The organism is Zhenhengia sp., from assembly GCF_046966505.1.
Taxonomy (GTDB): Bacteria; Bacillota; Clostridia; order Lachnospirales; family Cellulosilyticaceae; genus Zhenhengia; species Zhenhengia yiwuensis.
The window spans coordinates 173,014-228,557 of the sequence record NZ_JBKVCH010000005.1; the positions used below are offsets into that span (position 1 = coordinate 173,014).

General features: G+C 34.9%; 56 protein-coding genes (1 of these 56 running past the window's edge). 14 read left to right on the forward strand and 42 right to left on the reverse strand.

The genetic code is table 11. The features are described from left to right. Positions 1–218, forward strand: partial view of a potassium/proton antiporter gene (locus tag ACLTBU_RS07975; protein WP_412218477.1) — the 3' end only. The gene continues 1,429 nt to the left of window position 1, outside the view; only the last 218 of its 1,647 coding nucleotides appear in the window; its start codon lies off the left edge, out of view; the stop codon is at positions 216–218. 82 nt (positions 219–300) lie between these two features. Here ACLTBU_RS07975 and ACLTBU_RS07980 read toward each other — a convergent pair whose 3' ends face one another. The 4 genes from ACLTBU_RS07980 to ACLTBU_RS07995 form a co-directional block, all read right to left on the reverse strand. Then, a complete protein-coding gene (locus tag ACLTBU_RS07980) occupies positions 301–903 on the reverse strand; it encodes a carbohydrate-binding family 9-like protein (RefSeq protein WP_412218479.1) in 603 nt (200 codons plus the stop codon). A gap of 180 nt (positions 904–1,083) precedes the next feature. Next, positions 1,084–1,293, reverse strand: a complete 210-nt coding sequence (locus ACLTBU_RS07985; protein WP_177672289.1) for a heavy-metal-associated domain-containing protein — start codon at positions 1,291–1,293, stop codon at positions 1,084–1,086. A gap of 26 nt (positions 1,294–1,319) precedes the next feature. After that, complete coding sequence (locus tag ACLTBU_RS07990) at positions 1,320–1,529, reverse strand: cold-shock protein (protein ID WP_177672290.1); 210 nt, start codon at positions 1,527–1,529, stop codon at positions 1,320–1,322. Positions 1,530–1,833: 304 nt separating this feature from the next. Beyond that, positions 1,834–2,004 (reverse strand): hypothetical protein, encoded by a 171-nt coding sequence (locus ACLTBU_RS07995; protein ID WP_177672291.1) that lies wholly within the window; start codon positions 2,002–2,004, stop codon positions 1,834–1,836. A 553-nt stretch (positions 2,005–2,557) separates the two neighbouring features. Here ACLTBU_RS07995 and ACLTBU_RS08000 point away from each other — a divergent pair. Then, positions 2,558–4,006 (forward strand): sulfatase-like hydrolase/transferase, encoded by a 1,449-nt coding sequence (locus ACLTBU_RS08000; protein ID WP_177672292.1) that lies wholly within the window; start codon positions 2,558–2,560, stop codon positions 4,004–4,006. A gap of 35 nt (positions 4,007–4,041) precedes the next feature. On the opposite strand, the gene ACLTBU_RS08005 is transcribed toward ACLTBU_RS08000, so the two are convergent. From ACLTBU_RS08005 to ACLTBU_RS08025, 5 genes are all read right to left on the reverse strand, one after another. Continuing rightward, complete coding sequence (locus tag ACLTBU_RS08005; RefSeq protein ID WP_177672293.1) at positions 4,042–5,229, reverse strand: ROK family protein; 1,188 nt, start codon at positions 5,227–5,229, stop codon at positions 4,042–4,044. Positions 5,230–5,333: 104 nt separating this feature from the next. Next, positions 5,334–6,107: a GNAT family N-acetyltransferase gene (locus ACLTBU_RS08010; RefSeq protein WP_412218482.1), complete on the reverse strand. Its 774-nt coding sequence runs from the start codon at positions 6,105–6,107 to the stop codon at positions 5,334–5,336. 77 nt (positions 6,108–6,184) lie between these two features. Beyond that, positions 6,185–6,340 carry a hypothetical protein gene (locus ACLTBU_RS08015; RefSeq protein ID WP_249332709.1) on the reverse strand — a complete coding sequence of 52 codons (156 nt, stop codon included), beginning with the start codon at positions 6,338–6,340 and terminating at the stop codon, positions 6,185–6,187. Positions 6,341–6,490: 150 nt separating this feature from the next. Next, a complete protein-coding gene (locus tag ACLTBU_RS08020) occupies positions 6,491–6,772 on the reverse strand; it encodes a hypothetical protein (RefSeq protein ID WP_249332708.1) in 282 nt (93 codons plus the stop codon). 123 nt (positions 6,773–6,895) lie between these two features. Next, positions 6,896–7,468: a shikimate kinase gene (locus tag ACLTBU_RS08025; RefSeq protein WP_412218485.1), complete on the reverse strand. Its 573-nt coding sequence runs from the start codon at positions 7,466–7,468 to the stop codon at positions 6,896–6,898. A gap of 121 nt (positions 7,469–7,589) precedes the next feature. On the opposite strand from ACLTBU_RS08025, the gene eutJ reads away from it, so the two are divergent. Both eutJ and ACLTBU_RS08035 read left to right on the forward strand, forming a co-directional pair. Beyond that, on the forward strand, positions 7,590–8,432 hold the full coding sequence (gene eutJ, locus ACLTBU_RS08030; protein WP_412218486.1) for an ethanolamine utilization protein EutJ: 843 nt from the start codon (positions 7,590–7,592) through the stop codon (positions 8,430–8,432). A gap of 237 nt (positions 8,433–8,669) precedes the next feature. Next, positions 8,670–9,989 (forward strand): MATE family efflux transporter, encoded by a 1,320-nt coding sequence (locus tag ACLTBU_RS08035; RefSeq protein ID WP_412218488.1) that lies wholly within the window; start codon positions 8,670–8,672, stop codon positions 9,987–9,989. Between the two features lie 33 nt (positions 9,990–10,022). On the opposite strand, the gene ACLTBU_RS08040 is transcribed toward ACLTBU_RS08035, so the two are convergent. Then, positions 10,023–10,838, reverse strand: coding sequence for an AraC family transcriptional regulator (locus ACLTBU_RS08040; RefSeq protein WP_249332704.1), 816 nt, complete (start codon positions 10,836–10,838; stop codon positions 10,023–10,025). A 124-nt stretch (positions 10,839–10,962) separates the two neighbouring features. On the opposite strand from ACLTBU_RS08040, the gene ACLTBU_RS08045 reads away from it, so the two are divergent. Then, positions 10,963–12,822 (forward strand): glycoside hydrolase family 20 zincin-like fold domain-containing protein, encoded by a 1,860-nt coding sequence (locus ACLTBU_RS08045; protein WP_249332703.1) that lies wholly within the window; start codon positions 10,963–10,965, stop codon positions 12,820–12,822. Positions 12,823–13,114: 292 nt separating this feature from the next. Here ACLTBU_RS08045 and ACLTBU_RS08050 read toward each other — a convergent pair whose 3' ends face one another. Beyond that, positions 13,115–13,936, reverse strand: a complete 822-nt coding sequence (locus ACLTBU_RS08050) for a nitroreductase family protein (protein WP_249332702.1) — start codon at positions 13,934–13,936, stop codon at positions 13,115–13,117. A 20-nt stretch (positions 13,937–13,956) separates the two neighbouring features. Further along, positions 13,957–14,778, reverse strand: a complete 822-nt coding sequence (locus tag ACLTBU_RS08055; RefSeq protein WP_249332701.1) for a nitroreductase family protein — start codon at positions 14,776–14,778, stop codon at positions 13,957–13,959. A 192-nt stretch (positions 14,779–14,970) separates the two neighbouring features. On the opposite strand from ACLTBU_RS08055, the gene ACLTBU_RS08060 reads away from it, so the two are divergent. Further along, positions 14,971–15,849, forward strand: a complete 879-nt coding sequence (locus tag ACLTBU_RS08060; RefSeq protein WP_412218489.1) for a LysR family transcriptional regulator — start codon at positions 14,971–14,973, stop codon at positions 15,847–15,849. Positions 15,850–15,974: 125 nt separating this feature from the next. Here the strand turns inward: ACLTBU_RS08060 and ACLTBU_RS08065 are convergent, their stop codons facing one another. Then, positions 15,975–16,277, reverse strand: a complete 303-nt coding sequence (locus ACLTBU_RS08065) for a hypothetical protein (protein WP_249332698.1) — start codon at positions 16,275–16,277, stop codon at positions 15,975–15,977. Positions 16,278–16,457: 180 nt separating this feature from the next. Here ACLTBU_RS08065 and ACLTBU_RS08070 point away from each other — a divergent pair, with 180 nt between their 5' ends. Continuing rightward, a complete protein-coding gene (locus ACLTBU_RS08070) occupies positions 16,458–17,240 on the forward strand; it encodes an alkaline phosphatase family protein (RefSeq protein WP_177668414.1) in 783 nt (260 codons plus the stop codon). 54 nt (positions 17,241–17,294) lie between these two features. On the opposite strand, the gene ACLTBU_RS08075 is transcribed toward ACLTBU_RS08070, so the two are convergent. Continuing rightward, a complete protein-coding gene (locus ACLTBU_RS08075; RefSeq protein ID WP_177668413.1) occupies positions 17,295–17,819 on the reverse strand; it encodes an FUSC family protein in 525 nt (174 codons plus the stop codon). Between the two features lie 247 nt (positions 17,820–18,066). Between ACLTBU_RS08075 and ACLTBU_RS08080 the strand changes: the two genes are divergently transcribed. Further along, positions 18,067–18,504, forward strand: coding sequence for a GatB/YqeY domain-containing protein (locus ACLTBU_RS08080; protein WP_177668412.1), 438 nt, complete (start codon positions 18,067–18,069; stop codon positions 18,502–18,504). A gap of 56 nt (positions 18,505–18,560) precedes the next feature. On the opposite strand, the gene ACLTBU_RS08085 is transcribed toward ACLTBU_RS08080, so the two are convergent. From ACLTBU_RS08085 to ACLTBU_RS08095, 3 genes are all read right to left on the reverse strand, one after another. Next, on the reverse strand, positions 18,561–18,758 hold the full coding sequence (locus tag ACLTBU_RS08085; protein ID WP_337530126.1) for a hypothetical protein: 198 nt from the start codon (positions 18,756–18,758) through the stop codon (positions 18,561–18,563). Between the two features lie 82 nt (positions 18,759–18,840). Further along, positions 18,841–21,099: an InlB B-repeat-containing protein gene (locus ACLTBU_RS08090; RefSeq protein ID WP_412218492.1), complete on the reverse strand. Its 2,259-nt coding sequence runs from the start codon at positions 21,097–21,099 to the stop codon at positions 18,841–18,843. A 213-nt stretch (positions 21,100–21,312) separates the two neighbouring features. Continuing rightward, complete coding sequence (locus ACLTBU_RS08095) at positions 21,313–22,788, reverse strand: protein adenylyltransferase SelO (RefSeq protein WP_412218494.1); 1,476 nt, start codon at positions 22,786–22,788, stop codon at positions 21,313–21,315. Between the two features lie 224 nt (positions 22,789–23,012). On the opposite strand from ACLTBU_RS08095, the gene ACLTBU_RS08100 reads away from it, so the two are divergent. After that, positions 23,013–23,936 (forward strand): DUF362 domain-containing protein, encoded by a 924-nt coding sequence (locus tag ACLTBU_RS08100; RefSeq protein ID WP_412218495.1) that lies wholly within the window; start codon positions 23,013–23,015, stop codon positions 23,934–23,936. Between the two features lie 106 nt (positions 23,937–24,042). Here ACLTBU_RS08100 and ACLTBU_RS08105 read toward each other — a convergent pair whose 3' ends face one another. Continuing rightward, complete coding sequence (locus ACLTBU_RS08105) at positions 24,043–24,561, reverse strand: dihydrofolate reductase family protein (protein ID WP_249332691.1); 519 nt, start codon at positions 24,559–24,561, stop codon at positions 24,043–24,045. Between the two features lie 94 nt (positions 24,562–24,655). Continuing rightward, positions 24,656–25,798 (reverse strand): metallophosphoesterase, encoded by a 1,143-nt coding sequence (locus tag ACLTBU_RS08110; protein ID WP_249332690.1) that lies wholly within the window; start codon positions 25,796–25,798, stop codon positions 24,656–24,658. Between the two features lie 124 nt (positions 25,799–25,922). Between ACLTBU_RS08110 and ACLTBU_RS08115 the strand changes: the two genes are divergently transcribed. Beyond that, the gene (locus tag ACLTBU_RS08115; RefSeq protein ID WP_249332689.1) at positions 25,923–26,669 is read left to right on the forward strand and encodes a 3'-5' exonuclease; all 747 of its coding nucleotides are present in this window, start codon (positions 25,923–25,925) and stop codon (positions 26,667–26,669) included. Positions 26,670–26,736: 67 nt separating this feature from the next. Here the strand turns inward: ACLTBU_RS08115 and ACLTBU_RS08120 are convergent, their stop codons facing one another. Both ACLTBU_RS08120 and ACLTBU_RS08125 read right to left on the reverse strand, forming a co-directional pair. Beyond that, the gene (locus ACLTBU_RS08120; protein WP_412218497.1) at positions 26,737–27,450 is read right to left on the reverse strand and encodes an HAD family hydrolase; all 714 of its coding nucleotides are present in this window, start codon (positions 27,448–27,450) and stop codon (positions 26,737–26,739) included. Positions 27,451–27,806: 356 nt separating this feature from the next. Then, positions 27,807–28,778, reverse strand: coding sequence for a tRNA dihydrouridine synthase (locus ACLTBU_RS08125; protein WP_412218498.1), 972 nt, complete (start codon positions 28,776–28,778; stop codon positions 27,807–27,809). 331 nt (positions 28,779–29,109) lie between these two features. On the opposite strand from ACLTBU_RS08125, the gene ACLTBU_RS08130 reads away from it, so the two are divergent. Next, a complete protein-coding gene (locus ACLTBU_RS08130) occupies positions 29,110–29,538 on the forward strand; it encodes a cupin domain-containing protein (RefSeq protein ID WP_412218499.1) in 429 nt (142 codons plus the stop codon). A 45-nt stretch (positions 29,539–29,583) separates the two neighbouring features. Here ACLTBU_RS08130 and ACLTBU_RS08135 read toward each other — a convergent pair whose 3' ends face one another. The 9 genes from ACLTBU_RS08135 to ACLTBU_RS08175 all read right to left on the reverse strand — a co-directional run bounded on the left by ACLTBU_RS08135 (position 29,584) and on the right by ACLTBU_RS08175 (position 38,147). Further along, a complete protein-coding gene (locus tag ACLTBU_RS08135) occupies positions 29,584–30,702 on the reverse strand; it encodes an aldo/keto reductase (RefSeq protein ID WP_249332685.1) in 1,119 nt (372 codons plus the stop codon). 75 nt (positions 30,703–30,777) lie between these two features. Beyond that, the gene (locus ACLTBU_RS08140) at positions 30,778–31,335 is read right to left on the reverse strand and encodes a uridine kinase (RefSeq protein ID WP_412218500.1); all 558 of its coding nucleotides are present in this window, start codon (positions 31,333–31,335) and stop codon (positions 30,778–30,780) included. Between the two features lie 31 nt (positions 31,336–31,366). After that, positions 31,367–31,915, reverse strand: a complete 549-nt coding sequence (locus ACLTBU_RS08145) for an ECF transporter S component (RefSeq protein ID WP_412218501.1) — start codon at positions 31,913–31,915, stop codon at positions 31,367–31,369. A gap of 263 nt (positions 31,916–32,178) precedes the next feature. Beyond that, on the reverse strand, positions 32,179–32,997 hold the full coding sequence (locus ACLTBU_RS08150; protein ID WP_412218502.1) for an acyltransferase domain-containing protein: 819 nt from the start codon (positions 32,995–32,997) through the stop codon (positions 32,179–32,181). Between the two features lie 131 nt (positions 32,998–33,128). Further along, on the reverse strand, positions 33,129–34,379 hold the full coding sequence (locus ACLTBU_RS08155) for an MFS transporter (protein ID WP_412218504.1): 1,251 nt from the start codon (positions 34,377–34,379) through the stop codon (positions 33,129–33,131). Then, positions 34,369–35,187, reverse strand: a complete 819-nt coding sequence (locus ACLTBU_RS08160; protein ID WP_249332680.1) for an ABC transporter ATP-binding protein — start codon at positions 35,185–35,187, stop codon at positions 34,369–34,371. Before ACLTBU_RS08160 ends, ACLTBU_RS08155 begins: the two co-directional genes overlap by 11 nt. 17 nt (positions 35,188–35,204) lie before the next feature. After that, on the reverse strand, positions 35,205–36,206 hold the full coding sequence (locus tag ACLTBU_RS08165) for a FecCD family ABC transporter permease (RefSeq protein WP_249332679.1): 1,002 nt from the start codon (positions 36,204–36,206) through the stop codon (positions 35,205–35,207). A gap of 2 nt (positions 36,207–36,208) precedes the next feature. Continuing rightward, positions 36,209–37,189, reverse strand: coding sequence for a FecCD family ABC transporter permease (locus tag ACLTBU_RS08170; RefSeq protein ID WP_177668386.1), 981 nt, complete (start codon positions 37,187–37,189; stop codon positions 36,209–36,211). After that, entirely contained in the window at positions 37,182–38,147 is a 966-nt protein-coding gene (locus tag ACLTBU_RS08175) for an ABC transporter substrate-binding protein (RefSeq protein WP_412218505.1), read from the reverse strand. The genes ACLTBU_RS08170 and ACLTBU_RS08175 overlap by 8 nt, the downstream gene beginning before the upstream one ends. A 220-nt stretch (positions 38,148–38,367) precedes the next feature. Between ACLTBU_RS08175 and ACLTBU_RS08180 the strand changes: the two genes are divergently transcribed. Beyond that, positions 38,368–39,387 carry a helix-turn-helix transcriptional regulator gene (locus ACLTBU_RS08180; RefSeq protein ID WP_177668382.1) on the forward strand — a complete coding sequence of 340 codons (1,020 nt, stop codon included), beginning with the start codon at positions 38,368–38,370 and terminating at the stop codon, positions 39,385–39,387. Positions 39,388–39,457: 70 nt separating this feature from the next. Beyond that, positions 39,458–39,829, forward strand: coding sequence for a metal-dependent transcriptional regulator (locus ACLTBU_RS08185; RefSeq protein WP_177668380.1), 372 nt, complete (start codon positions 39,458–39,460; stop codon positions 39,827–39,829). 5 nt (positions 39,830–39,834) lie between these two features. Here the strand turns inward: ACLTBU_RS08185 and ACLTBU_RS08190 are convergent, their stop codons facing one another. The 11 genes from ACLTBU_RS08190 to ACLTBU_RS08240 form a co-directional block, all read right to left on the reverse strand. Further along, positions 39,835–40,818 carry a M15 family metallopeptidase gene (locus ACLTBU_RS08190; RefSeq protein WP_249332674.1) on the reverse strand — a complete coding sequence of 328 codons (984 nt, stop codon included), beginning with the start codon at positions 40,816–40,818 and terminating at the stop codon, positions 39,835–39,837. A 255-nt stretch (positions 40,819–41,073) separates the two neighbouring features. After that, a complete protein-coding gene (locus tag ACLTBU_RS08195) occupies positions 41,074–43,716 on the reverse strand; it encodes an NYN domain-containing protein (protein WP_412218507.1) in 2,643 nt (880 codons plus the stop codon). Between the two features lie 281 nt (positions 43,717–43,997). Beyond that, positions 43,998–44,471 (reverse strand): LURP-one-related/scramblase family protein, encoded by a 474-nt coding sequence (locus ACLTBU_RS08200; protein WP_412218508.1) that lies wholly within the window; start codon positions 44,469–44,471, stop codon positions 43,998–44,000. Positions 44,472–44,528: 57 nt separating this feature from the next. Further along, entirely contained in the window at positions 44,529–44,786 is a 258-nt protein-coding gene (locus tag ACLTBU_RS08205; protein WP_249332672.1) for a hypothetical protein, read from the reverse strand. Positions 44,787–44,951: 165 nt separating this feature from the next. After that, positions 44,952–46,265, reverse strand: coding sequence for a DUF3298 domain-containing protein (locus ACLTBU_RS08210; protein WP_412218509.1), 1,314 nt, complete (start codon positions 46,263–46,265; stop codon positions 44,952–44,954). A 350-nt stretch (positions 46,266–46,615) separates the two neighbouring features. After that, the gene (locus ACLTBU_RS08215) at positions 46,616–47,455 is read right to left on the reverse strand and encodes a sugar phosphate isomerase/epimerase family protein (protein ID WP_412218511.1); all 840 of its coding nucleotides are present in this window, start codon (positions 47,453–47,455) and stop codon (positions 46,616–46,618) included. Positions 47,456–47,509: 54 nt separating this feature from the next. Beyond that, positions 47,510–48,910 carry a glucuronate isomerase gene (gene uxaC / locus ACLTBU_RS08220; protein ID WP_412218512.1) on the reverse strand — a complete coding sequence of 467 codons (1,401 nt, stop codon included), beginning with the start codon at positions 48,908–48,910 and terminating at the stop codon, positions 47,510–47,512. Further along, a complete protein-coding gene (locus ACLTBU_RS08225) occupies positions 48,911–50,089 on the reverse strand; it encodes a Gfo/Idh/MocA family protein (protein ID WP_412218513.1) in 1,179 nt (392 codons plus the stop codon). Beyond that, positions 50,089–50,850, reverse strand: coding sequence for a sugar phosphate isomerase/epimerase family protein (locus ACLTBU_RS08230; protein WP_412218514.1), 762 nt, complete (start codon positions 50,848–50,850; stop codon positions 50,089–50,091). Before ACLTBU_RS08230 ends, ACLTBU_RS08225 begins: the two co-directional genes overlap by 1 nt. Continuing rightward, on the reverse strand, positions 50,850–51,920 hold the full coding sequence (uxuA, locus tag ACLTBU_RS08235) for a mannonate dehydratase (protein ID WP_249332666.1): 1,071 nt from the start codon (positions 51,918–51,920) through the stop codon (positions 50,850–50,852). The genes ACLTBU_RS08230 and uxuA overlap by 1 nt, the downstream gene beginning before the upstream one ends. Before the next feature lie 11 nt (positions 51,921–51,931). Then, positions 51,932–52,783 (reverse strand): SDR family oxidoreductase, encoded by an 852-nt coding sequence (locus ACLTBU_RS08240; protein ID WP_177668358.1) that lies wholly within the window; start codon positions 52,781–52,783, stop codon positions 51,932–51,934. Between the two features lie 174 nt (positions 52,784–52,957). Here ACLTBU_RS08240 and ACLTBU_RS08245 point away from each other — a divergent pair, with 174 nt between their 5' ends. Beyond that, on the forward strand, positions 52,958–53,821 hold the full coding sequence (locus ACLTBU_RS08245; protein ID WP_249332665.1) for a helix-turn-helix domain-containing protein: 864 nt from the start codon (positions 52,958–52,960) through the stop codon (positions 53,819–53,821). 84 nt (positions 53,822–53,905) lie between these two features. On the opposite strand, the gene ACLTBU_RS08250 is transcribed toward ACLTBU_RS08245, so the two are convergent. After that, complete coding sequence (locus ACLTBU_RS08250) at positions 53,906–55,294, reverse strand: hypothetical protein (RefSeq protein ID WP_249332664.1); 1,389 nt, start codon at positions 55,292–55,294, stop codon at positions 53,906–53,908. Between the last annotated feature and the right edge of the window lie 250 nt (positions 55,295–55,544).

Genomic DNA, 55,544 nt, shown 5'->3' on the forward strand with positions numbered 1-55,544 from the left:
AATTCCATATTCAGCCTAATAGCAAGTGGACCTCTAAAACCATTGCAGAATTTTCACCTACTCCTGACCATCTTGTTATTATGATCAAACGTGGTGAAAAGATTGTTATTCCTAATGGTACTACGATTATTGAGGCTCATGATACACTTGTTATGAGTTCCAATCGTATTCATAAAAAAATAACTCATCCTCCTATTACTCCCACTCTAGAAATTTAGGTCTCTCTTAAATGCTATAAAAGTAGACCTTCTCTCATATATAAAAAGCTGGCTTCATTAATGAAGTCAGCTTTTTATATTCTTATCCTAAAATAAGTTCACCAAAGAACTCTGGTTTATGGAATGCAGGATATTCATTTTCTATAGGATTCCAGCAACCATAGTGCGCTGTATGTGTTTCATCTCCACATTTATAGAAGTTCCCTTTAATCCTACCACTTGTAGTCATATGGTCATGTCCATAAACAGCTTGAATAAGTGTATCGGGTATCATCAGTTCTACTTCCCAGTATCCTTCACCTTTTGTAACAATTGGTTTAGGATAGTCAAAACCTTTATCTCTTAAATAAAAACGATCTCCTGGATGACCATATTCACATAAAATAGCTCCATTACTATTCATTTCAAAGTTCATATAGCCTGCTTTTTCATCTTGTGGATAGAAGTTTGCAAAGAATTCCATACAGCTATCTTTATAAACAGGGTCATTGGCTTCTTTATAAACAGCTTTTGGCTCATTTTCTTCACATCTCATCTTTAAATAAAAGCCTTCTCCTTCAACCCTATAAAGCCAGGCAGAAGTATGAGGCATGTAATCACTTCCCCATGGATAGTTCATAATATCTATTCTTTCAATTTGTGCCCAATCTACTTTTTCAGTTACTGTTTTAACTTGGTACTGCATAATTTCCCTCCATTAATATTCCTATTCTCTTTTTATACCTTTTCATTATACCAGTAAATTCCTATAAAGTTAAAGTCTAATCTTTTTCTTGTAGGATAAGAAAGTGGTATGTACCCTATTTCTATTCTATAAAAATAGCCCTCTCTAATCGTGCTTGGATTACAGAGGGCTTCCTTCTATTTAATTTGACTTAATCGTAAAACCTGTATGCTCTATACAATCTTTAATTTCACATTCACTTGCAGACTCACTATACCCTACTTCAATAGAGCCTCTTCCTAAGTCTACATTCACCATCTGAACACCTTCTATTTGATCTAAAGCATTCTTAATCTGTGTTTTATTCTGTGAATTTTGTAATCCAGTTACATAATAATGTACACGATTCATGAGTAAGCTCCTTCCATCCTATAAACCTAAAATTTTTGTACGTTAATAGCTGATAGACCTTTTTCATTTTCAATTGTATCAAAAGTTACAGCTTCACCTTCATGTAAATCTTTGTTATGACTTTTTTCCTTTACTTGTGTATGATGTACAAAGACATCTTCTCCTTCATTACAAGAAATAAAACCATAACCACGTTCATTGTCAAACCATTTTACAACACCTGTATAAGTTGCCATATGAAAATCTCCTTTTAAACTCGATTTCCTTATTAGTATGGGTGCAAATAAATTTTTTCATAATAGTAATTATATGAAAAACTCCTTTTTGAAGAAAACTGCTTAGGAATCTTCATTATACTTTGAATCTATTGACTTCGTATTTGCTGAGCATCCTCTAATTCTCTAGCTACCTGATCTGCTGTTTTGCCTTGTTCAATAACTTGTTTTACTGCATAAAGTTTAATTCATAGTTCTTACAACTTTTTTCCTTAAGTTTATGATAAGGATATATTTTATAAAAAAATAACTTAATGTTTATTTTTTACTCTTTCCCGAAACCCAATACAATTAGCACTTGCCCTGCAAGTAAAAGGATATTGCCTATTTGCTCTAAATCCGAATTTTCTTCAGTATATGTAGCAATCCATATACTGACAATGACTACTAAAATAATCCACTTTAAATTTTGTTTATTTATACAAGAAAAAAACATACTATTCCTTCCTTTATATTATCAACTTAGTATACTATATAAAATTCATCTTTTAGTAGTGCTTATTTCTTTTAATCTAAAAGTTTTTCTCTTAAATTATATGAACTCAACATCTCACACTTTATCTAAATCTCCTTCTTCTCTCCCTGCAAGTTCTCTTTGACGCTTAGTATTCATCTTGAACCTACAACAACTGCTAAAATACCTAAGATATTTATGTAATAGAACATACTCTATGACTAACAAATGTAAAAAGAGCTTCATGAGCACTATTTCTAATACCATTTTATTATTTTTAAAAAATAATTTTTATCAAACCCTTTCTAAATTTTTTTCTTATTATTTATTTAATAAGCCTTATTATAGAAACCCATACAAAAATGTATAACATGTATTTTTTAAACATTTAGTTTTATTATTTTTATTTATTTTTCATAACAAATTATTAATTATCGTAATATTATTGTATTTGATTTCTTCTAATGTTATAGTAAATATATAATTTATTTTTATAATTAATTACCCATTTCATAGAGAGAAAGGATTTGAATAGATGTCTAAAAGAAAAAATATAATCCTTATTTTATCAGACCAACAGCGCTATGATACAGTTAGTGCTTATGGATTGAATGATGTATGTAAAACTCCTCATATCGATGCGCTTGCTGCAGAAGGTATGAAGTTTACTAACGCTTTTACTTCTTCAGCTATTTGTGCACCAGCTCGGGCAAGTGTCATGACTGGCCTTTATCCTCATAATCATGGAGTCATTGATAACTTTACAGATATTAAAGAAGGTACACCTCTTCTTGGTCAGTGCATGAAAGACCAGGGTTACTTCTGCGGTTTTGCAGGCAAATGGCATGTGTCTCCTTCTAAAACACCAGAAGACTGTGGCTTTGATGGAAAACCTTTTATGGGTTATGGTTTCCCAGGTAGTCAAGTTTTCCCTAGCCTTAAATTTAATCAGCCACCAGATAATGCACCAAACTACTATGAAGAGTATTTAAAAGAAAATGGTTTTGACATTCCTGATGTTTCTCATGGTTTCTTAGGTAATAATCCTGCTCTTCAAATTCAAGAAATGTATGCTAAACATGAAGGTCCTGTTGAAAGTACTATCGAGTATTTCGTTGCTCATGAAACGAACCGCTTAATTGATAAGGCAAATACGGAGGATAAACCATTCTTCATCTGGGCTAACTTCTGGGGACCACACTCTCCAAGTATTGTTCCTGAACCTTATTACTCTATGTATAATCCTAAAGATATTAAAGAGCATCCAAGTTACAAAGAAACTTTTGAAAATAAACCTTATGGTCACTACCTTTCTGAAAAAATGTGGGGACTTGGTGATTATGGCTGGGATGGCTTTGCAGATATTGCTGCTAAATACTATGGCCACTGCACTATGATTGATGATATGGTAGGCATGATTGTAGAGAAACTTAAAGCTTTAGGTCTTTATGAAGATACCATTATTATTTACAGTGCAGACCACGGGGACTGTCTAGGTGCTCATAAACTTATTGAAAAAGGGGCTTTTACTTATGATGAAATTTATAGAATTCCTATGGTAGTAAAAGGCCTTGGTACTCAAGATAATGATAGCTTTGTTTACCTTCAAGAACTTATGCCAACATTCCTTGAGCTTGCAGGCACCCATCCTCCTAAACCTGTAGATGGAGAAAGTATCCTTCCTCTTATGACAGGTGAATCTTCCACTAATGGTAGAACAGAAATTTATGGCGAATACCATAACCATTTCTATGTATCCCGCCAAAGAATGGTTCGCGATAACAAATATCAGTTTACCTTTAATGAAAATGAACGTGGGGAACTTTACGATTTTACGAAAGATCCTTATCAGCTTAATAACGTATGCTATGATGAAGACTATGCTGATATCAAAAAAGAATACATAGAAAAAATGTCTCATTATATGAAAGCAACTCATGACCCTGCTGGCGTTTGGTTCCATCGTATAAAAGAATTTTACTAAAAAATAAGGTGTCCTCATAATGAGGACACCTTATTTTATTCATTGATAAAGTAAGTATAGATTATTCTTGCACTTGCCCCTACAGCACCATTATTAGGTTCATAAGGGAGCACTTCTATATTTTCGAAGTAATTATTGCCCATAAAGTTCAAATCCTTTTCAATATAGGTTTGAAATTCTTTTAAAATCTCTTGATTACCTAAAAGCTGTCCGTGCAAAAAGATTTTAGTAGGATTCATTACAATCGATAAATTCGAAACCGTCATACTTAAATATTTTAAAGCTTTTGAGATATAACCTCTTATAATTTCATCGCCTAGATTATATGCACTTATAAGCTTCTCAATGGTTACATCCTCTTCTTCTTTTACTAAACTGTTTAGGATTAATGAGCTTTTATTTTTTACAAGTAACTTCCCGGCTTTAATAAGCCATCGTTCACTTGCATAAGTCTGTAAACAACCACACTTTCCACATTCACAAAGCTTCCCATCAACTTCTACAATAGTATGGCCTATCTCTCCAGATATATAATTCTCTTGTTCAAATAACTCCCCATTAATAACATTTGCACAATACATCCCCATTCCTATATGGAAAAATGAAAAATGTTCTGGTGTCTGCAATGGACGAAATAAATACTCCCCAAACGCCTTGCATCTTACATTATTCTCCATAATAATAGGTACATCAAACTTTTCCTTTATACGCTCAGGATTAAAAGATTCCCATACTTTCGAATCGGTAATAAGTTCTTTTTTATTACGACTAATTTTGCCCGGTACACCTATACCAATCCCTATAAGTTTACCTAAAATTCCTTCATTGTGCTGAATGAGCTTTTCCACCTCTTCAAGAATAAAAGCAGTAATATTGTTAACCTCTTTATAAGTAGTTAAAACAATTTTTTGATCTATAATGTGCCCTCTTAAATTGGTTATACAAAACGCAATATTTTTTTCATTAAACTCAATGCCAATTGCATAGGCATAATCCGCATTTAAATCAATAAGCTGCCTTTTTCGCCCTGGTGTATTATCACTTACTTGTTCCGCTTCACCTAAGTTTACAATAATCCCCTCATTCACTAGGGCCATAGTAGTTGTCGTTACTGTAGCAGGCGTAATATCTGTCTGTTCTGCTATAGTTGCTCTCGATACAGGAGCATTTCTAAAGATATACTCTAATATCCTGGTACGATTTGATTTTTTTATAGGATTCATCTATTCACCTTTTCTATTCTAGGTCATAATTATTTATAATAATTAATTATATCATATAATGATTTTATATGTTATAAAAACTGCCCATAACCTCTTTGGGCTATCTACAGCTTCTCATTAATAATATATGTATCATAAGGTCTTTCTAATTGATAACCTAATTTTTGAGCTACGCCTACAGACGCTAAGTTAGCCGCATCGTAACTAGGATAAATCCCCCCTTCTAGGCACTCTAATACAAGAGCAGCAGTAGCTACTGTTGCTAATCCTTTTCTCCTGTGGCTAGGATGTGTATCTACCTCTATTTCTAGTCCCCCATTATAAATACTATAGCTAGAGGCCCCGCATACTACTTGCCCCTTATATAAAATGCAGTAACCTCTTCCTCGTTTTTCAAAGTCTTCCAATGAGTCAAACTGAGCAGTAAAATCCTCCGATAGCGCATGAAGTGAAGCATTCTTTAAAATATCTCCCTCCATCCTTTTTAGCTCATATTCTTCTACAAGACCACCTATCAATATCTTTAAACGTTCACACTTTAAATATTTAGGATCTTGTTTAAAGGCATAACGTGTTACTTTAACCACGCGTTCTTTATAAAGCGCCTCTATTTGAACCTTCCACTGTTCATTTTGGGCAATGACCAACTTGCCTAAAGGTATACATTCTAACAATTTCCTAGCAGCTTCGCTTTTTACATCACCTGCTAAAAATACAAAATCACCGACTACAATTTGTGCTACTGTAGGATCATCTAAATCATCTGCTCTAGCAATACCCATATGTCCTTCTAAACAGGAACGAATCATTGTATCATGCATCTGTGCAAATAAAGGTGTTAATCTTTCCCTATTATTTCTATCTACTTCATAAAGCATATATTGCCCTCTCCTAAACTTTAATTTATTTTACAATTTCACTATAAAAGGTCTAGGCTACTACACCTAGACCTTTCTTAATCTCTCTCTGAAACCATCATACCTACTCCCGAAATGGCTAAACACACTAAACCACATACTGTTACATAAGGTAACGCTAAAAAGTAACCTATTAAACTTCCAATCAAAGTTCCACCTGTGACAAAACGCATTATTTTCTTTTCAGAACTCATGCTCTTCCCCCCTATTTGATTTGACTTCGTTACTTTTCTAAAAAATCTTATACTTTATTCTATCAAACAGGAGGGTTGTTTGATACTTTTCTACAAGGAATTACAATGAGGTTTTTCTATAGGCTATCAAAGTTTTTATAATGGTTCTACTTACCATCTATTAGGATTAGTCAGACGTACTACTTCTTCTCCTAGCTCTCCTAGTTCATCTTTATACTGTGCATAACGTATTCTTGTTTCAGATTCCTTTGGCAAATGTTCTATGCAAAGTTGTAAACAGTCTATCGTCTGCTGTAAGTACTGAAAAATACGATCTGATTCAATGATTTCACTCTCTTTGGCATGTCTAAGCTTATCAATATGTAGCAAGGTACGCTTTTTTGCATCCTGATACACTGTATCTAATTTTGATGTATAATTTTTAGGTTCCATATAACACCTACTTTCTAAGAGATTTAAGTCTCTAGGCTTATTGTATCATATTTTTACGGGATAATCCCCTCTCAATGAATAAAGTATGACCGTTTCTTTTTTCTCCCTGCTTATAAAATCCATTTAATAAAGCTGTCTTTTTATTTGATCTACCACCTGCTGTACAGTTTTACCTTTAGTATCTACTATATATTTAGCTAATCGAATATTACAGTTACTTTCAATATAAAGGCGATTAATAATGTTATAAAACTCACTACTAATGCCATATGGCAACCTATGACGTCTACTTAATGCCTGTATGCTTTCCTCCTTATCACCACAGTAACGTAACATATATACATACTGATAAGGTCTAAGAAGGATCATCATTTTATCTTTATGCGCTTTTATATCGTACACAGAATGTCCTGCACCAAAATCAAATATCCCCATAGGATACTGATTAAGAATTTGTTCAATATACATAAGTTCAAAAGGATTCATATACTGATAATAAGCTAAAGCTTCGTTATTTTTTTGCAGTTGCCTAACGTACTTCTTATTATATCCGGACATTTGGGCATAATATTTATGCCTCATACCATCACAATCAATGTAGGGTAATCCAAGTTGCTTTGCTAATTTTTTTGAAATCGTTGTCTTACCTACTCCCATAGGCCCTATAAGAATAATACATTGTTTTTTGTTATCCATTAGGCTCCCTCCTCTTCTTTATCTATATGAATAACTGCTCTGCCCCTATACATATACTCGCCTATTTTCTAAACTAAAATAAAGACACAAGCTAGAAATCTAAAGATGAGGAATTAAAACTATGTATGATGAACAAGCTGTTAAATCACAAATTGAACAAGTAGAAAAAAGTTTAAAACAAACCCACTATACGCCTGGTGAAAAATTAAAAGTAGGTATAGACCTAGGTACTGCCTATATTGGCATAGTCGTCTTAAATGAACAAGATGCCCCTGTAGCTTCTGAGCTTCAAGAAGCTCATGTTCTTAAAGACGGAATTATCGTAGATTATGTAGGTGCTCTGCAGATTGTTAAACAACTTAAGGAGAAACTTGAGAAAAGATTAGGCGTTACACTACTTAAAGCTTCTATTGCTATGCCTCCTGGTACAGAATCTAGCATTAAGACCCACTCTCATGTTATAGAAGGCGCCGAAATGGAGGTGAGCCATATCCTAGATGAACCTACTGCTGCAAATAATGTACTCCATATTTCAGAAGGTGTGGTTGTAGACATTGGTGGTGGCACTACGGGACTTTCTATTTTTAAAGAAGGTAAAGTAGTCTATGTGGCAGATGAACCAACAGGCGGAACCCACCTCACCTTAGTCTTAGCAGGTAGCCATCACCTCTCCGTTGAAGAGGCTGAATCCTTCAAAAAAAATCCCATCCATCAAAGTGAAGTACTTGGCAGTGTAAAAGCTGTTATTGAAAAAATGGCTACTATTGTTAAAAATCACATTAAAGGTTATACAGTCGATACCATTTATTTATGTGGCGGTACTTGCTGCCTCCAAGGTATGGAAAAAGTATTTGAAAAAACAGTAGGTATTAAAACGATTAAACCGAGCAACCCTCTCCTGATTACACCTACCGGCATTGCTATGAGCTGTGAACCCTTTCTACCAAGTAAAGCTCATTATTAAAAATAAGGTTCAGGCCCAAAAGCCTAAACCTTATTTTTAATTTCCTAAGATTTTCTCAATATTCTTCCAAAGAAAGACTGTTTTTTGGAGTTTTCCTTGCCCTCTGGGTAATCAAACTTTTTGACGTATAGAATTCCATGTTAATGTATTCAAATTTATTAATTTTTTATAGAAGTAAAATTTAAATTGCACTATAATAGGTCTGTATAACTTTTATAAATTTTAGAGGAGTCTATTATGCAAAGTTCTTGTTCACTCAAAAAAAATATTTGGAAAAACTATGTGAGCTATCTTATCCCTACAGTAATCGGGATGGTTACCTATAGCCTCTACTGCCTAGCTGATGTATTATTTGTTTCTCTTGGTGTAGGGAGTAATGGCCTGGCAGCTTTAAATATCTCACTTCCCATCTTTACAATTTACTCTGCTCTTGCACTTCTTATTGGTGTAGGAACTTCTATTACGATAGGTGTGTGCAAAGGTCAAGGCCTTCATGAGGCCTCTAACAAACTACTTACTATGGCACTTTTAACCATTGCTCTTTTAGGCAGCTTCTTTACACTCATTAGCGTTCTCTTTACTGAGCAACTTGCACTTATTTTAGGTGCTGATCCTATTATCTTAAAAGAAGTAATCGCTTATTTAAAACCGGTTTCATGGGGCGTCCTATTTTATATGCTATCAGGTGCTCTCACTGTTATTGTACGTGGAGATGGAAACCCTAATCTGGTTATGGTTGCTGGGGTAGTGGGGAATATTGTCAATATTGTTTTAGACTATGTATTCGTTATGCCTATGGGCCTTGGTACTTTTGGTGCAGGTTTAGCTACAGCTATTGGGTTTACAATCAGTATGGTCATTTTGCTCTTTCATTTTGTATTAAAGAAAAATACAGTCCATTTTACTAAATACTTTTGGGATTTAAGTCTGTATAATCGTATGCTTAAAAATGGTGTAGGGGCAAGTATTTTAGAAATTTCTACAGGCGTCACAATCTTTCTTATTAATCTTGCTTTAATGGAGGTAAGTGGTGCTACTGCTGTTGCGATCTTTAGTGTTATTTCTAACATTAGCTTTATTGCCAAAGGTCTATTTGGTGGTATGGCTCAGGCTAGCCAGCCTATTATCAGTCTAAACTATGGCCTAAAAGACTTTAAAATCGTACATATTGCCTATCAATTTGCTATGTGGGTAGCGGGAGGTAGTGGCCTCTTAGCCTTTCTCCTCCTTGCTCTATTTTCAAAACCTATTATAGAAGGTCTTGTTTCGTCAGAGCCAGCTGTCGTATCACAAGGTATGAAAGCTATTCATCTATATTTTATCGCTTTTGCTTTTACAGGTTTTAATACAGTACTTATGTATTATTTTCAATCTATAGAGCGATCCTTTTACTCAAGTGTCATGTCTTTTCTAAGAGGAATTGGTCTCATCTTTATTCTCCTTCTTATTCTGCCTAGATACTTAGGCGAAGCTGGCATATGGCTTGTATTACCTGTTACAGAAATCATTACTTTTATAATCTTTATAACCCTAAAAAAATACTTTGTAAAACTTTAACAAGAAAGTCCTCTATACTTAAGATAGAGGACTTTAACTATTTTCTTTAGATGGAAGTTTACCCATATATTTTTTATAGGTTTTACTGAAATAAGATAAGTTAGGAATCCCACACTTTTCTGCACTTTCCTTTACATTGTACTTACCAGAAGTTAATAAGTTTCGCGCATAATCACAGCGCAAAAAGTTAATATACTCTATAACGGTCTGTCCTGTAATTTCTTTAAAAATACGACACATATAGTACTTACTAAAACCTACTTGCTTACACATTTCATCAATAGTAAGCTCCTCTGTAAAATGATTTTTAATATAACCTATGGCCTTCTTAACTATTTCCATCTTATGATTCCATGTGTCTGCTATTACTGGGCTCTTAATGACACTATAATTTCGATAAAGCTGAGTAAATAATAAAAGAACCATGCCTTGAACAGCCGATTTGTAATAAGGCCTTCTAGCATCCATCTCTTCTATAATATGTTCCATATAACTCACAGATAAACTATCTTCAATAAGATTCTGCACAACTACATCTTCTATCGGCATTTGAAAACCTTCACATAATGCCTTATCTACAATTAAGCAATAATATTCTAATACAGGTGAAGTCGTATAAATAAAATGCAATTCATTAGAGTTGACTACAAGTAAGTCTCCCTCCTTTACTTCTACATGGTTACTGCCACATGTAGCAACGCCACTTCCTTTTACAAAGTAAAGTATTTCAATATTTTCATGATAATGTACAATAAATTTCTCCTGCGTACTCTCTAAAGTATCGTAGTGAAAAATAATAGGAAATTTAGGATCGTCATGACGGTGATGTTCATAAATAATAGGATTCATAGGCTACTCCTTGAGCAATATTGTGTTAATTTAAAGCAAAATGCATACTTTATTATTTATCTTATCGCTATATAATGAATCTATCAAGAACATTATTTAACTATAAAATTTTTAGGAGGACATCATGTACTTATTACCACAACCAAAACACTTTTCTTTAACAGATGGTCAGTTTATCATTAAGCCTTCTACATGTCTATTATTAGATGGCACTTGTGACTTTGATGATTTAAATGCCGCTGTTACTCTTCAAGATGAAATTAAAGCTGATTTAGGTTTTACACTTGCAATCAGTAAAAGCTTTAATGCAGCAGAGACACTACATACGATTCAGTTAGTGAAAAAAGCTGGCTATGCCAAAGAAGGTTATGAACTTATCATTACGAGTGAAGCCATTACTGTATACGCTTCTACAGGTGCTGGTATTTTCTATGGTGTACAAACACTTCGTCAAATCATTCGTCAAGCTGGCGCTTTAGTACCTGCTTTAACCATTCAAGATGAACCACATTTTGAAAATCGTGGCTTCTATCATGATGTTACACGCGGAAAAGTAGCGACGCTTGAAACACTTAAAACATTAGTGGATCGTGCAGCTTTCTATAAATTAAATCAAATTCAGCTTTATGTAGAACACAGCTTTGCTTTTGCTGGACTTAGTGAAGTTTGGGTAGATAAAGACCCTCTCACTGCTGAAGAAATTTTACTTTTAGACCAATACTGTCAAAAACGTCATGTAGAACTTGTACCATCTCTTTCTACATTTGGTCATTTCTATGAAATTTTAAAAAGCAAATCTTTCAATCATCTTTGTGAGATTGATATTACAGGTAAAAAAGACTACTCTTTTATAGACCGTATGGCACACCATACGCTTAATACACTTGAAGAAGGTAGCTTCAAGCTTGTAGAAAAAATGCTTAATGACTTTATTCCACTTTTCAGCTCTAATCAATTCAATATCTGCTGTGATGAAACATTTGACCTTGGTAAAGGCCGTAGTAAAGCTAAAGCTGACGAAGTTGGTACAGGAAGACTTTACGTGGATTTCCTTAATAAAATTATTAATTGTGTTAAAAAACACAATAAGCAAGTTATGTTCTGGGGAGATGTTATCCTTCACCATCCAGAATTATTAAATGAAATTCCTAAAGATGTAATCTGTTTAACTTGGGACTATAGTTCTGGCTGTAGTGACCATGCTGTAAGCAAAATTGCTGAAACAGGTCGTCCTCAATATGTATGTCCTGGCGTAGGTGGCTGGAACATGCTTATGAATCTTATATGGAACGCTTTCGAGAATATCCGTAGAATGACTGAGTATGGTAGAAACCATGGCGCAATCGGTGTTCTTAATACAGACTGGGGCGATTATGGACATATCAACTTATTTGGAAGTTCTATGCCAGGTATGATTTATGGCGCTCACCTTTCATGGAACCCTGTGACAGAGGAAACAGATTTTACTGATCTGTATAAAGCTATTTCTCGTATTGAATATGGCGATACTTCTGAAAAACTTGTAAGCTTACTTCATCAGCTATCAGGACGACAAGGCTGTAGCTGGTATGATGTTGTAAGGTGGAAAGAACTTCAACATAACCAACATGATGAAGTAGAAGTCCTTTCAAATCTTAATGTAGAGCGTATCCTAAAGGGTTACCAAACTGCTTTAGATGTGGAAAAAGAACTTCTTACACTCTCTTTAGGTATACGTCATAACCACTTTGATCTTCAAGAATTTATGATTTCTTCTAAATCTATTCAGCTCATAGATACTTTTGTTCTTACTTTAATTCAAGATAAAGTAGGTACACAAGAAGCTGTCCCTGCACTTTCTAAACTCGAACTTGCCGCTGCACTTGAAATTTGGTTTACTGAATATACTGCAATCTGGAGAGCACGTAACAAAGAGAGTGAGCTCTATAGAATTAGAGAAGTCATCACTTATATGTGTGGTTACCTTCGTGATACTGCTCTTTAAAAATAAGCCACTTCTCTAAATAAAAGAGACAAACAAAAAAAGAGCAATAAAACTTATTGAGATCAGATAATGCTACCTTTTTATTAGACACGGAAAAAACCGTGTCTATTTTTTATGGTGTAAAATTGCCTTCTTCAACCTACGCTAGCCATACATACATCCCGTCTCATCAAAGATTTGTTTGATAATAAGATACTCATTGAAATCTTAACTGTTATGACAGCGATATTTATAAAAAGTGAAACGGCGAATATCTAGTACTTCACACAGTAGCTTGAGTGAGTCTTTTTTCTTATATCCAGCTGACAGTTGCGTCTTGTCTAGGAACTGTTCTGTGATAGCGTACATCAGGATAGCCGATTACTAAACATGAAATGATATGCCTGCTCTCTTTAAGCCCTAGTAAATCAAGGATTTCTTTGTCGCCCTGAGCAGCATGTGTTAAAAAGCCGCTAAAGAAGGTACCAAGACCTAATGCATCTGTCATAAGTTCCATATTAGAGGAAGCTAATCCACCATTTAGAGGCGTAGGAGAAGTCACCATTATAACAAGCGGGGCATTAAAGAATAATTTATCATTTGCTACAGGGTCCTGTTTGTAAGCATTGTAGCTGTAAATCCACATATTAGCATATCTTTTAAGGTGTTCTGTCTCAGGCGTTAAGTTAGCAAGTATTGCCTCACCTTTTTTCTTTAAGCTTTCATAAGCTAATTCTCTTAGTTCGTTTAGCTTTTCAGTAATGACAATATAAGAAACATCCTGACTGTTCGTCGAAGTCTGAGTAAAGCGTCCTGCTTCAATGATTTTCTGGATTTTCTCCACTTCAACTTTTTGGCCTTTGAATCGTCTTACACTTCTTCTGAATTTGATAAAGTTTAAGAGATTATCTGCCTCTACGGCAAAGGTTTCTTTATTGTAACGAATAACCTCATTCATGTTATAGTCATTTGTTGAAACCGCATCTACAGGGCAGATAGCAATGCAGTGGCTACATTTTATACAGCCTTCATTATTAATATCTGCTTTTCCGTCTTTTAGGGAGATAACACGAGTGGGACAATCTTTAATACAGCTTTCACAAGCAACGCATGTTTCTTTATTTACTATAAACATTTTTCATATACTCCTTTGTACTATAATAATTGTGTCCAAGACATAATATAAGTAAAGTCTTTATTTTGTGGGTATTTAGAAGCATCAAGTGTTATGAATTTACCTTGAATATGATTTTGGATAGCAGTTAGGTGAAAATGACAAAGTGCAATACCTATATCAATCTTAGTGAGACCTTTGTTAGAGGCTAGGTAAAAATGTAATAAATACTCTTCTCTTACAACACGCCAAGGCTGTTTGTTTAGAGCAGAAGGCGCTATCCTTAGCATTTCGAGTGGTTCGAAGTACACATCAGATACATCTGATGCAAGGGGCGTACTGAAATTTTGATTGAAGAAGAGTTCATGATAAGGTTTGCGTTTGTTAGTATTTTCACCTATTAAAGTTGCAATGAAAGATTTTTTACCTCCTTGATAACCAATAGGAGAAACTATTGGTAAAATTTCATCTTCTTTTAAGTGCATTGCTTTTGCAAATTCCCCTTTGTTAAAAGTACCACCTAGCCATACAGTCCCTAAGCCTAAAGAAGTGCAGTATAAGATAACTTTTTCTAAGGTATATCCTAATGCAATTAATGCTTGGTCAGTATTTTCACAGGCTGCTGCTAAAAAGTAGCGCGCACCTTTAATAACACCGTAGGTTCCCAATTTGAATTCTTGGGTAGAGTTGTCCTTTGTTATGAGTTGAATTCGAATCTTTTGTCCGAAAGGATTATCTACTGTAGTTAGATAATCTTCTAGTTTTTTAAGAATATCTTGAGCAATAGGGTTGTCCGCATAGTTTCTAACAGAGTGCCTTTGCTTGATGACTTGGGTCACTGATGTACTAAATATAGAATCCATAATGATTACCTCCGATCATTTAAATTGACATATCTATAAAATAAATTTATAATTTTAAAACCTATAATTAAAAAGATAATCAGATTATATATTGTATAGAGGGATATGTCTAATTAAAATAAATCATAATTTTATAACCATAAGTTATATATAGAACTAAATTGAAAGTATCCATTAGAATAAGGAGATAAAATGAACCTACAACAACTCGAGTATTTTAAAGTAATAGCTGAAACTAGAAATTTTACACTCGCTTCTAATCAATTGTTGGTCACTCAGCCAGCACTTAGCAAAGCGATTGCAAAACTAGAAGAGGAACTGGAAGTTTCCCTTTTTGAAAGAGAAGGAAGAAATATAAAACTAAGTGTATTTGGAGAAGCATTTTTAAAATATGCTGATTCTGCTTTAATGGAAATTCAAAGAGGTAAAGAAAAGCTTCGGGATATGAAAAGAAGTAGTGATATGGAGATTGCCATTGCATCGACTTATTGTATTGGGGCAACCTTTATTCCATTTTTAATCAGTAACTTCTTTCATAACCATTTACAAGTTAAGTTTAATATTAATAATCAGTCTACAGAAGAGATTTTAAAGGACTTAAAGTATGGTAAAATGGATTTCGGATTTTTTGATTACGTAGAAGAGTTGAAGGCTTATCCTGAAATAGAGACGGTTCTTGTAAAGAAGGAGGAGTATGTGTTAATTGTTCCGAAACATCATCCTTTGGCCAGTCAAGAAGAAATTGCTTTAAAGGATTTAAAAGACGAAAACTTTATTGTATACAAAGGTAAATCATATGACCAGCAGATTTCTTATGCGGAATTTATAGGTTATACTCCCAAAATATTTGCTGAACCTAATGAAGCCAGTGTACTTGCAGGACTAGTAGCAGCTGGAGCAGGCATAGCCATTATTTTAAATACACCCCTTATTAATACAAATAAAATCTCTGTAATTAAAATCAAGGATAATATTGGATATAAGCATATTTATATGGGATGGAATAAAGAGCTATCTTCTTCGGAGATTAAAAAGGACTTTAAGGCGTATGTCATGTCCTTAGAAAAATAGTAATACAAGGAGAAGATAGCGAAAAATCTTTTTAAATAAAGGAGTGAGCCTATTTTAGAACGAAGGATAAGGCTACTTTTTTATTATGTGCTCACTAAAAGGGTATTTCGTCTTATCTCTCTTTTTTAACGTAATGTATTGCGCATTTGATCAAATACTGTACTTTCAAAAATAGTATTAATAATCGCTAAAGTAAGCCCTAATAAGAAAGTCAGGATCAGGCTATTCATATTGATTCGTACACCTAATAAAAATACACTGACTAAGGCAAGCATTAAAGCCCCACACTGCCATACTCTCTTCTTAGATAAATATCTTGTTTTAGCTTGAATTTTCTCAAAAGGCTCAAGCTTGCTTTGATTAAGCTTTTCAAATAAAAACTCAAAAGCTAAATCTGAAACTATAATAAGGATTAGACTAATTAACATGGTTTCTCTCCTTTATTTTTTAAATTAAAATCTTAAAAATTACTTTTATTCTACTGCTTGAATATGTAGATAAGTTGAACTTTTAAATAATCCATGTATTTGATAAAATTGTCCATTGTTCGTTTTTTAAACCTGTGTTAAGCTAAGAAAAACTTTGTATAAAAGGAGGATATTTATAACATGAGTTCAAAAGTTATCTTAATTCTCGTAGACGGTATGCGCCCTGATGGCATTCTTGAATGTGGCCATCCTTATCTTTCTGCATTACGTCAAAAGAGCAGTTATTCATTTTCAGCTTCTACCATTATGCCTTCTGTAACATTACCTTGTCACACTTCTCTTTTCTTCAGTGTGAATGCGGACAGACATGGTATTACCACGAATACATGGATGCCCCCTGTACGCCCTATAGAAGGGATTTGTGAAATAGTGAGTAAATTTGGCAAAAAAGCTGCAATGGTTTACAACTGGGAGGAACTTCGCGACTTAAGCCGTCCTGGTAGTTTAGCTTTCTCACATTATGAACGTATTCCTCATGACCACCAAACAGCTTTAGAAAACGAGCAAATTATGACAGATCTTACGCTTTCCTATATTAAGAAAGAAAATCCAGATTTTCTATTCCTCTATTTAGGTTATGTGGATGCAGCTGGCCATAACTTTGGTTGGATGACACCAAACTACTTTGAGGCCGTTGCTAATGCTTCTTCTTGTATTGAAAAACTTGTAACGAGTCTTCCAGAAGGCTATGAAGTCATTATTACAGCTGATCATGGAGGACATGACCGTGGACATGGCGCAGACATTCCAGAAGATATGACGATTCCAATCATTGGACATGGCCCTTCTTTTACGGAGGCTCATGAGTTTTCATCAGCAAATATTAAAGACATTGCACCAACGATAACACACCTTTTAGGTCTTCCAAATGCACCTGAATGGGAAGGTAAATGTCTTATTTAATAAAAAAACAATCCCTCCTCTTTCTACGAGTGGATTGTTTTTTTATGCCTATACTTATAAACATTCTTCAATATCTATTTCTGCTTCTTTCTCTACTCCCTTTTCATAAGGACATACATAAAGATTAACGCCTAAACCTACTAAGGCACCATATAAAGTATAAAGTGTACGCTTCAGCCCATAGAAAAGTGGCATTTGAATGTTTGTTGTTGTACATAAAATGGCACATAATACAATACATCCTGGAAAAATAGCCATAGGCTTTTTAAAATAGATAGCTACTTGAATCAGCAAGAAAATACTTAAGCACGTTGCAATAGTCTGTACATAAGCATTATAAGGTAAAAAACTTAAAGCTAATAAAACAATATTGGAGATAATACTTCCATAAGCTGTCCCCCATACACGGTTTTTAGCATTCTGCACAGAACCATCTTTATCTCCTTGAATGACGAAAATCGCTGCAATACAAGCAAAGAATGGATCCGGTACCCCCATATAGGCAAGCGAAATAATGCAGATGCCTACTGCAAGTAATGTTTTAACCGTTCTCATCCCTATTTTAAGTTGTGTTCCCATTATTCGACCTCTATTGATTTTATATTCTTGTTCACTCGAATATTATTATAATATAGTTTTTAAGAAAGTAAATTAGGCTATATAGAGAAAACTTATACCAAAACCTTGCTCTTCTTATGCAATATTCTTATGTGCCTTCCTTTCATTCATCAGTTTTTAAAGAAGTCTTTCTGTATATTTTCCTATAAATTATGTTATAATTTAACCATCTATTAAAAATTATATTTTTTGAGGAGGATAAGGAACTATGCTATTAGAAAAATTAAATGATGCTGTCAAAGATGCTATGCGAAATAAAGATGCCGTTACAAGAGATACACTTCGTGGTGTTGTTGCTGATATTAAATTAGCTGCTAAAGAATCTAAACATGATTTAGACGAAGCTGAAGAACTTGCTATCCTTAACAAACATGTTAAACAAGTTAAAGAATCTATTGAAGCTTATACTGCTGGTAATCGCTCTGACCTTGCTGATGAAGAACAAGCTAAGTTAAATGCACTTGCTGGATTCCTTCCAAAACAAATGACAGAAGAAGAAGTAAGAAGTCTTGTAGAAAAAACGATTGCTGAGCAAGGATTAGATACTTCAAACAAAGGTCTTCTTATGAAGAACTTAATGCCACTCTTTAAAGGCAAAGCAGATGGCAAAATGGTGAATGAAATCATTGCAAGCTTTGTAAAATAATCTATTCATTAAAAAAGAGGATACTGCATAAACAAATTGTTATGCAGCATCCTCTTTTATTCATGTTTATGATTCCTATTTTGCTTATCGTCTTCTGTAGCCATCTTCCATCCCATATACGCTACAAGCCCAGTACCCATGTTATCTGTTACTGCATTTTCTATACCCCCAATATTCTGGATAGGAGACATAGCTGCTAGTGGTATAGGAATAAGTGGTTCTTCTTCAGACTGTTTATAAGGTTTATTATCCATAATACGTTCCTTTACCTATGGTGAAAGACTTAAACTTAATGTTCTCCTCTTATTATGAACTCCTTTACCTCTTCTTATTCCTTTATTTATTTAAAGCCTTATCTAACCTTTGTAAGATTGTCATCATTTCAGCCCTTGTTACAGGTTTAGTTGGTTCCATAGTATAAGATGTTGTACCTTCTAAAAGTCCTGTTCGAATACAATAATTAATCCCATCTTGATAATCTGAATAATACGTATCCGTAAAGGCTACTAAAGGTTTTGTTTTTTTCAGCTGGCCATCTGTTACTTCATAAAGTACCTGTGCAAGGAGCTCTCGAGATACATATTCATCGTCCATGCTCCCTATTGTTCTAAGTGTCTTCTCACTAAGCTTAGAACCTATGGAGGCTACGTGTTCAAATGCCCAGCTCTCTTCATCCTCTATCCATCTTTCTACAGTACTTCTTGGCTGTCTAATAGCTAATTCATTATGGGTTAAAAGTATACGATCAAGGAATGTGAAAGTATCAGCTACAGTAAGCGCTTTATTAGGTTTAAACGTATAATCTGGATAACCTGTTACAATACCACGTTTAGCCAGTTCTATAATATTCGTATAAGCCCAGTGTCTTACTGGTAAGTCTGTAAAGTAAACATCTCTTACTTTTTCAAGGTTAACAACTTTCCAGTCTAAATCTATATCTGTAATATCTTCAAATAAATCTAGATCTCTATAAACTTCTTTTAGTTGTTTTCTTGTAAAATATCCTTTAGTCAGTTCATCTAACTGTTCAAGTGTCAACTCTTCTTCTAAGGTTGTATAAGGAAGATACTCTTTAAACTGTTCTTTAATAGCTTTTTGCTGTCTAGAACTTAATCCTTCCCACTCCTCTTTAAAGTTCTTTTCTTCAGGCTCAAAGTTCGCTTTAAGCCATCTATCTTGCTTCACTGTAAAGCTATACTCTTCATTTCGGCTTACAACTTCACCATCTTCCATCCAGCTGTCAAAAACGTAACCATCCCTGGCACGTGCCTTAAGCGTTACATGTTCTCCTTTATTGTAAGTATAATCGCCTCTTACTGTGCCTGCATCAGAAGGATTTATTTTAACATGAATCGTATACTGGGGAATGTATTCTGGTTCATCCCATCTAAAGTTAGCTACTAGATTTCTATGATCTGTTACTTTAAAAGTATAAGCTCTATCTCTACTTACTTCTTTTCCATTTTCAGTCCAGTTCACAAAATCATAACGGCCTTTTCCATTTGCTGTAACAGTTGCCATATCATTTAAATAATAAATACCATCTTGTCTAACACTATTATCTCTAATCGTTCCTGCATCATAAGGATAAGTGGCTGTAGTTACTTGATATTGCTGCTTCATTTTAAGTTCACACTCTGTCTTTTTCATATCTGAAGCATGACTTACTTCTACGCTATATTTACCTATATCTTGTTGCGTAATAGAGGGAATCGTGTAAGAAGAACTTACCTCACCCTTTACACTGTTTTGATACTCTTCTTTAATGACTTTATCCTCTTTAAACCATTTAAAATGAAGTGTTTCTGCACTCTTTGCTGTGACAGTAAGTTTTTTCTGTTCTCCTAATGTTACCCATTCATCTTGCAAAGGCTTTATAATACGAATAGGATCAAATCCTTGATCTATTGTTGTATTTTGAACAGCTGTTCTATAAAGATTTGTGAGTATAAGATTTGTTCCTTTTTTAGCAATAGCACTGGTCGCATCTTCTCCTAAGTTATAGGAAAAAGTAACTATATCCTTTTGCTTAACAGGCTGTTTAAGATCATAAGTTAACTTATTACCTGTCTCATCATAAGTCATTGTATGAATCTCTTGAAGAACACCATTTACTTCAATACTCGGTCTGGGCTCTTCTATATTTTTATCCCCTACTTGTTCTATATCAGGTAGGGTTACTTGTGTACCATTTACAAAAATGTAAGGATCTTTCCACTCTTCATAAAGGATATAAGGATTTTTCTTTGTTCCTTCTCCTGTTTGAAAGATAATACGATCTGGATCAAGATAAAAGGCCGCTACCATCCCCATATATAAATCCTCTTGTTCGAGTAGTTCTTCTACATCTAGCCAAGATTTTTCTCCTTTTCTATGTTTTAATAATTCCTCCTGACAAAGTAGTAAACCTTTTTCGCTTTCATCTAGCACATACCATAAAATAGGCTTGTTCTCGTATGTTCCGTACTGAACATAATCCTTTACACTTATTTTCTGTTCAGGCGTATAAGCCTTAACAGGTAAGACATGCATGACAATGACCATCATGGATACGACGAGCATCCATATAATAGATTTTTTAGAACCTTTTTTCATACACTTTTCCCCCTTTTATTAGGCCTCTTATATAAGTAGTGTATGCCTAGCCACTTCCTTAATGGCCTCTAAAAAGGGAAATGTCACGAACTCTTAATACATTTGTTACTGGGTCTTAATAACAGATAAAGCCTTTTCATGTTTTAAGAATGTAAGATTCTTCTATAAAATGATTTCTAAAGCGTCTATTCTATATGGCTAAATACCTCTTAATTAAGTCCCACAAAATGTACGGTAAGGACAGACTGATGGGCCTGGTAAACTATTATATTTTTTCTGCTCTTCTAAGTAAGCATAGGGCTTAGAAAGCACTTTAAGTAAACGTTCCATAGGCTCATAATTTCCCTCTTTGACAGCTGCCTCTAAGGCTTCTTCTACTAGGTGGTTACGCGGAATAATAGATGGATTATGCTCTTTCATTAAAGTATAAACCTCTTCCTTCGTCTTCTGCTGCCTTGTGCGTCTTGCCTTATAAAGCTTAAACCACTCCACAAATTCAGAGGTACCTCCAAGTACTGTATCTTCTAATGTCTCTGTTGTTAAGGCAATAAAAGTTCCTGTATAGTCTGCCTTATACTGCTGCATCATACTAAGAAGCTTTTGAATCAGCTCTAAATCTTCTACCTCTTCATTAAAGAGTCCTAACTTTCTTCTCATACCGCCTAACCAATGCTTTTGATAGAGCTTACCAAATTGCCCAATGGCCTCTTCTGCTTGTTTAATGGCTCTATCCTCTTCCTCATCTATAAGTGGTAATAAAGCTTCTGCAAATCTTGCTAAATCCCAAGCAGCCATACGTGGTTGATTGCCATAGGCATAACGCCCCTCCGTATCAATGGAACTAAATACAGTTGCTAGATTATACGTATCCATAAAGGCACAAGGTCCATAGTCAATCGTTTCACCACTAATGGTCATATTGTCCGTATTCATAACACCATGAATAAAACCTACAAGTTGCCAGCTAGCTACTGTTCTTGCTTGACGGCTTATAACCCCTTCAAGAAATGCCAAATAAGGATTTTCATTATGAATAAACTCTGGATAGTGTCTTGCTATTGCATAGTCAGAAAGAGCCCTAAGTTCTTCCTTAGTCCCCCAGTTGGCTGCGTATTGGAAAGTACCTACACGCAAATGACTATCTGCTACACGCGTAAGGACAGCTCCAATTTCTTCTTCTCTTCTCCATACACTTTCTCCAGTGGTTACAACAGCTAAAGCACGTGTCGTTGGAATACCTAGGGCATACATCGCTTCACTAATGATATATTCTCTAAGCATAGGTCCTAAAGCTGCGCGTCCATCTCCTCTTCTAGAATAAGGTGTTGGCCCTGAACCTTTTAACTGAATATCCACACGTTTACCATTTGGTGTGATCTGCTCACCGAGCAATAGGGCACGTCCATCTCCTAACTTGGTAAAGTGACCAAATTGATGGCCTGCATAAGCTTGTGCTAAAGGTAACCCTCCTTCTGGAATGCTGTTACCCGCAAGTATACGGATGCCTGCTTCACTTTCTAAAGCTGCACCATTAAGTCCTAATGTTTCTGCTAATTTATGATTAAGTTTATTTAATTTTGGTGCACGTACAGGTGTTGGATTTATAAATGTAAATAATAGTTCTGGTAATGTTGCATAGCTATTTTCTAGTTTCCAGCCTATAGAATCTGCCAATGATCGTTTTTGCATAATGCCTTCCTTTCATTTTTCCTTTTAATGATAATATCTGCTTTTACTTCTTGTTTATACCTTTATAAAAGCTTTGCCATTTTTTATTTTTATAGTGTTAACCCCTCTCCCCTTATCTCTATTGTAAAGTTCTTAAATACTTATGTATATCTTTTGTGTATGAAAAAGCTTCCTTATACACATAATAGATTTGAAATCAATCTTATGGATAAAGGATGTGTATCATGAGAGTTCGAAGGCAAGTTAGCCCCATTGTAGCTATTACACAAAATGAAAATGAATCTTTGGCCATCGAAGAAGGCCTTAATCTTATTAACTTTTCCTCTATGATTCGCCAAGATGATGTAGTTGTTATTACACCGAACTGGGTAAGTCCAGCTACTCCTGAAAGTGGACGCGTAGTAGGCCCTCAAAGTTTACAAAAACTTATTCAGCTTGTTAAAGCTCATCACCCTAAACGTGTTGTAGTAGCAACAGGTCCAGGACAAGAAGATGTACAAGGTTTAATGGAACAAGTAGGATTCTTACAAGTTATAGAAGAGGAGCAAGTAGAATTCATTAACTTGAATAAAGGGCCTTTTATCAGTCTAGACATTAATCATCCTTGCCCCAGCAGACTGTGCCTCAATAAACTTTTTAATGAAATGACCTTTCTTATTTCTTTTACTCAACTCAAGATCCATGAAGAAGCTACTCTATCAGGTGCTATAAAAAACATTACTATGGGCTGGCCTGCTGGTGATGAACAAGGTTATCCTAAAAAAGACCTAGGTATTCATGATGAACTTCATGATTTTATGGCTGCCCTATTTGAAAAGTTTACGATTGATGTCTCTATAGTTAGCGCAAGCCCTGCTATGATTGGCACAGGTCCTCATAAAGGAACGGCTATTCATACGGATATGGTTCTTTGTGGTACAGACCCTGTCAGCACAGATGTAGTAGGTGCTAGACTATTAGGCTTCAAACCACAGGCTATTCATTATCTGCATAAAATTATTAAAAAAGGTCTTGGACGAAGTACCTTTGACCTACAGAACAAAACTGGCATTCAATTTAAAGGTATTCCTTTAGATCAAGCAGAAGAACATTTCAGCCAGTGTGCTTATCAAAAGAAATTTGCAATTGATTCGAATAAACCCGTCTAAAATAGATTCATTTCCTTGTAAAATAAGAGATGCAGCCTATTTGAGTATACTTGAATAGGCTACATCTCTTACACTTATAAATCTATTTTACTTAGCTAGTCCCTTGCTAAACACTGTAGTGGTTTTGAACAAAGCCATCAAAGGACCTCATCTCTTTTAGCTTTAATCGCGTTTCAAGATTTTTATCTTTAAATAAAGGTATCCCTTCACCTAGAATAACAGGTGCTATTGTAAGGATATACTCATCAATTAAGTTATCCTTTATAAATGCATCTATAATTTCTGCTCCTCCAACAAGCCAAATGTCTTTGCCTTCTTCTTGTTTAAGCTGACTGATAAGCTCTACAGGCTTTTGACTTGTAAAAGTAACATCCTCATTGGCCCCTTCTCTTTGAGTCGTGTATACGTAGCCTTTAGTCCCTTTATACGGATACTCACCCCATCCTTTAATCTGCTTATAGGTGCTATTTCCCATAATAATTGTATCAATTTGACTATAGAAAGCTTCATACCCATTATCTGCTTGTGGCGCACTGCCATCCCCTTCTAACCAATCTACATCTCCATTTTTTCTTGCAATATATCCATCTATACTTATAGCAATGTATAAAATAACTTTTCTCATTTGAATACCTCTCTATGCTTACTTAATTTCATTAGTCTTTAACTTTAACATATTAGCATTACTATTTAAAGAGAAAGTTTAAATCTAATTATTTTTAGAAAGGTCTAGCAGATTCATAATAAGTCCTCTCCGCCTGCACTTGTACTAATTCTCTTTCAGGGTATCTAAAAGCAGTTAGCTTGCCTCCATACACACAACCTGTATCAATATTAATAGTATTATGAATGATTTTAGTCTCTCTTTGAGGTGTATGTCCATATACAACTAGAGCATCACCTTCATAGTTTTCACTCCAGTTTAATCTTACAGGAAGTCCAAATTGGTCTACCCTCCCTGTCGTCTCCCCAAACATAGCTAAGTCACGTATCGTTTTAGATTCCCTACCTTGTAGCCTTTCTTTAAGCCCTGCATGGGCAACTACTAATTGTCCCTCATCCAATACATAATGGCTAACAAGCGTCTCTAAAAAGTCTTTGACTTCCTGCCTAAAAGCTTCAGGCTCTTTTTCTAACTCTTCCATAGTCTTCTCAAGCCCGTGAGCAACCTGAACTTTAGAGCCTTTTAATTTACGCTGCAACTTACCATCATGATTACCGAGTACACAGTAAGCTCGCCCCTCTTTCACCATCCCCATAACAAGTTTTAGTACTTTTACAATTTCAGGCCCCCTATCTACCAGATCTCCTGCAAAAACAACTTTTCTTGGTTCCATCCCCTCTATTTTATAGGCTTTCTCATCTACCTTATAGCCCAATTTCTCCAGTAATGTATAAAGTTCCTTATAGCAGCCATGTATATCCCCTATGATATCAAAAGGTCCATGATCTTCTCTTTTATTATTCGCAAGTTTTACACGCCTTATGGTCATGTGTTGATCATCTTGTTCACAGTCCACACGCTCTATCTGCTTAAATCCTTTTTTCTGCAATGTTGCGGTTAAAGCTTCTATACGCCTTGCTTCCTCTTCTTCTGGTGAAGTTTGAAGGATAAAAGCTACAGGCTTACAGTGATGCCTTTTGGCTAACTGAATAAATATCTCATAAGCCTGCTCTTTTTGGTCTTCTAACAATATAACAGTAAGCTTTCGTGCCTCAAGTCTTTCTTCTGCCTTACTTTCTAAGTCTTCTTTATTAACCATTTCTTCTTGTTTAAAATACTTTTTGGCAAAACTTTTTGTACTTATTTCATCTTGTCCTATGATCATAACAAGCGCAAATTCTGGAATGTCTCTATACATACTGTCTACTCCTTAAAAAAGTCTTTTCTTTTAATATGTACAAACTTGTTTTGTTTCATTTATGGAATAGATTCTTCACAATAGGCTAAAAATAAATGCAGTTTATAGATTGAAGGAGATAATTATGCAATATATTGTATTTGACTTAGAATTTAATCAAGATGCGCCATCTTTAAGGATTTTTGATCGTCCCAAAAAGCTCTGTTCTTTTGAAATTATTCAAATTGGAGCTTTAAAACTTGATGAAAAGTTTCATACAATTGAAACCTTTAATCGCTATATTAAACCCACCTTCTATGGACAAATTAGCCCCTTTGTTGCAGAACTTACTAGCATTACAACTGAGCAGCTTGAAAGTGAAGCACGCTTTCCTGAAGTTTATAGAGATTTTATAGATTTTATAGGAAGCACAGATACCCTCTTTTGTGTATGGGGTCTTATTGATATGAAAGAACTTTTTAAAAATGCACTTTCTCATGAACTTGATATCAATCTTCTCCCAAAGCATTATATTAATATTCAGCCCTATACCTCCCTACACTTTCATCTCCCTATAAAAAAACTACTGAGTCTTGAACTTGCTGTTTCTATGTTGCATATTCCTATAGCTCATCCTTTTCATAATGCACTTCACGATGCCTACTATACAGCTGAAATTTTTAAAAAAGTTTATAGACCTTCTCATATGCCCTCTATTCAATATGACCCCTTCTATAAACCAGTCCGCCCAAGTCAGCCTAAAAAGAAAATTAATTTTGAAAAGCTTATCCAGCAATTTGAAAAGATGTATGAAAGAGCTATGACACCTGAAGAAGTAGCTATGATTAAGCTTGCCTATCAAATGGGTAAAACTCATCAATTTTTAGAATAAACGAACTACAAAGGCCTAGAACATTCTTTTTATGTTCTAGGCCTAATTACTCTATCATCACACTCTACTAAAATAACTCTATCAAATCACCTATATGCTTAATGACATGGTCTGCGAGCTCCATAGCTTCTGCATTGGGATAGCTACTTGTTACATAAATACTTTGTCCCATTTGATTATGCTTACCAAATTTCATATCTTTTAAGGTATCTCCTACTACTGCTACTTCATGCCTCTCTAGCCCCATTTGCATGCAAAATGCTTCCAACATGTGTGGATGGGGTTTCATTTGGTAATACCCATCATCTGATGCAATAAAATCGATTAATGCTTCTAGACCTGTCTCCTTAACAAAGTACTCTGTATTTAACAAATTGTCTGCTGTTACAATCCCCAATTTGTAGCCTTTTTGTTTTAAGTAGGTCATAATTTCTTTTGGATTTCCAATAGGTACAATATGTAGCTTTTTACTTTCTACAAAATCTTTATATATGGCGTTTAATACCTCTAAAACTGTACTTAATTCTTTTTGACTCACCTTAGAAATAATCTGTGCATAATCTAAGAGTGTACCTGCTACGTAGATACTATCTGAGGTAAATCCATCTTCTAAAATCCCTAATCTTTCTCTGATTTCTCTCATTTCCCTTTCACTTATCTGTAAAATGATACCCAATTGCTCTTCTGTCTTATTCCATACAGGTCTCCAGGTTTGCTCAAAATCAAGTAATGTACCATCTTTATCAAATAGTATGCCTTTGATATGCTTTCCCTTTTCCATTTCTGTCTCCTAACTGTTTATGGTTTACGCAATATTACACTTTACTCTAGTTCAATTTTCTGTTTAAAGCTATTATATTTTATCCTTTTGGGCTTTGCAAGTTTAGAAGTGTTTTATAGGAGGACTATGATCAATATGGCTCTATTCTGTGTATGGATAATTATAATACTCAAAATCTATTCTGCCTTATTGGTGAGGATATTGTAGAAGGTTGTAAAGCACTTTTAAACTTTTTATAAAAATAGACTGCCATCTAGCAGTCCATTTTTGTATTTTTATTTAAGGAGCATATCGTTAGCTCATTCTAATCCTATCTTACCTTTCTAGCCTTAACGAAAGCTTAATGCTCTGTTGGCTTACTCTATAGATTTAGAAGAAAACATGCCCGCACCTTCTACAATCTCTTGCTCTCTAAATAAACTTTCTACTGCTAGCTCATAATCAGATAATCTTTGAGCTTTTTTAATTTTCTTGGCATACTTTTCATGATTAGAGAACATATAAATCATATAGAACCAAGATTCTTTCATCTTAAAGAGGACATTACGTTCCCCAGACATAATGCCTTGATAATCTGCATAAATTCTATCATGAAAGTCCTTAAGTACCTCTTTATCTAATGGTTTATGGCTTTTAATTTCACGAATAAGGCCTGGATTAGCAAGTAAACCTCTTCCTAGCATGACCATTTCTACATTTGGATAAGCTTTTGTAAAATTCTCATAGTGCTCTACTGTAAAAAGGTCCCCATTGTAGCACACTGGATTTTTGCTTAAAGCAAGACCTTCCTTAAAGATTTCCATGTTCGGTTTATTCTTATAATAGTCCTTTTGAATTCTAGGATGGATAATAAGCTCCTCCATAGGATACTTATTAAAGATTTCAATAAGCTCATAAAATTCTTCTGCACTATCTTTCCCTATACGTGTTTTAATTGAAATCTTCGTAAGAGATTGTGCAAAAATTTCTTCTAAAAACTGATCTAACGCCTCCTTTTGTGAAAGGAAACCAGACCCTTTATTTTTAGTGACTACGGTCCCTGAAGGGCAACCTAAGTTCAGATTAATCTCATTATAACCAAATTCTTGCAGCTGCCTAGACGTACGAATAAAATCTTCTGCGTTATTCGTTAAAATCTGAGGGATGGCTACTACCCCCTCATTATGCTCCGGTAAAATATCATGTAATTCTCTTGTTGAAAAACTTCCATGCTGATTAGCTGCAATAAAAGGAAGAAAATATTTATCAACATTATTAAAGAAATGGGCATGAGCCCTTCTATAAACATATCCTGTTATGCCTTCCATAGGTGCAAAATAAAACTTCATCGATTCGTAACTCCTTTATTTAGGTTGCTTCTATTATATACTAAAGCGATAGATACAGAAAAGCCTATTTATATAGGTCTATAAAAACCTTTTACCTTTTTTACTTCTCCTTCTAAGTCCTTATGCAATGGTCTAATAGCTTATACTGCCTAATCCTTAATCCTTTTTTATCCAATCTAAAATCAGTAAATACTCCCAACTTATCACTTCTATACAGCCCTTACATATACTAATAATGTATCACCATGAAAGGAGCACTACAATGGGTCTTTTTAATCATTATAATTCCCCAAACCCTAGACGATACAGAGGTAATGCCACTTCCCAAGATATGACCGAGCGCCTTAAAGATTATGGACCTTATCCTTTTGCTATTAATATTGAGCAGGCTACTAAAAGTAATAATAACTTCCGCACAGCTTTATGGTCAGGTCCATATCTGCAACTCACTTTAATGAGTCTTCTTCCTGGAGAAGATATTGGCTTAGAAATGCACAGTGATGTCGATCAATTTATACGTCTTGAACAAGGTCAAGGCCTTGTTATGATGGGTACTCATAAAGATATACCTAGTTTCCAGCAACCTGTATTTGCTGACGATGCTTTTATCATTCCTGCTGGCACCTGGCATAATCTAATCAATACTGGCTCAGTGCCACTTAAGCTGTATTCCATCTACGCTCCGCCAAATCACCCACCTGGAACAGTCCATGTAACAAAGGCAGATGCTGAATTAGAAGAAGGGCAACATTCGTTTTAAAACAAAAAGCCAGAGTACCTTCTATAAAGTACTCTGGCTTTTTATTTATTCAAATGTTCTTGCTACATCCTCTAGGTGTTTTGTTATTTCAATATGCTGTGGACAACTTCTCTCACATTTTTTGCACCCTATGCAATCCGATGCCTTTCCATACTGCTTTGTATAATTGCTATAATAAACGCGCTGTGTAGAAAATCCGGAATTGGTTACCTGTTTTTCTGTGTTGTATAGGGCAAAATAGTTTGGAATCGGAATATGCTTTGGACATCCATCTACACAATACTGACAAGCTGTACAAGGAACTGTAATAGCTTTATTGATTATCTCTACTGCTTCTCCTACTTTTTCATATTCTTTTTGAGTAAAAGGCTCAAATTCCTGCATATAGCTCGTATTATCTAAAAGCTGCTCCATATTTGACATACCACTTAAAACCATTATGACGTTTTCTAGACTTGCCGCAAAACGAATGGCCCAAGATGGTATAGATAAATCTGGATGATAAGTTTTAAACAGCTCTTCAGCTTCCCTTGGAATATCTGCTAATGCTCCTCCCTTAACAGGTTCCATAACAATAACGGACTTTTTATGCTTAATTGCCACTTCATAACATTTTCTTGATTGAATGCTTTCATTATCCCAATCCAGATAATTAATTTGAAGTTGTACAAAGTCCACTTCTGGATGCTCTGTTAAAATTTCATCTAATAAATCTGCTGTATCATGGAATGAAAAACCTATTTGCTTGATTTGGCCTATTGCTTTCTTCTGCTGTATAAAAGCAAAAGCATCCATTTTCTTTGCAATTTCATAGTGGGAAACACCTAAATTATGAAGCATGTAATAATCAAAATACTCTACTCCACATTTTTCTAGCTGTTCACTAAAGATCCTTTCCATATCTTCTTTCTGACGTAAAAACATAGTTGGCATCTTTGTTGCTATTGTAAAGGATGCTCTGTCATGACGCTTAACTAATACTTCACGTAGTGCAATCTCACTTTTGAAGTTATGATACATATAGGCTGTATCAAAATAAGTAAAGCCTCTTTCTAGAAAAGTATCCACCATTTGACTGAGCATCTCATAATCAATGCTATTTTGATCTTCTTTATTGGTTAATGGCAGACGCATAAATCCAAAGCCTAATTTTTTCTGTTCCATTCTACTTCATCCCCCTTGATTATTGTAATAGAATTACTTTTTCTACCTTTATTAGCCTAGCACTTCGAGTACGCTCTAAGTCAATACCCTATGACAATGCTCCATTACACTGTAACTTTCAAAATACATTTCCTCTAAAGGAATCCATTTACTTAAGAACTGCTCTAACATCTTCTCCCCATTTCTATGTAAGATTCTACTTTTCTGCTCCTTCTTATTGATATCTAAAAAGAGTTTCATATCATAAGCTACTTGAATTTCTGGATGTGTAGCATAAGTCCCTTCTACAATCATAACTTTTTTACTTTCTACTTCCTGCCAAGTATCGAGCTGCATTTTCTTACAATTAAACCTTTGGTATTTAAAAGCATGCCCTATTGTAAGCTGACTTCCTACTTCTTCATTAAACCTTTCATAATGTACATTACCACCAGGCGTAGCATAACGCTCTTTTGTTCTTAATTCCAAAGGTAAAAAGAAATCATCCATATGGATAACTGCCCCATCAAAGTATTCTTGAAGTAAATTGGCTAAAGTTGTTTTGCCTGCTGCTGCTCTGCCATCTATGGCTAAAATGCATTTATCCTTTTCTTTAATACACGCTTCTATCTTCAAGATAACCTCATTCTGCATCTTTCTATTTCCTTCCTATGTACTGTGTATTTTACCCTACCTTTATTTCTTGCTCATTTGCTTTTAGAACTGCCCCTGCTTTTTGACAAGCCATTACAAGGATTGGAATAATTAAAATATGGCATATAATCCCCGGAATAGCTGTAATAAAAGCACCGGATAGGAACATTTGGAAAGAGAATTCAATGCCAAAAGCCAAAGCCATTATAAATCTTGCAATTCCCCAAACTACTCGCCCAACTAGCATAGCACTTATTAGTGAAATATAAATATTAATCGCCTTTTTAGGCAATGCACGGTAAATCACACCTGAAGCCATACCATAAGCTGCGAGTTCAAAGGCCATAGCAATTCCTATTGGAAAGATAGGCGGCATTCCAAATAGCATAAATCGAAGTATAGGCGCTATAAAACCTATTAGAGCTCCATAAATTCCTCCACATAACATACCGCATAGTAAAACAGGAATATGCATTGGACTTAGTGCATTACCTATCTGAGGAATTTGCCCTGTCAAAAAGGGTAGTAGCATACATAATGTAAGGCATATACCTGCTATACATAATTTTTTCGTTCTCATCCTTATCCCCTCCTCATGAACTTTTTTAAGAATGTTTTAATCTTATTCAGCATAACACTTAAAGTTTACTCTAAGTCAAGTGTATAAGTATAATTATGTATTTTAGAACAAAAAAAGTTATGAAACACTAAAGATCTCCATCTTAACACGATCTGCAACAAATATTTTTTACACTTCTTATTTCATTTCACTTAGCTTCTCAATAAAAAAAAGCACTAAAACCTTAATTGTTTTAATGCTTTTATTTTCTTATTCGCTTTTTATTAATCTACTTTTAAAACCCCTTTACCTATTCCTAACCTTTTCCCTTGCTTTAAATAAGTAGCTGCTACTTTCTGCAAAGTTGTATCTTGTGCATAGAAATTCGGATTAGACTTAACCTCTCCAAAGATTCTTTCCTCAGCTTGCATACATAAATCATCTACCTCATAGATATAGTAATCCTTCTGAAATTGAACGATATTAGAGCTTGCAGGAAGAAGCGCCTCATAAACTGGATTAAGAAGCCAAGAAGAACATATACAATTCATGTTGCCATCCTTAAAAAATTGCTTGGCCATCTTATAGGATGCCTTACACTTATCATGATCTAATGCTTCCCCTGCTGGTATATGTACATTAAGAACCTTTTCTCCTTTTTCTAGTTTGTACGCCTCACAAACTATGGCTTCTCCAAGTGTTATAGGCTGAAACTGTAAGCGCCCTAATTTAAAGATTTTAAGCTGTACATGATGAATAAGCCAGCCATATTCATCAATCCCCCATATGCCAAATTTCTTATAACAATCATCACTCCAAATGACTAAGTCCATCATCGTATCATAATAAATCTCATCATCAATGCCCTCTTCTTTGTACTTGTCATAAGCCCTAGCTGCTAACACCATATACACATAGGCAAATACTTCTCTATAATCTAGCTTATCATATAAAGCTTGTTGTTTAACTGCTTTAAAAAACTGCTCATGACTTTTAGTACTACAAATTGTTTCAAGGCTAAGCTTACTTTCTTCCACACGCTCTAAGCAAGCTATCCCCCTCTCATTTATCTGTAAATGCTTTGCCAGTTCTCTCCAATTCATAACCTTTCCCCTCACCCTCGTTTACTCAAACTTATTCCTATTTAATAGCTTAAAATTTTAAACTTTTACTGTAATTTCATTATATCTTGTCCAAGTAATTTTTTCATCTAAAACGTAGAATAAAAAATACTTTATTCATCTTTAATTTGTAAGACATTCCAACGTACTAAGCTTGTTACACCGAATACAAAGAGGGCTGCAAACCAAATAATCCATTCTATATGACCTACCAAGTTCTCAATTAACTCCCCAAATAGGATTTGTCCTAGTGGAATACATAAAGTAGCAAAGGCTGAGCCAAAGGCTAAAATTTTACCTAACATAGAACCTTCTACTTCATGATATAAATAAGCTGCGCTCAGCACATTGGCAATGCCTAGTACGCCCATAATGACCATTCCAAACAGTGTAAAGATCATAACACTAAAAAGAGCTGACCCCTTACCTAATTGGAATAACCATACTGAACCGCCCATCATAAGCATTGCTAAAGATGTCATATAAAGTAACCTATGCACACGCTTAATATGGAAACGGTTAGGCTTCCATGTAATAATAGCCCCACCCATAATCATACCAAGTGCAATCATACCTTCTGCTATTCCATAAACCTCTGCAGATAGCCCAAACGTAACCTTAATTAAATAAGGTGCTACTATACTAAATACAGGTACTAAAAACAAATTATAGAATCCAGAGAATAAAAGCATACGTAAAACAATAGGATTTTTATATCTTAAATACTGATAACTTTCTTTCATATCTGTTAAAAAGACCTGTTTAAAAGATTCTTTTTGCTCTCCCCTGGTATGTAGAATGTCTAAAAATAATTCCATTATTGCCGAGAATAAAAAGCTTATCATATTTAAAAGAATGACGCCTGTAATGCCAAAGAGTCCATATAACATCCCTGCAAAAATCGGTCCTAAGAAATTGCTTAAAGAAGCAACTTGCTGAATAATTGCATTAGCCTTTACCAAATGCTCATCTGCAACAAGAATAGGAATACAAGTATTGACTACAGGCTGATAAATAGTAGAAAGGGTAGATAATAAAATCATGACAAGGGCTATAATGACCACATGATCTTTCCCTTGCAGTACAATTCCTGCATAGAAGACTAAGAGTAGCCCACTTATAAGATCTAAAGCAACCATAAGCTTTTTCTTATTGCCACGGTCCGCTAAAATCCCCGCTATAGGTGAAATGAGTACAATAGGAATCATAGAGATTGCTAAAATAGATGCAAAAATACTCGCTGATCCCGTTAAATCCAGTAGATACAAGGACAAAGCAAAGCGCTGAATAGAGCTTCCAAATAGGGATATAATCTGCCCAAGTACTAATATATTAAAATTTTTATGATAAAGCTTACTTTGCATACTCATTCCTTTCCTTTGAATCCTCTCGTCCAATATTAAAATCAACACAAATTGGATAACTGTTTGTTTCATCTAACTGCAATTTGGCATCAATGCCATAAAGTTTTTGTAGATTTTCTTTCGTAATCACCTCTAAAGGTTCCCCTTTAAAAATAACTTCACCTTCTTTAACACCAATAAGATAGTCCGCAAATTTCGTAGCATTATTCAGTTCGTGTAAGACCATAATAATCGTACGATTTTGTTCTTTGTTGAGTTTCTGTAGTAACAAGAGAATTTCTAACTGATGTGCCATATCCAAATAAGTCGTAGGCTCGTCTAATACTAAAATTTCTGTTTCCTGCGCTAAGGCCATAGCAATCCATGCACGTTGTCTTTGTCCACCTGATAAACTGTCCACTGGGCGATTGGCGAACTCAATAATACCGGTATCTTCCATAGCCTTTTGTACTTTATCTATATCTTCTTGCTTTAAGCCACCCATAGCACTTTGATAAGGAAATCTGCCATAAGAAACTAATTCTTTAACAAGAAGCCCTGAAGGAACAGTAGGACTTTGCGGCAACACAGCCATTTTTTTTGCAATATCTTTTGGCGCCTGCTCTTTAATACTTACACCATTTAATCGGATTTCTCCTTTTTTAGGTGTAATAATACGTGCAATGGTTTTGAGTAAAGTAGATTTTCCGCAACCATTTGACCCAATAATCATTGTAATTTTTCCCTTAGGAATTTCTAAGTTCATATTTTTTATAATATATCTTTGTTCATAAGCGACATCTAAGTCTTTTATATTAATGGCTTCCATTTGTTCCTCCAAACCTCTTATTCTTTTAACATTAAATAAATAAAATAAGGTACTCCAACAATTGCTAGTGTAATGCCAACTGGAATTTCAATAGGTGAAAAAACATTTCTTGAAATTGAGTCTGCAAATACAATAAGGATGCAACTGATAAGGGCTGCCATAGGTATTTGTCTTCTATGAATAGGACCTACTAAGCGTTTTGCAATATGTGGACCTAATAAGCCAAGAAAAGCAATATTACCGGCTACAGAGGTTGCAAGTGCTGCTAATGCAATGGCATAGAAAAATAGAATCTTTCTTTCTTTTTCTACACATACACCTAATCCTATTGCAATTTCATCTCCTAAATCCAGCACATCTAGTATTTTGTTCTTCCAGATGACTAGCCCTAAAAAGAGAAGGATAAGTGGCATAACTAAGAAGAAAAATTTCCAACTGCTTCCCCATAAGCTTCCACTAATCCAAGTAAGCACCTGATTGTAGTCTCCTTTTGACATATTCAGCTGGTATAAGGAGATGACAGCATTAATCCCAACATTTACACCAATCCCTGTTAAAATAAGCTTAGTGGGTGATATCCCTTTTTTATAGCTTAGTCTATAAATAAGTCCTCCACTTAAAAATGCCCCTAAAATAGCTACAATGGGCATAACAAATAAGGCAAAATCTCCAATACGATCATAATAAGTTGTTTGCCCATAAGATATTAAAAAGACAACAGCTATTGCTGCCCCTGCATTAATCCCAATCATACCAGGCTCTGCAAGCTCATTGCGTGTCACACTTTGCAAAATGCAGCCTGAAGTAGATAAGGCAATCGCTACAACCATTGCCACTGCTATTCGAGGTAAACGAATATCCCATATGGTTGTTTGCTGAAGTCTTGATCCTGCTCCAACTAACGTTTTAACAACATCTTCAAAAGCTATATTGTAACTTCCCCAGCTAATCGCTAAGAAAAAGATACCTATAAAAAGAAGACTAGTAATGATAGTCGCCATAACTACACGTTTTTTCATTTCTAACTCTCCTTTCTAACCATCCATATAAATAAAGGTACGCCAACGATAGAAGTAAAGAGTCCAATAGGTGTTTCATACGGCTGATTAACTAATCGAGCCAATACGTCTGCCCAAATGACAAGGGTTGCCCCACATAAGAAAGAGATCGGCATAATGATGCGGTAATCTTGCCCAACTATTTTTCTTACAATATGGGGTACGATTAAGCCAACAAACGCTATGTTTCCCGCTACAGCTACACATACTGCACACATTGGAATAATCAGCAGTAAAGTATACATACGAATTTTAACGGGATTTTCTCCAAGACCTATACAAACATCTTCTCCTAAGTTAACGATATTAATTTTAGGCGATAAAAAGAGTGCTATCAGTGTTGTCAGTCCACCTACTATAACCACTAATTTTACACTCTCCCAAGTCACTGCACGAAAACCTCCTGATAGCCAAAAGGCTAAGTTTTGTGATTTATTCGTAAGCAGTGCAATAATCGTTGCCATAGAAATAAAGAAAGTACTTAATGCCGTTCCTGCTAATAATAAACGTGAAATATTCATATTTCTAGCACTTTTCATACTAAACCCAAGTACTAATAAACCACTTACTATGGCACCTAAAAAGGCTGCCGCAGTATTGCCAAATAATCCATATAAAGATGAACTTGCACCTACTAAAGCTATAGCAAAGGTAGCCCCTTGCGTAATACCCATTAATGAAGGTTCTGCTACTGGGTTTCTTGTAACCCCCTGCATCATAGCCCCAGTAATACCAAGAATACCGCCTACAAAGGCGGTACTAATCACTCTTGGTATACGAACATCTCGGACTAATTGCATTTCTAAAATATCTTCATAATGAAAGATGCTGTCCCAAACAACTTGTAAGGGAATACGCTTTGCGCCAAAGCTCACTGCAATAACTAGCCCAATTACTGCAATTATGCTACACGTACTAACAAGAAAAAAGGTTTTCTTATTCATGCATACCTGCTAATAAAGCTTCTACTTCTTCTACAAATACTAATCTTCCGATTGGGCTATAACCTTGATTAAAGTATGGACTTGCTGGTAATGTTACGACATTTCCATTTTTTACAGCTTCTGTTCCGTTCCAAATACTGCTTGCTGTTAAAGCAGCTAAGTCTTCATCTGTTGCAATAGCAAAGATATAATCTGCATTAATTTCTGCTAAGCCTTCAAATGTTACAACGGGTAAGCTGACATTTTCTTGTTGTGGCATTCCTTCTGGTTTTGCTAAGCCCATATCATCATAAAAGATTGTCCCAAGACCAGCACCATCAAAGATAAATAAGCTACCACCGCTTGCTAAGAAAGATAAATAAGAACTTTCTTCGCCATATGTTTCTCTAATGCTTGCACCAACTTCTTTGGCTTTTGCTAAGTAAGTATCAATCCACTCCGTTGCTTTCTCTTCTTCACCAAAGATTGTAGCTACGTGCATAAAATCTTCTTTCCAGTCCATTTGTTTCATTTCCACCATAATGACTGGAGCAATTTTTGATAATTGATCGTACATTTTTTCTTGTACTGTAGAGATAACAATTAAATCTGGTTCTAATGCAATAATAGCTTCTACATCCATTTCAGCTAACATGCTATAACCTAAAATTTGTGCATGTCCAAGTACATCTTCTAAATAAGATGGGAATTTTGTATAATCATAACCATCACTATTGGCTGTTCCAATAACGTCATAGCCTAAAATAGATAAAATATCACTTGCTCCACTAATATCTACAATACGTTCTGGATGCATAGGAATTTCCACTTCTCCTTTTACATCTTTTACTACGCGTGTTTCTTTTGCTTCTTGTCCTTCATTGGCACTTTGCTGTCCTGCTTGGTTATTATTACCACAACCTACAAGGCTAAAAACCAATACAAAGATGCTCATTACAAGTAAAATATGCTTTTTCATCTTATATCTCCTTTTCGTCTACATCGTTCTCTTCGACTCATTTTGGTTAGTTGTAACTAACAGATAGTTGGATTATACATAGCCCCCTCCACTCAAACAAGCTTTTCATCTCTTTTCATTATTTTATCATCCGATTGCATTATCTCCTTTTAGACAGCCTTGCTTTTTGAGAAACAATCTCGTATACTTTTTCTATATTTTTTATCATGGAGGAAATACTATGTATAAACTTGTTAAATCTTCTAAATCCTTTCGTGAAACGGTCCTACAAGCCTTAACATTTCTTCCTCATAAGCAAAACCATTCTATTCTTTATAAAAATCCACAACATCCTGAAAATGGATATTTTCTATTTTATGAACGTCCTGGCTATTATTCTTTTGGTATTGCAGATTATACAGTCCCTCACTCTTTTAAGCTGGCTTTTGATAATCCAGAACATTTAATCCGCTTTGGAACAGTTTATGAAGGTACTACCAATTTCAAACTTGAAAATCAGCCTACAGGATCCTTTACACCTTCTTCTTTTTTTGTCATTGAAAAAAACCTTAAAGGGAAACAAACTTGGACGAAAGGTCAGCACTTTCATGGTGCAGAATTCACTATACATGAGACGTATTTTGAGGATATTATTAAAAAGAGCTTGAATGCGGATTTTAGCTTTGAAAACTTTACACCCAATTTTACCTATCGTTATCTTCCTATAGAGATCGTTACCCTTTTAGAAAAGATGCAGTCTCTTGCTAAACAAAATACCCTTAATCCGCTTCTCTTAGAAAGCTATCTCCTTCAATGTATAGGAATTCTTATGGAAACCCTACAAGCATCTCCTGAACATGCCTTTACCAAACAACTTTATTACGGCAAAGTACCTGTTGGTAAAAATAAGTATTTACATTTCAATGCTCAGGATATTCGTGCTATTCAAAAAGCCCATACAATCCTTATAGAAAACCTTCAATCTCCGCCTACTATTGAACACTTAAGTGAATTAGTGCTTTTAAATCCTCAAAAGTTGAAGGCAGGCTTTTCATACTATTATCATCTGCCTATTGGACAGTTTATAACTTCTATGCGCATGTCCCTTGCTGCTCATCTTCTTTGCACAACAGATGAAAGTATAGCCGAAATTGCTCGTAAAGTTGGTTACCCTTATACCAGTAACTTTATTAAAAGATTTCGTGAAACATACCACTGCACGCCTCTTGAGTATCGCCACTCCTCAGCGTTTGAAAAATAATATGCACCATGCTATACTTTATTTTAATGAGTAACCTATTTCTATTTTCTAGACAACAAAAGGAGTCATTATGAGTCTAAATGAATCAGCTGAAAACTATTTAGAAACCATTCTCATATTAAGTCAAAAGCTTCCTGTTGTACGTTCCGTTGACATCGCAAATGAATTAAACTTCAAAAAATCAAGCGTTAGTACGGCTATGAAAAATCTACGTGAAAATCATTATATTACGGTCACTGAAGCCGGATTTATCTACTTAACCGATACAGGCAAAGAAGTGGCTGAAATGATTTATGAAAGACATAAGATTTTATCCTTTTGGCTAAAACAGCTTGGTGTAAGTGAAGAAATCGCACTAGAAGATGCATGTAAAATTGAACATGTTATAAGTAAGGAAAGTTTTGAAGCTATTAAAAAATTAATTGCTATAAAAAAAAGCTGAGTTCTTTAGAACTCAGCTTTTTTATGATCTACATATTTTACCCAGTATTCTTCTAATGTCTCTATTCCTTGTTCTTTCATCTCAGTAGCTATTGGGATTCCAACATATGTAATATGCCATGGTTCATATATATACCCTGTTATATCTTCATGATCTTTAGGATAACGTACAATAAAACCATATTTATAAGCATTTTCAGCTACCCATTTTGCTTCTTTAGTATGTTCAAATTCATCCATTGTACGGTAGATATTGTCTAAATCAATGGTCCTACCTGTATGATGTTCACTAAATCCTGGTCTGGCACTATAAGTATCTACAACCTCTTCAGGATCTTGTCTAAGATAACGATTATACACATCGATCTGGTAAGCTATACTGCGATATGCCGATACTCCTCTTATAGAATATCCCTCAGCTTTTGCATCACGTACCATCTGTTCATAGGCCTCTTTAGTAGCCGGGGTTACAAGTGGCCCGGAACTTAATGGCACTAACTCTTTTGGCTCAAAATCAAGAGGCAACTTATGATATTTATTAACGAGAATAATCTCTTCTTCTGTATCCGTAATTTCTGTTACTCCTGTATAATGAGGCTGATCAACACCTGCATTTACTTGCCACACTACCTCCTCATATGGAAGCTTTGGATAACGCTCGGCATAGGCTAAATAGCGTTCTTCTTTATCCGCTTCATAATAGTATAAAGTGGGCTCTACATCCGCAGTCTCATCTGCATTTTCATTTGTATTTTCATCGCTATACGCCTCCTCGCTTATGCCTTCCTCTTGCTTTTCATTTATGGGCTCATCTTTATTCTTATCATTATCTAGCATTTCAGTTTCATTTTTATATTCATTAAAAGGCTTATCTTCTAATGTACTACTATAAATTGTTACAATCATTCCAGTGCTTAGTATAACTAAACTGGTTCCTACTATATACTTTCTTATCTTCTTACGGTATCTTTTTTTAGCTTTTTTATTCATCTCAACCCTCCTATGCTAATCTAGCTGACATAGGATACATGTATGGTGTATGCATCACTTTCATCCCCTATAGCTAGCTCCTACAAGTAAATTTTTAGTCATCTTCTCTATACCTTTATGGTATCTTATCACGCGTACTTTATCAACCTCTAAACTACATGAACTGACATTTATCTACACTAAAAATAAAATTTGAATATCCGTTTCCTTAAACTTAAGGGCTATGCCTCGTCATTCATACGAGGCATAGCCCTTTTAATCTTCTTTAACTAAGTTTTCCATCTGCTGTTTAAGCTCGGGTGATAAAGCATCTGCTAAATAATTACGCTCTACCACTTGTTTGTCTTGATAGGCCTGCATTACTCTTTCATTGGCTCTTTCAATTTCTTCCTTTAACTCTCGAGCGGATAGCAACGCACATCCCGCTCCTCTGATGATAATTTGCTCCAATCCATCTGATGTTGCTACTGTTACATCATACTTAGCCTGATGATCATGTACAAATTTTTCAATATAATGGTCTGCCGTTTGTGCTTCTTTGGTATAGACCATATGAATGTTTTGATAATCCAGGATTTCGGCACGGTTACCTTGCACACGATAGGCATCAAATACAACAATGATTTGACACTTTTTTATTCCTTGGTAATTGGTAAGGCACTCGAGTAATTGAATTCTAGCACCATCCATATTATCCTGTGCCAGATCTCTAAGCTCAGGCCATGCAAAGATAATATTATACCCATCTACAAGAAGATACTCTTCTTTGGAACCTCTCGGTCTACTTGTATAAGTAACAGGTTCAAAATAAGCCTGGCGTCCTGCCTTACGTTTTTTCCAAACTGATTTTTCTCCTTGGTTAGCATAAAAAGTTTTATTGAGTATTTGGTCAATCTCTTCTAAACCAATCCACTCTTCTTCTACAAATGTCTCTTGGTTCTTCTCTACTTGCTGTAAGGCTTCTTTTTCATCCTTCAAGTAACTCTCAATATGCATATAATCTTTTACTTCATCCCATGTAACTAAGAAGCCAGCCCCATGCGCACAAAATACAGAGCCTGTTGGATTTTCTATGTCTCTTTCAGAATCATAGCCTATACACTCTATAACTTCATCTGCATTATGACAAGGTTCATACCCCTTTAAACTACAAAATAGTCTGCCGTGTCCCTTAGTATAAGCAATAACCTCTTTTTGATAGTTTCTCATGGTTACAACAGGTGCACTGCCTACAAGAACTGCCGTTTCACCATCTGTCTGAGAGATTTCACATGTTCCTTGCATTTTCTCAATATCTGTCATAGCACGCCCTACCATTTTTTCAGGGAGCTCTAATTGGAAAGCATAATAAGGCTCTAACAATACAGATTTTGCCTGCTTTAGTCCCTGTCTCACTGCACGGTAAGTCGCCTCTCTAAAGTCACCGCCTTCTGTGTGCTTTTTATGTGCGCGTCCTGCTACTAAAGTGATCTTCATATCTGTAATGACAGATCCTGTAAGGACACCCTTATAGTCTTTCTCCTCTAAATGGGATAGCACAAGTCTTTGCCAGTTTCTTTCTAATTCGTCTTCACTACAGCTTGATGCAAACTGCACGCCGCTTCCTCTCTCTCCAGGTTCTAATAATAAATGCACCTCTGCATAATGTCTTAAAGGTTCAAAGTGGCCCACACCTTCTACTACATTTGCAATGGTTTCTCTATACAGAATTCTTCCTGAGTCAAAGGCTACACGCACGCCAAAGCGCTCCTCTATAAGACTCTGTAAAATTTCAATTTGAACTTCCCCCATAATCTGTGCCTGAATTTCCTGAAGCTCCTCATTCCATACAATATGAAGTTCTGGTGATTCTTCTTCAAGCTGACGTAATTTAGGGAGCATAACTCTTGGGTCACAGCCTTCCGGCAGTAAAATTTGATAAGAAAGTACAGGTTCTAGGAGGGGTGTACTTGAAGCTTCTTCTATCCCTAAGCCTTCTCCTGGCCTAGTTTGATTAAGTCCTGTTACGGCGCATATAGTCCCTGCCTCTACCTCATTCACTGCTTCAAATTTTTGCCCTGAATAGATACGAATCTGATTTACTTTCTCTTCCCAATCCCGATTAACTAAAGCCTCTTTAACTTTAAGACTTCCACCTGTAATCTTCATATAAGTTAGGCGATTGCCTTGCTCATCTCTTACGATCTTAAATACCTTTGCACCAAATGCCTCATCATAAGAAGGTATCTGCGCATACTTTACAATGCCTTGCATGAACGCTTCTATACCCTCTAATTTTAATGCTGAACCAAAGAAACATGGGAATACTTTACGCTCTTTAATCCCTTTTGCAATTTGCACAGTATGAATCTCTCCCGTCTCTAGATAGCTTTCCATAAGCTCTTCATCACACATGGCCAGCTGGTCATAAAAGTCCTCGCTCTCCTCTTGTCCAAATTCAATACAACCATCATTTAAACGTTTTTTTAATTCTTCTAGTAATTTTTCCTTATCCGTTCCTGGTTGATCCATCTTGTTAACAAATAGAAAAACAGGTATTTGATATAGAGCTAGTAATCGCCATAGTGTCTGTGTATGCCCTTGCACACCATCTGCACCACTAATAACCAAAATGGCATAATCTAATACTTGAAGTGTTCTCTCCATTTCAGCCGAAAAATCTACATGTCCAGGGGTATCTAACAAGGTTATCTGAGTATCCTCTACCGTTAGCATAGCCTGTTTAGAAAAGATGGTAATCCCCCTTGCCCTTTCTAACTCATAAGTATCTAGATAAGCATCCTTATTGTCTACCCTACCTAACTTTCGAATTTTACCGCTCAAATAAAGCATACTCTCGGATAAGGTAGTCTTACCCGAGTCTACGTGTGCTAATATTCCAATGACTAATTTTTTCATACGTTATTTCAAATCCTTCACTATTGTTGTCTATGATTAAATCCTAACTGTCTTAGGTCTATCCATTAAATCTCTTATTCTTATCATACCAGTAAGCTTAGATTATGACAATTCGTCTCACTTAACTCCTCGTGGCTTTATTTATTCTATACGTTAAATAAGTTTATACACTTATGCTAGCTCTGTCAAAATAAAACAGCTTAAAGCAATCCTACTTTAAGCTGTTTATTCTCTATTATGAAATGAATAAAATACTTTAAATGAAAGGAAACTTATACGCTTTAGGCATTATTTTCTGAACATTTAGCAGCATCAATAGCAAGTACAATCATAAGACACATTAAGGCATTTTCAGGCTGAGCCACTTCAATGGTATAGGTATCGGTAAAATTGAAAAGCTGTTTTGAAACCCATGCGATAGCAGAGCCACTCTCTGTTATTTCATAATCCCAATCAAAAAAATCACCTGTTACTTCCCATCCCTTATAATCTAAGGAAAAAGAAGGTTTAAAAAAGGTAAACTCCTTTTTGATATCTCCTACATAATGATCTCCTAAGTATATACGAAATCTTGGCATCCAAGTAAATACCTCTTCCTTCAAGGTGGCAATATGTTCTTCTTTGGCATTATAGACTTCTAGACAATGTCCCCATGCCATCTTTCCTTTAACTGTATATAAGACACTTCCATCTTCCCCATAAATATCATAACTATCAAACCATGAGAAAAAACGTTGTTTAAAAAGCATTTTCATATTCGACCCCTCCTTCCTGTAGTATACTTCTAGTTCTATTATAACGTATAAATGAATTTATTTCATAAATTCATTTAATGCAGTAGCTGCTACGGCAAACGTCTTCGCGCCACTTAGCGGTAATTTTTGATAACGATCATCTAACTCGAAGTTCTCTAAAGCTTGGAATTGACCAAGGTGAGGCTCTAATGATAAGAAACCCTCATATTCTCTATGTTTAAGGTTATCTAAAATGTCTTTTACATTACCTATACCATATCCTTCCAGTGCTACATTTCCTTTTTGATCTGCATCTTTAAATATGCATATATGCAATATAGTCTTTTAATCATGTAGGTTTAAATTTATCAAGTTCGACTTCAAAGGCATCCTCTACTCCAATTTTCCAATAGGAGACCCTATCACTCTTGAAATTAATCCCCTTACAGCTTATCTTTCTGCAAGGGGATTAATTTCAATCTTATATAGACTAAAGTACTCCTAAAAGTTAGCCTTGATTCCTTCTAATTCAACTAAAGGTATCACTACTTCTACAACTTTTTGCACACTATCGTCTGGAATCATGTAATAAAATACTGCTCTGTTATCTTTAAAGTATACACTAAGGCCTTCTACCTGTACCTCTTCTATCCCCTGTTCTTTTAATTTCTCCTCTAAAATTTTATTAAAGGCAGTTTGTGCTTCTTGAGTAGGTAAAATGAAATTTTTAACATTAATCTCATCCACTGTTTTATCCTTACTAAGATCTATGTTAATACTATCTACGAACATTTTTGTTCCTAATCCTTCTATATCTACACTTCCTCTATAAAGTACACTGAGGATGCTATCATCCATACGTGTTACATCATAATCTAGTCTTAGATTAGAATAAGTATCCTTTTGATACTTTTCAACTACACGATACAGGCTTTGATTGATATAATCTTGTAAAAGTTCACCTTTATACCCTTCTACCTTAGGATAACTTACACGTGGATTATTAGGTAATATAGATCTTTTTACATCATAATGTGCTTCAGGTTCTAGCTGAAGTAACTTGGCTGGATTTACTATTTCAAAAGATTGCATCCCCATAAATTCTGGGGCAATTTCATGCTTATCAAAAACAATTACAGGATTTCCTTTTTCATTAATATAAAAGACCTGATCTTCTTTAATCCCTTCAAACCCTTCAAAATAAACGGCATCTTCCTGAGCTATACGCTCTTTTATTTGATTCATGATTTGTTCATCAATAATCCTTTTGTAATCTTCACCATAAAAATCCTTTAAAGTTATTTCTTTTTGACTTTCTAAATCAAAATTGTAAAAATAAGCTGTATCATATGCAGAACCTATACTTTCTGTCTTATAAATGCCTAGGGATACGGCTCCATCTGTATTATACTTCACATCATAATCCACTTTTATGTCAACAGGTCTGTAATCAGACTCCTTACCTCCTGTTGCTAAATAAGCTTTATAATATTCCTTACCTCTATGTTTAGCTAATTCCAAAGCATCTTGCATCTCTTTGTTTATTCTATCCTCTATCGTTTTAGCATACATACTATACTTTTCACTACTTATTTGTGGAACCGTTACTTGAACGCTATAACTTTTTGTATCCTCTTGATAAGATTTTGGTATCATAACCACGTTTATCTCTTTTGTATCTGCTCTATCCTGTGATACTGCTATATCGAGTTCATTCGCATATAAATTAAAAGTCATTCCCCCCATTCCTAAAGATGCTACGATTAACCCCACTTTTAAAGATTGTCTGATGTACCATTGACTTCTTCTTAACATTGTATCTACTCCTTTTCATACTATAATACTCTTTAGACAGTTTAGTTATTTGAAAAGTTTCAATAAAAAATATTTTTCACTGCATTTTTTTCTCTCTCTATTGCCTATTAACATCTTTACTTCTTTTGTATCTTGTTTACCTCATTTTCAAGCTCTCATAAAGCTTTATCCTGACTTATCATCTATAATTTATGGCTCAGCTTGACAGCCTTTAGACTGTCAAAAGCTCACTCTCAAGTTTGTTCGCACTTACAAGAGTAAAGGATAATAGAGGCATTTTTTATTTACAAAATTTGGTATTTAATTTGTCCAGCACAGTTAATGGTGATGAACCTAATTTATAAATGAATTTATTTCATAAGCTTCTTTAATGCAGCAGCTGCTACAGCAAAAGTCTTCGCACCACTTGGCGGTAATTTTTGATAACGATCATCTAGCTCAAAGTTCTCTAAGCCTTGGAATTGACCAAGATGAGGCTCTAATGATAAGAAACCCTCATATCCTCTATGTTTAAGGTTATCTAAAATAACTTTTACATTGCCTATACCATATCCTGCGGGTACGACATTTCCTGCTTGATCTGCATCTTTAATGTGTATATATGCAATATAGTCTTTTAATAATTCATAAGCACCTATAGTATCTTGACCTACCTGAACAAAATTGGCTGGATCAAAAGTTAATTTTACAAAATCACACTTTAATGTCTCTATGAGCTTTAAACATCTCCCGGCAGTATCTCCATAAATATTTTTTTCATTTTCATGAAGTAATATCATCCCTGTTCCTACTGCTGCTTCAATATAAGCTCTCCATCTCCTTATCACTTCTTCGAAATAATCTTCTGGGTTTTTATCTTCTGGTATAAAGAAGCTAAACATACGTATATAACGTGTATCTAATATCTTTGCGATTTCTAATGTATGTTTAAATTTATCAAGTTCAGCTTCAAACGAATCCTCTATTCCAATTTTTCCAATAGGAGAACCTATTGCTGATACCTGAAAACCTCTTATTTCTAGTTGTTTTTTAATTTCTTTTGCCTCTTCTAATGTAAGGTCTGAAACATTTTGTCCGTTTACGCCGCGCATTTCAATGAACTTCATTTCATGCGTATCTAGTACATCCATTTGAGTTTTTAAATCCATATCAATCTCATCGGCAAAAGCTGATACTATAAATTGGCTCATATTTCATTCTCCTTATCCTAAACTTCGTATGTTAATTGGCTATCAATAATAGACTTAGACATTAAGGTAATTTTTAATATTATTAAAGCAAATATCTTCTACTATCTTACCCATCATCGCTAAATCGTTAGGTACTTCACCTTGTTCCATCCATTTGCCAATAAGATTGCAAAGGATTCTTCTAAAATACTCATGTCTTGTAAAAGACAGAAAACTTCTAGAATCTGTTAGCATCCCTATAAAGTTTCCAAGAACTCCCGTGTTACCTAAATCTTTAAGCTGTGTTATGATGCCATCTTTGTTATCATTAAACCACCAAGCCGTTCCAAATTGCATTTTCCCAGCTACACTATCTGAACTAAAGTTTCCTATCATCGTTCCTACTATCATATTGTAAATAGGATTTAAGGTATATAAAATCGTCTTAGGCAGTCCATCTTGTAGTTCCATCTCATTTAATAAGCCTGATAACTTACCTGCTATTTCCCCATCTCTAACCGAATCAAATCCTGTATCTGGTCCAATCTTCTTAAGCATCTTTTGACTATTATTACGCATAGCACCTAAGTGTAGTTGCATCGCCCACCCATGTGATTCATAGGCTTTGGCTAAAAAGATCATTAAATAAGTTTTATAACCTTCTACTTCTTCACTTGTTAAAGGCTCTCCTCTTAAGGCCTTTTCTAATATGAACGCTGCTTCACGCTCTTCTATAGGACCATAAGGAACCATTGAAAGTGAATGATCCGATAAACGACAGCCACAATCCTTAAAATAATCTATTCGTTTTAAAAGCGCCTCTTTTAAAGCTTTTAAACTTTTAATTTCAATCCCACTTATTTTTGATAATGCCTCTATATAGCCTCTAAAATCTTCTTGTTCTATATTTAATACTTTATCTGGTCTAAAGGTTGGCGCTACTTTTGTAAAACACTTTCCTTCTTCTTTTAAATACTTATGAAATTCTAGTGAATCTATAGGATCATCTGTTGTTGCTACATAATAAACATTCATCTTCTCTAGCAATTTTCGAACACTAAAATCTTCTGATTGAATCACTTTATTACAAGCATCCCAAATTTCCTTAGCAGTCTTTTCACATAAAGGAGTATGTATATCAAAATACCTTTGTAGTTCTAAATGCGTCCAATGATATAATGGATTACCAATAGCTTTTTCCAATGTTTTTGCATAAGCTATGAACTTTTCATAGTCACTTCTATTTCCTGTTATATAGTCCTCGGGAATGCCACCAAGACGCATAGCACGCCATTTATAATGGTCACCATACAGCCATAACTGGGTAATATTGGTATACTTTTTATCCTCCCAAATTTCTTTTGGACTTAAATGGGAATGATAATCACAAATGGGCATATGCTTAGCATACTCCATAAATAAGTGCTTGGCAGTCTCTGTCTCTAATAAAAAGTTATCGTTCATAAAGGTTTCCATCTATCTCACATCCCACCGACTATTATAAGTTCCTTGTAAATCAGAAATTTTAGAAGTGACTTCAGGCTTAACCTTAGAATCTGCAATCTTTTCTTGTAACTTTTCTAAGTAAAGATCTGCATTGATTGGGAGTTCTACAGATTGACCTAGCCAACTTGAAAGATGAATGGCATTAGAGATCGTTAAGCCTCTAATAGCTTCCTCTCCTGGCGCAATCAATTTTTCACCATATAAAATAGCATTAGTAAAGTTTTGTAATATACCATTATGCCCAGTCTCTATCCCTTCTCCCTCCACGTTGTGTACATTCATTTTAGGGCTTCCAAATCCTTCCTGGCTAGTAAAACAGTACTCTCTCTCTCCTTGCTCTAATTCATAAAATTTAAGTACGCCTTCTTCAATAACAGCTTTTCCTCTATCTCCTGAGATTTCTAAGCGATTTGTTCCAGGACATTCCCCTGTTGTTGTAATAAAGACTGCAGTTGCGCCGTTGTCATATTCCGCATAAGCTGTTACATCATCTTCTACCTCGATGTGATGATACTTTCCTATAGCCGTAAAACCAGTGACTTTAGAAGGCATCCCAAATAACCATTGCCATAAATCTAAGTTATGTGGACATTGATTGATGAGTACACCGCCACCTTCTCCTGCCCATGTGGCACGCCAGCTTCCTGAATCATAATAAGCTTGTGTACGGTACCAATTGGTAATAATCCATACACAACGTTTAAGCTCTCCTAGTTTTCCTTCATCGATTAATTTTTTTAATGCTTTATAAAGAGGATTGGTTCTTTGATTATAGACTACACCAAATACAGTTCCTGCTTCCTTTGCAGCAGCATTCATAGCTTCTACTTGTTTCGTATAAACACCTGCTGGCTTTTCCGTTAATACATGGAGGCCTTTAGAAAATCCATAAATTGCAATATCCGGATGAATATAATGAGGTGTTGCAATAAGCACCGCATCAATGTATCCACTCTTAATCATTTCTTTATAGTCTGTAAAAAGAGCTATCTCCTCACCTAAATTTTCTTTAGCCCATGTTCTTTTATGCGCATCAATATCACATACTGCTGTTAACTTAAGACCTTGTATTTTTCCATCTACGATATTTTTGGCATGAACACTCCCCATGTTCCCAATTCCTACAATGCCTATTCTCACTTCATTCATTATTTAACACCTACTTTCCTTAGATTGACAAAACTTCTTTCTAAACAATTAAAAGGATCTTCTCCATTACAATCATCTTGTTCAATCATGGCATAAGCAATATGCGCTATCTCACATGCCACTATAATTTCATCAAAACATAAATTACCTTCCATAACAGGTACCATTATTTGCTTATGCCCCTTCATTGCCAGATCTTTAAAATGGCAGGCTACGACTCTATCTTTTAAAGCAATCAGTTGTTTTGCAGCATTGATGCCTGCAAATTGAATCCAAAAAGTATCAGGTATAAATCCCCATAATGCTGGATCAGTTTCATGGATAAGTACATCATAAGCTAATCTTCCCTCAAACTTTTCAAATTCAAATCCATGATTATGATAATGAAGCTTCATTCCCCTAGCTTGAAGCTTTTTAGCTACCTCTGTATAGTCCTTAATGAATTTCCTAATGCCTATTAGGTCTCTTTCATATCCTTGTGGCATAGCCCCTATACCAATATGTTGACAGCCGTAAATCTCATGTTTTTTGATGACAGCTTCTGTATCTTCTAAGATTTCTTTTGGATTTGTATGCGTAATAACAATGTCTAGCTTATGCTCATCTGCTAAGGCCCTTACCTTATAAGGATCTATATTACCGATCCCTGATACTTGTATCCATTCAAATCCTATCTGTGCTAATTTCTTAAACGATAACTCAAGTGCCTCTTCTGTTTGCGTATAGTCCCTAATAGTGTAAAGCTGCGCACCTACTCTCATTACCTATTTCCCCCTCCATATGCAGATTTACTTTTTTGAATACCTTCTATAAGTCCATTAATATACACTGCACCTAGTGCTCTATCATAAAGTCCATATCCTGCTCTTCCTGTCTCTCCCCAGATCATTCTGCCATGATCTGATCTATAGTAGCCGTCAAAATCATAATCTATATACGCTTTTACAATTTTATAAAAATCCAAGGAACCTTTTTCAGATAAATGTCCTATCTCCTTAAAGTGTCCTTCTTTTTCCACCAGTATATTTCTTAAATGTGCAAAATGAATACGTCGTTTCTCTTGACCAAAGTATTCAATCATCTTTACAACATCATTTTTCAAATCACATCCTAATGAACCTACACATAGGGTAATACCATTATAGGGGCTATCATATAACGTGATGAGGCGCTTTAAGCTTTCAAAGTTTGTCATAATACGAGGTAATCCTAAAATACTCCAAGGTGGATCGTCTGGATGAATAGCCATCTTCACATCTTCCTCTTCACAAACAGGTATAACTGCCTTTAGAAAATACTCTAGATTCTCCCATAATTTTTCTTCATCAATACTCTGGTACTGCTCTAAAAGTGCCTTAAGCGTATGCTCTTCATAAGAAGTATCCCATCCTGGAAGCTTCAATTTCCCAAGACTTGGGTCTAACGTTTTAATTTTATCTGCTTCAAAAATTAAAGTTGTAGAACCATCTGGTAATACATAATTTAAGTCACTACGTGTCCAGTCAAATACTGGCATAAAATTATAGCAAATTGTTTTGATACCCGAGCGTCCTAAATTTCTAACGGTTTGTTTATAATGCTCAATATAGGTATCTCTTTCAGGCAAACCCATTTTTATTGCTTCATGTACCGGTACACTCTCTATCACACTGAGTTCTAAATGATGTGCTTCTACTCGTTTCTTTAACTGTTGTATTTTTTCAATAGGCCATACTTCTCCTACAGGTATGTCATAAATCGCACTTACGATGCCATACATTCCTGGTATCTGAGCAATGTATTCCAGCTTAACTGGATCATCCTCTCCATACCATCTAAAAGTCATCTTCATACTTTAGCCCCCTATACACCTGAATAAGCTGAAAAAGCACCATCCACTGGCAGGACCACCCCATTTACAAATCCTGATCCTTGCTCACTTGCTAAAAATAATAAAGCACCTAATAATTCATCTGGCTCTCCAAATCGGCCCATGGGCGTGCTCTCTATAATTTTATGTGCTCTTTGTGTTAAACTCCCATCTTCATTCAATAAAAGTTTTTCATTTTGCTTAGTGAGAAAAAATCCTGGAGCCAGAGCATTGACCCTTATGCCTAGTTTTGAAAAATGAACTGCAAGCCACTTGGTAAAATTACTTACAGCTGCTTTGGCGCCTGAATAAGCTGGAATCTTTGTAAGTGGTGTAAAAGCATTCATAGAAGAAATGTTAATAATACTACATCCCTTTCTTCCAATCATATCTTTAGCAAACTCTTGAGTTGGCAGCAACGTTCCTAAAAAGTTAAGATTAAAAACAAACTGTATACTCGTATCATCTAAATCAAAAAAAGTTTGCACTTCCTGATCTACTAGGTCTTCTTCAAATAAATATTCCTTTGTAGTAGTCCCTTTATCATGATTGCCTCCTGCCCCATTTATAAGTAAGTCACATTTGCCAAAAGTTTTTAATACAACTTCGTGTGCCCTTTTTAAACTCTCCTTATCCAGTACATCAGCCTGTATGCCCATAGCTTCTTTTCCTTCTCTTTGTATTTGAGTAGCAAGCCCATCTACACTGCTTTTATTAATGTCTAGCAAAGCTACTTTAGCCCCACATTCTGCTAATGCCATGGCCATTCTTTGGCATAAAATACCTCCTGCTCCCGTTATAACAACCACCTTATCTTCCAAACTTACATAAAAAGGAATTTGCATTATTAGCCTCCTATTGACTTTTAGTAAACTAACAGCTTAAAAATTATGTTATAATAAATTAATTGATAATTCATTATTTTAAATCTATTATTTTCTTCATTATAGATCAATTAAATATGCCTTTAATAGTTTAATATTGGCATAAAACTTGCAAAAATTGCTCTAGGAGGACCTATGTCTGAATTAACACGTTTTTCTCCCAAACAAACAATGGATAGTACAACTTTTCAAATTACACATTCAAAAGATACCTACTTACCTTATTTAGAACTTCATCATCATGATTTTTATGAAATCTACTTTTTTATCTCCGGCAGTGTATCGATGTCTATAGAAGGAAAACATTATAGGCTTTTACCTGGTGATATGATTTTAATTAATACTTTAGAGCTTCATCAAGCACTCATCCATGATCCCGCTATACCTTATGAGCGCATTGTTCTTTGGATTAATAAATCTTTTTTAAAAAGCTTATCTACCCCTCTTACGAATTTAGAAAGCTGCTTTTCTACTTATACCTCTAGTAATAATCTTTTAAGATGCACAGAGTCTATTATTGATGCCATACATATTACACTAAAAAAAATTCTCGAAGCTAAAAAAGCTACCTCCTTTGGTAGCGATATTCTTTATCATACTTATTTAACGGAACTTCTCGTCCTTATTAATAGGGCTTTTGAAAATACTCAGGCCTCCTGTATCTATCAGCATCACTATAGTGAGCTTGTCTCCAATTGTATTGAATATATTCATGACCATATTGAAGAAGAGCTTAGTTTAGATACACTTGCTCAGACGCTTTATACAAGTAAATATCATCTTATTAGAGAATTTAAGAAATATACAGGCCTTACTGTTCATAGGTATATGATTAAGAAAAAATTAGCTTTCTCCAAAGAACTTATTTTAAAAGATTACACTATTAGTGAGGTATATAAACGTTGTGGTTTTGGGGATTACTCTCATTTTTTTAGAGCTTTTAAGCAAGAATACGGCATGACACCTAAAGAATTTTACTCTACTTCTATACAGAAATGAATTTAATCATTGTTCCATATAAAAAGGCACCTTTTCAGGTGCCTTAAATACTTCACAAAAGAGAAGTTTATTTAACTCATAATTTTAGTTTTTTAATCCTGTAAGATCAGAGCATACTTCAATTTTTCCATTACCTTGTATGATATTTGCTTTAAACTCATCATAAAGTTCAATGTTTGAAAATGTTTTTAACTCTATCATTTTATTCTCAATACTATTAATAATCAAATCCATTGTTCCTTTATGATTAAAGACACATCCAAACATGTTAATCTTAGTTTTAAGGTAATCTGGCATAGCTTTATTACCATGAAAATGAATAGGATTATGATTAAGACTAGAGTGTGAAACTGTAATAACATTCATAGGTGTTCCTATAGATAAAAAAGCTTTCTTTTCATCATGCAACACTCTAATATTTTCAAAAGTAAGCTGCTCCTGACTCGGCACCTTGGAACCTGGATAGTAAGATCGGCTATATCTATCGTTATCAAAATGCACAGAGAATCCAATGCGTGCCTTATTTAAAAAGATATTACGGAAAATAACATTCCTCACCCCTGCTGTATAAGTCACATCATCTTGAACCATTACCCAGTGTATGCCATCTAAAACTGCTGTCCCACTTTCATGACTTGGCTCTGTATGAGATGTATATATTTTCCCATCTGCATCTTCTCTTACACGATAAAGTCTATGATGTGCAACAACAGTATCTGATTTTTGAACTTCCATACCTGGCTGCCAATCTCTCCATGCTCCAGCTAAGATACGACAGAAATAACCTGTCATTTTCTCAGCATCTAAGTCATGACAATTTTCTACAATACCGTCTTCAATCCACCCCAACTCTGGATTTCCTACATCATAATCATGCGCATTGAGCGCTATAGCATCATCAAATGTTTCAAATACACCATTACTGATTCTAAAACGCTTACCTCTTCCTAAGTGGACCCCATCTTTATCTCCTTTGATCATGATATCATTAATAATAATATCTTCAAAAGTACACACATGAATACCATATTGCAATGCACCTAGATCCATGCAGCGGAATCCCTCAATTTTTAAATCTTTAATATAGAAAAAAGCAATCTGCCCATGAAGTCCAAATACCTCTTTAAAGGTACGTACATCTATGCCATTTACAATAATATGTAAATTCTCAATACTAATATGTTCATCATAGGTTTTGGTTAAGGCCCCTTTGTTTAGTATAACGTGCGTAAAAGTGCCCTGTTCATCTACTTTTTTAATAAAAACATTATTCCCACATACGAGGGACGTATGACTCCCAATATATACTGTTCCTGCTAACTTATAGGTACCAGGGCGGCTTATAACAATCGTCCCTCCCCTATCTAAAGCTTTTTGAAGTGCTTTAGTGTTTTCAATTCCACTTGCTTCAGGTAAGAAACCAAACTCTGCTGGGTTCACAAAAAAACTTTTGTATGCTTCGTATTTCATCATCCACATTATCCTTTAGTTATTTTATTTATTCAGAATAGAAATATTACAAATAAATTTTACCATAATTTTAAACAATTCTAAACTCTTATTACCTAGAACCTTCTCTTCTTTATTTACAAAACGTATCGCTTTATTTGTCGCACCAATATGTATATACAGCTTGCTTACCTGTCTATAAAAAAAGCACCTAAAGAAGAGAATGCACCCCGTTTAGTAGACACATAATAAAAAAGATGTGTGGAGTTGTCAA

Bases quoted from the DNA above. Each gene is read 5' to 3' on its own strand.
- ACLTBU_RS07980 (WP_412218479.1), bottom strand. From the start codon at position 903: ATGCAGTACCAAGTTAAAACAGTAACTGAAAAAGTAGATTGGGCACAA.
- ACLTBU_RS07985 (WP_177672289.1), bottom strand. From the start codon at position 1,293: ATGAATCGTGTACATTATTATGTAACTGGATTACAAAATTCACAGAAT.
- ACLTBU_RS07990 (WP_177672290.1), bottom strand. From the start codon at position 1,529: ATGGCAACTTATACAGGTGTTGTAAAATGGTTTGACAATGAACGTGGT.
- ACLTBU_RS07995 (WP_177672291.1), bottom strand. From the start codon at position 2,004: ATGTTTTTTTCTTGTATAAATAAACAAAATTTAAAGTGGATTATTTTA.
- ACLTBU_RS08000 (WP_177672292.1), top strand. From the start codon at position 2,558: ATGTCTAAAAGAAAAAATATAATCCTTATTTTATCAGACCAACAGCGC.
- ACLTBU_RS08005 (WP_177672293.1), bottom strand. From the start codon at position 5,229: ATGAATCCTATAAAAAAATCAAATCGTACCAGGATATTAGAGTATATC.
- ACLTBU_RS08010 (WP_412218482.1), bottom strand. From the start codon at position 6,107: ATGCTTTATGAAGTAGATAGAAATAATAGGGAAAGATTAACACCTTTA.
- ACLTBU_RS08015 (WP_249332709.1), bottom strand. From the start codon at position 6,340: ATGAGTTCTGAAAAGAAAATAATGCGTTTTGTCACAGGTGGAACTTTG.
- ACLTBU_RS08020 (WP_249332708.1), bottom strand. From the start codon at position 6,772: ATGGAACCTAAAAATTATACATCAAAATTAGATACAGTGTATCAGGAT.
- ACLTBU_RS08025 (WP_412218485.1), bottom strand. From the start codon at position 7,468: ATGGATAACAAAAAACAATGTATTATTCTTATAGGGCCTATGGGAGTA.
- eutJ (WP_412218486.1), top strand. From the start codon at position 7,590: ATGTATGATGAACAAGCTGTTAAATCACAAATTGAACAAGTAGAAAAA.
- ACLTBU_RS08035 (WP_412218488.1), top strand. From the start codon at position 8,670: ATGCAAAGTTCTTGTTCACTCAAAAAAAATATTTGGAAAAACTATGTG.
- ACLTBU_RS08040 (WP_249332704.1), bottom strand. From the start codon at position 10,838: ATGAATCCTATTATTTATGAACATCACCGTCATGACGATCCTAAATTT.
- ACLTBU_RS08045 (WP_249332703.1), top strand. From the start codon at position 10,963: ATGTACTTATTACCACAACCAAAACACTTTTCTTTAACAGATGGTCAG.
- ACLTBU_RS08050 (WP_249332702.1), bottom strand. From the start codon at position 13,936: ATGTTTATAGTAAATAAAGAAACATGCGTTGCTTGTGAAAGCTGTATT.
- ACLTBU_RS08055 (WP_249332701.1), bottom strand. From the start codon at position 14,778: ATGGATTCTATATTTAGTACATCAGTGACCCAAGTCATCAAGCAAAGG.
- ACLTBU_RS08060 (WP_412218489.1), top strand. From the start codon at position 14,971: ATGAACCTACAACAACTCGAGTATTTTAAAGTAATAGCTGAAACTAGA.
- ACLTBU_RS08065 (WP_249332698.1), bottom strand. From the start codon at position 16,277: ATGTTAATTAGTCTAATCCTTATTATAGTTTCAGATTTAGCTTTTGAG.
- ACLTBU_RS08070 (WP_177668414.1), top strand. From the start codon at position 16,458: ATGAGTTCAAAAGTTATCTTAATTCTCGTAGACGGTATGCGCCCTGAT.
- ACLTBU_RS08075 (WP_177668413.1), bottom strand. From the start codon at position 17,819: ATGGGAACACAACTTAAAATAGGGATGAGAACGGTTAAAACATTACTT.
- ACLTBU_RS08080 (WP_177668412.1), top strand. From the start codon at position 18,067: ATGCTATTAGAAAAATTAAATGATGCTGTCAAAGATGCTATGCGAAAT.
- ACLTBU_RS08085 (WP_337530126.1), bottom strand. From the start codon at position 18,758: ATGGATAATAAACCTTATAAACAGTCTGAAGAAGAACCACTTATTCCT.
- ACLTBU_RS08090 (WP_412218492.1), bottom strand. From the start codon at position 21,099: ATGAAAAAAGGTTCTAAAAAATCTATTATATGGATGCTCGTCGTATCC.
- ACLTBU_RS08095 (WP_412218494.1), bottom strand. From the start codon at position 22,788: ATGCAAAAACGATCATTGGCAGATTCTATAGGCTGGAAACTAGAAAAT.
- ACLTBU_RS08100 (WP_412218495.1), top strand. From the start codon at position 23,013: ATGAGAGTTCGAAGGCAAGTTAGCCCCATTGTAGCTATTACACAAAAT.
- ACLTBU_RS08105 (WP_249332691.1), bottom strand. From the start codon at position 24,561: ATGAGAAAAGTTATTTTATACATTGCTATAAGTATAGATGGATATATT.
- ACLTBU_RS08110 (WP_249332690.1), bottom strand. From the start codon at position 25,798: ATGTATAGAGACATTCCAGAATTTGCGCTTGTTATGATCATAGGACAA.
- ACLTBU_RS08115 (WP_249332689.1), top strand. From the start codon at position 25,923: ATGCAATATATTGTATTTGACTTAGAATTTAATCAAGATGCGCCATCT.
- ACLTBU_RS08120 (WP_412218497.1), bottom strand. From the start codon at position 27,450: ATGGAAAAGGGAAAGCATATCAAAGGCATACTATTTGATAAAGATGGT.
- ACLTBU_RS08125 (WP_412218498.1), bottom strand. From the start codon at position 28,778: ATGAAGTTTTATTTTGCACCTATGGAAGGCATAACAGGATATGTTTAT.
- ACLTBU_RS08130 (WP_412218499.1), top strand. From the start codon at position 29,110: ATGACCGAGCGCCTTAAAGATTATGGACCTTATCCTTTTGCTATTAAT.
- ACLTBU_RS08135 (WP_249332685.1), bottom strand. From the start codon at position 30,702: ATGGAACAGAAAAAATTAGGCTTTGGATTTATGCGTCTGCCATTAACC.
- ACLTBU_RS08140 (WP_412218500.1), bottom strand. From the start codon at position 31,335: ATGCAGAATGAGGTTATCTTGAAGATAGAAGCGTGTATTAAAGAAAAG.
- ACLTBU_RS08145 (WP_412218501.1), bottom strand. From the start codon at position 31,915: ATGAGAACGAAAAAATTATGTATAGCAGGTATATGCCTTACATTATGT.
- ACLTBU_RS08150 (WP_412218502.1), bottom strand. From the start codon at position 32,997: ATGAATTGGAGAGAACTGGCAAAGCATTTACAGATAAATGAGAGGGGG.
- ACLTBU_RS08155 (WP_412218504.1), bottom strand. From the start codon at position 34,379: ATGCAAAGTAAGCTTTATCATAAAAATTTTAATATATTAGTACTTGGG.
- ACLTBU_RS08160 (WP_249332680.1), bottom strand. From the start codon at position 35,187: ATGGAAGCCATTAATATAAAAGACTTAGATGTCGCTTATGAACAAAGA.
- ACLTBU_RS08165 (WP_249332679.1), bottom strand. From the start codon at position 36,206: ATGAAAAAACGTGTAGTTATGGCGACTATCATTACTAGTCTTCTTTTT.
- ACLTBU_RS08170 (WP_177668386.1), bottom strand. From the start codon at position 37,189: ATGAATAAGAAAACCTTTTTTCTTGTTAGTACGTGTAGCATAATTGCA.
- ACLTBU_RS08175 (WP_412218505.1), bottom strand. From the start codon at position 38,147: ATGAAAAAGCATATTTTACTTGTAATGAGCATCTTTGTATTGGTTTTT.
- ACLTBU_RS08180 (WP_177668382.1), top strand. From the start codon at position 38,368: ATGTATAAACTTGTTAAATCTTCTAAATCCTTTCGTGAAACGGTCCTA.
- ACLTBU_RS08185 (WP_177668380.1), top strand. From the start codon at position 39,458: ATGAGTCTAAATGAATCAGCTGAAAACTATTTAGAAACCATTCTCATA.
- ACLTBU_RS08190 (WP_249332674.1), bottom strand. From the start codon at position 40,818: ATGAATAAAAAAGCTAAAAAAAGATACCGTAAGAAGATAAGAAAGTAT.
- ACLTBU_RS08195 (WP_412218507.1), bottom strand. From the start codon at position 43,716: ATGAAAAAATTAGTCATTGGAATATTAGCACACGTAGACTCGGGTAAG.
- ACLTBU_RS08200 (WP_412218508.1), bottom strand. From the start codon at position 44,471: ATGAAAATGCTTTTTAAACAACGTTTTTTCTCATGGTTTGATAGTTAT.
- ACLTBU_RS08210 (WP_412218509.1), bottom strand. From the start codon at position 46,265: ATGTTAAGAAGAAGTCAATGGTACATCAGACAATCTTTAAAAGTGGGG.
- ACLTBU_RS08215 (WP_412218511.1), bottom strand. From the start codon at position 47,455: ATGAGCCAATTTATAGTATCAGCTTTTGCCGATGAGATTGATATGGAT.
- uxaC (WP_412218512.1), bottom strand. From the start codon at position 48,910: ATGGAAACCTTTATGAACGATAACTTTTTATTAGAGACAGAGACTGCC.
- ACLTBU_RS08225 (WP_412218513.1), bottom strand. From the start codon at position 50,089: ATGAATGAAGTGAGAATAGGCATTGTAGGAATTGGGAACATGGGGAGT.
- ACLTBU_RS08230 (WP_412218514.1), bottom strand. From the start codon at position 50,850: ATGAGAGTAGGTGCGCAGCTTTACACTATTAGGGACTATACGCAAACA.
- uxuA (WP_249332666.1), bottom strand. From the start codon at position 51,920: ATGAAGATGACTTTTAGATGGTATGGAGAGGATGATCCAGTTAAGCTG.
- ACLTBU_RS08240 (WP_177668358.1), bottom strand. From the start codon at position 52,783: ATGCAAATTCCTTTTTATGTAAGTTTGGAAGATAAGGTGGTTGTTATA.
- ACLTBU_RS08245 (WP_249332665.1), top strand. From the start codon at position 52,958: ATGTCTGAATTAACACGTTTTTCTCCCAAACAAACAATGGATAGTACA.
- ACLTBU_RS08250 (WP_249332664.1), bottom strand. From the start codon at position 55,294: ATGATGAAATACGAAGCATACAAAAGTTTTTTTGTGAACCCAGCAGAG.